Below are 57,671 nucleotides of genomic sequence, written 5' to 3'. Positions count from 1 at the left end.
CAATAAAAAAGCCCGGCGCCGCATATTGCGGCGCCAAGCTTGGCTTGTTTGTATGATAATGTGCTGGGGGCCTGTTGCAGCTATAGCCTCTTCAAAAATGAAACCGTGACAAAGCTGTCACGGTTTCATTTCAAGGAGTACATTTTGTGCAACCTCTTTGCTGATTGTAAACCGATATCGATTTCTCACATGAAAACCACAGGAGAGCTGTTTAGCCATTCATGAAACGAAGACTTCGGAATCCTCAATAGGTTTCCAATTCTAATCACTGGAAATGCCTTGCTATGCACAAGGTTATATGCTGCATTTCGGCCGAGCCGAAGGATTGTCATAATATCCTCAACGGTATAAGTTTCGGGAAGCGGTTCCATTACTTCTACAGACTCCTGCGAATTGCTTTCCGAAACATTATCGGAAAGCCTTGACGGTGGAACGACTTTCTCCAGAGCTCCTTTTTTCGGAGCCTGCATGGCGGAGTCTGATGAGGTATCAGAGGGAGCACCTTTAATTTCTTGTTGTGCTTCTAACTGCTCTGGACCGATTTCGGCCATTTGTCTTGCTTCATATTCCTCCTCCGGAATGGCATGGTACCCGGTTTCATCTAAAACCCATACGACTGCTGCTCGACGATGGCGCTTTTTCTCGGTGACGGTGCTATCTGCATTTTTACATGTGTTTTCTCGCATCGTACAGTCCTCCTCATGAAAGCCTTTCTTTTAGAAATTCTAAAAAAAGTCGCTCAAGTTCCTTATCGTTGGACAGCTCTTTGAGATAGGGGGCGAATTTCTTGCGATCAAAGCTGATTTTTTTTGGCGGTGCCATTGCGCGTTTTTCCGCTGCCGCCCGGCTTTCCCGCCAGGCGGCGAAAATCTGCTGCTTCTCGGCACAGGGCGGCGGGCATTTGCTGATGATGTGTTTGACGGCTGACTTGTTCAAAGCGTACCCATCTATGTTGCACATCTCTGTAAATGCCTCCTGCGTACCGCTGTCATAGTCGGCAATCAGCTCAGCGCAGGCCAGATTCAATTGCTTCGGTGTGTTTTCGAGAATCTCCGCCAGCGCGGGAATCAACTGCGTCAGCTTGACAGCCTTGCGGATTTCGTATTCGGTGACGCCGAAAAATTCTGCGACAACTTCACGGGCGAGGAACCTCTGGCGAGAATCACCAGAAGTTGATAGGTCACTTCGGAACCCCTGTTTTCGCTCAATGTCCAGTAACGCCTTATATGCCTTGCCACGCTCAATGATTGTCAGTTTTGGCCGGCGAAGCAGATTGGTGGCAATGGCGATAGAGGTCGCGCGGGCGTCGTCGGCCTCGATGATCTCTGCCGGCATTGCCGGCCATCCGTTTAAGCGGCCTGCCCTTGTGCGGTTTTCTCCAGCGATGATTTCATAGCGGTCACTCCCGGAGATTGGCCGCACGATAATGCGCTCAAACAGTCCTTCCTCGGCAAGCTGTGCGGCGAAGGCTTTCAAGCGCGCAGGTGGGTAGGGCTTAAAACCAATGTCGGCCGTGAAAAAGGATACCAGCTTGTCCATTGGAAGATCTCGGATGACCGGCTGCTTTGCTGATGCGCTGGGTTGAAAGATTTTCTCGTATGCGTCATTGCCAATTTCAAGTTCTGATGCCTGCTGCGTTGCGCTCATGCGGCGCTTGAGCATATCGGATACATTGGTTTTAGCCAAGCCGCCGCACCTCCTCCGCCAAACTGCGATAGGACGCGGCTGCCGGATTTTTCGGCTCATAGGAGAGAATGCTTTGACCTGCAGCCGGACACTCCGCCACTTTGATGGAATACTCAATAGGCCGTTCAAAGACATGGCAGTTGTCGCCGTAGACCTCGCCGACGCTGGATCGGACACTGTGGCAGAGCTGAGGACGTGATTGATACATGGTCAGCAAAATTCCCGCGATTTCAAGTCGGGGATTGAATTTGCTTTTCACAGAGCGTACCATGTCCAGTACATCAGGAATTCCCTCGCTGGCGAGGAAGTGTGATTGCACGGGAATTATACAGTAGTCAGAGGCGGCCAGTGCATTGACCGTCAGCAGTTCATATTTCAGGCCGCAGTCGATAATGATGAAGTCGTAGCTGTCGCGCAGCAGGGCGGTGATGCTGTCTGTCATCTTTTCGCAGGTGCGATCAGCATCACCAACTGAATTGTATTGGGAAAGCTGCATGACCTGCAGGCGCGCGGCGGCGTCGGCAAGGCGGCGGTTTGCCGCAATCAGGTCAACGCCGATGCCGGTATGGAGAATCGAACGGGGGATATGCAATTCCAGATCCTCTGGGGCATCTACGACTGCCAGCAAAAGCTTCGAGAGTGTCTGCTTCTGCTCGGTAGGGGTATAGCCCAGGGCCGCGGTTAAATTTCCTTGAGGATCATTGTCAATCAACAGAACGCGTTGGCCTTCATCGGCCAATGCAGCGCCGAGATTTAAGGTGGTGGTGGTCTTGCCCACACCGCCTTTAGAGTTCGTTATTGATAATATTTTTCCCATATGATATACTTCTTTCTATTTCCTATGAAATTTCGAGTTAGGGATTTCGGCAATTCATTGCGGTTAGGCAGGATCACCATTTGCAGTTTGTTTGCAGTCAAATCAAGAATTGGCAAAACTTAAGGGATTTTGGCATACCTTGTCCTACGTTGATGCAAACGCCTTTTTGGAACGGGTTGGTTTGCATTTAACGTTGGAAACCCTTGATATGACTGCGATAAATGAAAAATGACCTCCGGGTTAGAAGCGCTCACTAAGGAAGCTCATAACCCGGAGGTCGCAGGTTCAAGTCCTGTCTCCGCAACCATAAAAGTCCTGAAATCGCAAGATTTCAGGACTTTTTCTTTGCTTTTCGGCTCAAAAGATACTTTTGTAACCTCCGGGTTCCCTGGGGACCTGACAAAGCCTTGACCCATACGGGAATCGTGACAGAAAGCACCGGATGGACAATTTAGCATGTCCGGCCAGTGCTTTGGCATTTTTTCATCACTTATGGAATGATGGGTCAAATTTTCCTGTCCACTTTTGGGAATCAGGGAGTTATTTTACAAACAACGTCCACCCTTCTTGTTTACAGGAGGATGCAAGCATATCTGTTACATGTTCAATTGCGCCATTTGGGGTAAGCTTCAAAATTAGGACCGGATACGTATCATCAATCAGAATATTTGGGGTCGTTTTTTTGTTTTATTTCAGCGATGGAGAACTCGCAAAAAGAAGCAGCGGCTTTAAAACTTTTTTGTTTTTCCCCAGCCATCCGAACGGGAAATATCCTCAATCAGCACAACCGAAGGAGCAGTTTGAGGGATGTCTTTCGTCATGCAATGTTGGTAAAACCACTTCTGGCAGGAGCCTCCTTCTGGCGGACAAATAGAATCTGTAGAACAACTGCAGAGGCCGTAGTATCCAGCTTGTTTCGGCCTGTCGACCAGTCCCAAAACTCTCCGCAGATCGGCCAGAATTCTTTCTTGGACGGAAATAAAAATTCAGAGGCTTCTGGAGTTTTCTTGTTCCGCCCTAAATTCCACATGGTTATTCTCCAATCTCCGTAATGTCAACTACCCATTTTCCCAAGGAAAAGGAGAACCCGCAACACCAGGAATCAAACCACCAGCAATGCCGCCGCCCCCCTTAGGGGCGGCTGTCTTTTTGGAACCCGGCATCTTTTCTGCGGGATTGGGATGTGCTATAGTATCCTTTGGCCGGCGCACCGGCCGGAGGAGTGTGAAGAGATGATTTTGATTGTCTGCGTGGACGATAACAACGGCATGCTGTTCCACGGCCGGCGGCAGAGCCGGGACCGCTTGCTGGCGGAGCGGATTCTCCGGCACTGCGCCGGAAGACGGCTTTGGATGAACGCGTATTCCCGCAGCCAGTTCCCGCTTAAAGCGGAGATTTCGGTCCATGAGGCCTGTTTGTCCCTTGCAGAGAAAGGGGAGTTCTGCTTTGTGGAGAATCAGGATGTTCGGCCCGCTGCGGACCGGGTGGAGCAGGTGATCCTCTACCGGTGGAACCGGGTCTATCCCGCGGATGTATATTTCAGCCTTTCCCTGGACGGCTGGAGCCTTTCCCACAGGGAGGAATTTAAAGGCTCTTCCCACCAGCATATCACAGAGGAGGTATACGTGCGATGAAGAAAAGCATGCTGACCCTTTTCCTGGCGCTGCTTGTGCTGACCGGCTGCGCCGCCGGGCCCCGAGAGCCGTCGTTTTCCCTGAAGGACATCCCGGAGTTCTCCGGCGAGCCCTATGTGATCCTCAACGACAATGAGCCGGACTTTACGGAGGAGGAGATCACCTCCGACTCCTTTGAAACCTACAGCGATCTGGACGCGCTGGGCCGGTGCGGCGCGGCGTTTGCCTGTGTCGGGACGGACCTGATGCCCACAGAGGAGCGGGGCAGCATCGGCTCCGTGAAGCCCAGCGGCTGGCAGACGGTGAAGTACGACTGCGTGGACGGAAAGTACCTCTATAACCGCTGCCACCTGATCGGCTATCAGCTGTCAGGGGAAAATGCCAATGAGCAAAACCTCATCACCGGCACCCGCTATATGAATGTGGACGGGATGCTGCCCTTTGAAAACCTGGTGGCCGACTACGTAAAGGAGACGGAGCACCACGTCCTCTACCGGGTCACCCCGGTTTTTGAGGGGGAGGACCTGGTGGCCGAAGGCGTTCAGATGGAGGGCTGGTCTGTGGAGGACTCTGGCGATGGGGTCTGCTTCAACGTCTATGTCTACAACTGCCAGCCGGGGGTGCGCATTGACTATGCCACCGGAGAAAGCTGCCTGGAAGATCAGGCGGGGGCGGATGCAGCCGGCGCCTCCTACATTCTGAACACCAGTTCCCACAAGTTCCACAACCCCGGCTGCTCCGGAGTGTCTTCCATGAGCGAGAGCAACAAGCAGGCTTACACAGGAAGCCGGGAAGACCTCATTGCCCAGGGGTACACGCCCTGCGGCCAGTGCAATCCATAAGAAAGAGGAAAGGGACGGCTCAGCCGTCCCTTTTTTGAGGAGTCTGCGGGCCGTCGGAATGTGCCTGCCGGTCAAAGTGGTGAAGCCAGTCGGCCTTCCAAAAGTAGATGGCAAGGACGATGCAGCTGAGGCTCCAGGTGAGGGGATACCCCAAAAAAATGCAGCGGATGTCGTTGAAGAAGCGGAGGATCAAAGTGACGTAGCTCACCCGGATCACGCACCAGCACACCACCATCACGCCCATGGGGACCACCGCCAGCCCCGCGCCCCGCAGGGTGCCGGAGATGCTGTGGGTAAAGGCCAGCAGGAAGTAGAAAGGCGCCATGGTCCTGGCCTGGGCCACGCCAACGGCCACCACCGCAGAGTCAGAGTTGAACAGGGCGATGAGATAGGGGGATAAAAAGTAAATGAGCATGCCGATCAGCTCTGAGAGGAGCATGCTGGCCGCCATGCCGAACCGGGCCCCCCGCCTGGCCCGGTCGTACTGGCGGGCGCCTAAGTTCTGGCTGATGAAGGTGGTCATGGCCAGGGCAAAGGTGGTGACCGGAAGGAAGGCAAAGCCCTCGATCTTCATGTAGGACCCGCAGCCGGCCATGGCGTCCTCGCCAAAGGAGTTGATGTTAGACTGCATCACCGTGTTGGCCAGGGCGATGATGGAGCTTTGCAGCCCGGAGGGCAGCCCCATCTGCAAAATCTCCCGCAGCATGGGCCGGTTCAAATGGATGTTCCGCGGGATGAGCCGGTGTGCCCCCTCCACCCGCATCAGGTGCCGCAGCCCCAAAAAGGCGCTGAACCCCTGGGCGATCACGGTGGCAGCCCCTGCCCCGGCCACGCCCCAGTTAAGGCCTGCCACAAACAAAATATCCAAAATGGCGTTGAGCACTGCTGCGGTGATCAGGTAGTAGAGGGGGTGGCGGCTGTCCCCCATGGCCTGGAGGATGCCGTTGACCGTATTGTACAGGGCCATGAACAGCACGCCGGAGAAGTAGATGCGAAAATACAGGATGGAGTCGGGCAGCACATTTTCCGGCGTGCCCATCAGCCGTAAAATAGACGGGGTGAGCCCGACGCCGCAGACGGTCAGCGCAATGCCTGAGATCAGCGCAAAGGCCACGGTGGTGTGGACGGCCGTGCTGACCTGCCCCTCGGCCCCGGCGCCGTAATAGCGGGCAATGACCACGCCCGCGCCGATGAAGATGCCGGAGATCAGGCCCACCAACAGTAAAATCAGGTGGGACGAGGAGCTGACCGCCGCCAGCGCGGCCTTGCCAGTGAAATTGCCCACCACCAAAGAGTCCACCACATTGTAGAGCTGCTGAAAGAGGTTGCCCAACAGGATGGGAAGCGCAAAGGAGAGCACCCGCTTCCAAATGGGGCCCTCCGTCATCAGCACGGCGCCGTGCCCGGCCATCTCATCGCTCCCTTCCCTGCTGTCCGTTTGGCGCGGACGGTTTGCTTTCTTTGAATAGTCTACTACCGGTTTGAGGAGAATGCAAGGAGTGCGCGCCTCTGCTGCGGATGAGAGCGCAGGTAAAGCGCAAGCGCGGCATTGCCCAAACTGCGGGATTTTGCACCGAAAAGAATGAGCAATAGGCTGGCAGCCACAGCCTGCCTGTATAACGATATGAGGGGGCCGGGGCCGCAGTTGTGAAATGGAATAAAATTGTGGAGTGTATTTTGCCGGAATGGCAATTGCAAAGGGGGAGGAAACAAGTTATGATGGAATTAGAAAAATTTTCCCTGGACGCAGGGACTTGTTGAGGTTCCCATGAAACAAACCAAACCCAGGCCGCCCTTTCCGGAGCGGCTGACCGCGCTGTATCTGGGTCTGATGGCTCTGGTGTACCCGCTGTGGGTCACCGGGGACTACCAGACCATCTCCGCGCAGAAATTCCGGTGCTTCCTGATCCTGACCGGCGGATATGTCCTGGCCATGGCGGTGCTGGGGTTGGAGATGCTCGTTTTGGGCCAGGCGCGCTGCCCCGGTCCGCGCCAGGTGTGGAACGGGGCAGCGCTGCCCCAGAAGCTGATTGTGCTCTTCTGGCTGCTGAGCGCGGCCTCCACCCTGTTCTCCCCCTGGCGGAGCGAGGCGGTGTGGGGCATGACGCGAAACGAGGGCCTGGTCACCCTCTCCCTCTACTGTGCCTCCTTTTTGCTGGTGTCCGTGTTCGGACGGGCGCGGATGTGGATGCTCTATCTCCTGGGCGCGTCCATGAGCGCCCTCGCCATAGTCGGATTGATCCAGCTCACCGGGGCCAATCCCTTTGGACTCTACCCCGGCGGCTACAGCTACTTTGACGCCGGGAGTGCCTATTCCGGCCAGTACCTGACCACCATTGGAAACGTGGACCTGCTGGCGGCGCTGCTCTGTGTGGTGATTCCGGCCTTTGCTTTGGCGCTCCTCCGGTGCCATGAGAGGGAGAGGTTCCTTTTGACGGTCCCGCTTGCGCTGTGCGCCGCGCTTGCGGTGGGGATGCGGGTGGCCGCCGGATATGTGGCGCTGCTGGGGACTGCGCTGATCCTGCCGCCGGTGCTGTGCCGGAAAAAGCGGGGATGGTTGGCCCTGCTCTCCTGTGCCCTTTTGTGCGCGGGCCTGGCGGCCGCGTACTTCGCGGGGGACGCGCTGGGGGCAACGGCGGGGGAGCTTTCGGCCCTGCTCCACGGCCGCGTGGAGGACAGCTTTGGCTCCGGCCGGGTCTATATCTGGAAAGAGGTCCTGTCCATTGTACCGGAGCGCCTGTGGTTCGGCGGCGGGCCGGACACCCTTTCTATACGTGTGGCGGGATACTTTGAACGCTATGACCCGGCTCTGGGCCTGGTGTTGCGCTCGCTGATCGACGTGGCCCACAATGAGTATCTGAACCTTCTGGCCAATCAGGGGCTGCTGGCTCTGGCGGCTTATCTGGGGGCCTTGGCCGCCTCGGCGCTGCGGTGGGCCCGCCGGGCCGCGTCCGACGCAGCCGCAGCCGTCCTGGGCGGCGGAATCCTGTGTTACTGCATCCAGGCGTTTTTCGGAATCAGCAGCTGTATCACCGCACCGGCCCTGTGGCTGATGTGGGGGCTTTTGGAACAAAGACTGGAGGAGTTGAAATGAAAGAACGCAGGCAGTTGATCTGTCTCAATCTGGCGCTGATCCTGCTGTGGTCGCTGCTGCCAATGCCCGTGTTTGCGGCGGAGGGCGGCGCGTCGGAGGAGCCCGTCTTCCAACAGGCCTTTGATGCCGCCGGCGAGACGCTGCGCGTGGGCGGCAGGACCGTGGGCTACGGGGAGAAGGCGGAGGGCCCCGGCTGGAGCTACAACGGCGTCACCACGCTCACCTTGAAAAGCGGCTATACCGGGGAGGCCGTTTCCACCACGCTGACCGCCCTTACCATCCAGGTGGAGGGGAGCGTGTCCGCGGCAGGGGTCTCCAGCACTGGCAGGGTGGACTTCAACCTCACCGACCCCGCCTGCAGAGTGAGCATCACTGGAGCGGAGGGGCAGAGCGCCGTCACGGCCAACATGCTGGTATTTGGCAGCGAGCCCAAGGGGGCCCTGCGCATCCAAAGCGGCGGAGCGGGCGTCCCGGCCCTGAGCTGCGCCACCCTCATGCTGCCCACGGCCAGGGGGTATGATGAGCAGAGCACAAACGTGATCCTGCGATCCGGGACATCGGAGGAGACGGCCCGGCCGGTGACGGAGTACGACGGCCAGGAGTACGTCTACTGGGAGCTGACGGAGTGCGAGGTGCTGTTCCTCTCCGATGGAACGGTGGCGGAGCGGCAGAACCTGCCCCTGGGCCGGGAGGCGGACGTCCGGATGGCCGGCGCGCCGGAGAAAAGCGGCGGCATTTTCCTGGGCTGGAGCAATGGGGGGAAAGTCTATCAGCCGGGGCAGGCCGCTTCCATCAGGCTCTCCCGCACCAAAGAGGTATTTGAGGCGGTCTGGGCGGAGCGGCCTGAGACCGGCGTGGTCTACCACGGCAACGGGGGCACGGTCGCGGCCGCAGGCAGCGGCAAGGTGGCCGTCACCACCGTGTCCGCCGCGCCCGGGACTGCTGTGGACCTGACAAGCCAGGGCTTTTCCACCGGGTATTATAGCTTTGAGGGCTGGAGCCTCACGCCGGGCGGGGAGCCTCTTAAGTCCTTCACCGTGCCCGAGGGCAGCGCGGCGGACCTATACGCCGTGTGGAAGAGCAGCAATACCATCCCCGGCACCAGCGCCGGGAAGAGGGTCTCTCTTGTCCCCGGCGTGGTCAGCCTGGGAGATGAGGCCGTCGACGCTTCCCTCTCCCCCTATCAGGAGAGCTCCGGGACGGGCTGGTCTGGCAAGGCCGCCGATTTGACGCTGACGGCGGAGTACTCCGGCGCGCCCATTGAGACAGCCTTCGACCTGAATCTGCACATCAGCGGACAGGTTCGGGTCAACGCCGCCTCCGGCGCGGCCATACGGGCGGGCGGCACGCTGTATCTGGATTTTGCGCCCGGCGCTTCCCTGCGCGTCACCGGCTCCGCCGGCGCGCCGGCCATCGACGCGGGAAATCTGTGGGTCGGCATGCCTGGCGCGCTGTACGCCGTGGGCGGCAGCGGTGCATCGGCGTTGGAGGCGGCAGGGACAATGAGCCTCTCCAACCCCGGCGCGGACAAGAGCGGGTATCAAAACCGCCTCTACAGCGGCGGTGAGGCAGTTGCGTCCTATGAGGGGCAGCAGGAGATAGAGATTCGCCGCCCGGCGGCGGAGTTTACGTTCCACTTCCAGGACGGCGCAACGGCGGATGGGATACTGGAGACGGAGTACGACGGCAGCGCACTGTTCAACGCGCCGGAGCCGGTATGGGAGGGCCATGCCTTCCTGGGCTGGAGCACGGATGCCGGCGGCCTCAGCGAGGCCTATTACACAAAGGGCGGCGCGGCGCCTGATTTTTCGGGCGGCAGGGATTTGTACGCCATTTGGGGCGACGACTTCGGCGGCAGGTTTGTGATCCTGGACGGCCGGGGCAGAAGCGTCACCGCCGATGGCCGGGGCGCGTGCACCGTGGCTCTTGCGGACGACGGCGCGGCGCTGCTTCCGGAGACAGCGGACTGGACGGGTCAGGCGGAGTACGCCCTTCCCGCCTCCGGTGTGGTGACGGACCTCCTATGGGGCGGCCAGCGCCATGTCCTCGTGCCCGGCCAGCGGCTCTATGCCGTGTGGGGCACTGAACCGTATTACACGTTCCTTGGAAACGGCGGCATAACCTCCTCGGGCGGCGCCGTGGCCAAGGCCGCCACTCCAGACAAGATGGAGGGTGTTGTTTTTGCGAGGGAAGGCCAGACCTTAGGCTGGTGGACGGAGTTTCCCGACGGCACCGGCCGGGCCTACGCCCCCGGCTCTGAGTATGATAAAACCCTGAAGACCTACTATGCCCATTGGGTGGACAGCCGGGCCGTCTGCTGGGGGGGCGGCGGCACGCTGAGCGGCGGCGCCGTTGCCAGGGAGACGGACTCCCTTCCCGCCGATGCAAATGGCTTCACCCGCCCGGGGCATCAGTTCCTGGGATGGGCGCTCCAACGCGGCGGCAGCGCCGCCACCCAGGCGGAGTTCGACGCGGCCCTCTCCGCGGGGGGGCCCGTGTACCTGTATGCGCTGTGGAGCGCCGTAACGGTGCGGCTCCACAACGCCACCAACTGCTCCGAGCTCAAGCCCAATGCCGACGGCACCTACACCCTGCCCTACGGGCGCTCCCGCTCCTTCTATACCGACGCTTTTGACGGCTGGAACACAAAGCCGGACGGCTCAGGCACATGGTACCCCTATGGCACGGTCATCGACCCGGCTCAGGAGAGCGCTGCGGAGTTTTACGCATTTTTCGTGGATTCCACCCAGCCCTCCGTCTGGATGACCGCGGGCCGGGGCGGCTTTGACGGCAAGACCTTCCAAACGGTGTCCGAGACTCTGCCCGCCGGCTTTACCCTCCCCGCCCAGGTGGGAGAGCGGCAGATTCTGGCCTGGTGGTTCGGAAGCTTTTACACCGACGGCGGAGCTTATCCCAGGGGCGCTGTTGCGCCGGGGGACATGGTGGAGAACTGGACGCTGCGCACGTGCTTCCGGGCGGTGGACGATGGGGAAAACACCGACGAGCACGCCAGGACGGTGCAGGACCTCAACGGCGGCGTCACCGCCGATGGCTTCCGGCTGATGGTGTCCTATGCCTCCCTTGGCGATCTGCGCCTTGCGGGCAGCGATATGGTCTTCCGGGAGGGATATACCCTCAGGGAGTGGAACACCAGCGCCGATGGCACCGGCCAGTCCTACCTTCCCGGCGCGCGGATCTACAACCACGCGGGCCTTTCCAAGGCGCCCCGGCAGGTATTCGCCATTTGGGAGCCCACCTCCGCGCCTTTTGCCACCGTCACCACTGTGGCGGAGGGGCAACGGGTGCAGACCCCGGTGGCCCTGGGCGCGAGGATAACGCTGCCCACCCCGGAGCGAAACGATGGCTTGGGCTTTGTGGGGTGGAACACGGAAGCCGCCGGCACGGGGCAAACCCTGGACGGAACCATTACGGTGAATGGGGCCGTCACCCTGTATGCCCAGTGGGCAGACCCGGCGCTCACGGTAACGGTGCCGGAGATGATGCGCCTGGAGGGGGCGGCGGTCTACCTGGCCCTCTATGATGGGGACGGCGCCATGCTTACCCTCCAAAAAGCAGTGGGCGGAAAGGCGGAGCTGTATGCCCTCCCCGAGGGGGCGGCCCGGTGGAAGCTCTTCTGCCTCAATGAGGACGGAAGGCCGCTGACCAAGCCCATGGAGGAACTTCTCCCATAAAGCGTTAAGAAAAGTGACGGATAAAAAAGGCCGGGGAAAGCATGCTTTCCCCGGCCTTTTACGGCAAACCGGTTTATGCGGACAGGTCCACCCCGGCGGCGATGCGCCGGCAGTTTTCCGGATCAAAGACGTCGCTGAGGCCGGCCTCTTTCAGCGCGTCGGTGAAATACCACTCGGAGCAGTCCATGGCCTCCACCGTAAGGTAGGCGTTCAGCGCCTCGTCCGGGTCACTCAGAAGCATGGTGTAAAGCTCCAGGGCGGAAATGGCGGATACGGCGTAGCTGATGTAGTAGAAGGGATAGAGGAAGTTGTGCTCCAGGTACATCCATCCACCCGGCGCGCTGGCGTAGCCATAGGACTCGCAGACCTGGGCATAGAGCGCACTGACCCGCTCCGGGCTCAGCTCCTCCTCCGCGTAGACGCGCTGTAAAAACTCGTCGAACAGGGCGCCGTCCACCACGCTGTAAAAGAGGTTTAAAAGCACTTCACGGCGGATGGCCTCGCCCTCCACGCCGCCGAAGAGCTCCTCATACCGGGGCAGAAGCATCGCCTCCATCCCCTGGGATTGGAGCTCGCCCAGGTCGTTGTCATCCATGCCGAACAGCAGGTCGCAGCCTGTCAGGTAGTAGTTGGTGAAGTGACCGAACTCGTGGATGAACTGGGTGTAGTCGTAGTAGGTGCCCGAGGGGGCGTTGAACAAAAAGGGCTCATCATAGGAAAAGAGATAGGTGGTATAGCCGGTGTCGGCCTTGGTCGCGCTGGGGGCAATGTCATAGAGGCCGTTGGAGCGCAGAAAAGACAGGGATTCGCACAGCTCCCCGGAAAGGCCGCTGAGGCAGCGCTCCATGCCTTCCAGGATGGCCTCGGGGCTGCAGTCAATGCGGTCGGTGGAGAAGAGGGACTCCGTCTGCTCATAGATCTCCTGGGCATGGCTGTCGGCGGCCGGAGCAAAGTACTCCTGGGCGGAGCGCCAGAGGACCTGGCTGTCCTCTGGCGTGTAGTTGCGTATGTAAAGGGACGCATAGGCGTAGTCTGCATAGGAGTCGCAGCCCGCCTGGGCGGCAATTTCCCGGCGCAGCTCCACCAGCTCCAGGAAGACCTCAGCCACTGCCTCCTCGTCCACGTTCTCCTCCGCCATCAGCGAGCGGTAGCGCTGGCACAGCGCGTCCTCCCGGGCATAGAGGGCTTCTTCCGCGCTCTGGGCGTCATAGGAGATGAACCACTGAATCTGCTGGGCGTCATAGTGCTCCTTCAAGAGCTTTCCGTGGCCGGTCACCGACAGGGCGTGCATGGCGTCCCAGTATCCCTCGTTCAGCTCCCGGTACAGCTGAGAGGTGTAAAGGCTCTCCTCCGCCGCCTGCTCGTCGGTTGGGTCTGAGGCGCACTGGAGGTCGATGAGCTCCCGCATGGTGGCCACGGTGTAGAGGTAGTCCACAAGTGCAGTGTCGTCACGGTTGAAGTCCTCCTGGCTTCCCCCCTCCTTGGCATAGGTTTGGATTTTTGAGAGGAGGGCCTCCCCCTTCTCGGCGCTGCAGCGGCGGTAGGCCATGTCGGCGTAGGCGGTGGGGCCGGAGGAGGAGAAAACGGGTTCGGAGCCGCCGGCGGAAGAACTGGATCCGCCTGCCGCAGAGGGAGTCAAGAGCAGGGAGCAGCCGCTCAGCAGGGCAAGGCACAGCGCCGCAGCCGTCAGGCGGAGAAAGAATGATTTCATACCCGCTCCTCCTGTTCTGCCGTTTTTTTGCGCATAAGGGCAATCTCTTCGGCGTAGCCGGGCAGCTCGTTGGGCGTCTCCAGGCAGAAGGGCAGCCCCCGCAGCAGGGGGTGGGAGGCGACGCGCACCAGGGCCTCCGTGCCGATGGAGCCCTCGCCGATCCTGGCATGGCGGTCCTTGCGGCTGCCGGGCGGGTTTTTGCTGTCGTTGAGGTGGATGGCCCGCAGGTAGCGGAGGCCGATCACCTGATCGAACTGGCGCAGCACGTCGTCCAGGCTGTGGATGATGTCGTAGCCGCCGTCGCTGACGTGGCAGGTGTCCAGACATACGCCCATCTTGTCCTTCAGTTCCACCCGGTCAAGGATGGCACGCAGCTCCTCAAACCGGCCGCCCACCTCGCTCCCCTTTCCCGCCATGGTCTCCAGCAGTACAGTGGTGGACTGCTCCGGCTTTAAGACGGCGTTGAGCCCGTCGGCGATCTGCTCAACGCCCACGTCGATGCCCTGGCCCACGTGACTGCCGGGGTGGAAGTTGTAGAGCTGGCCCGGCAGAAGCTCCATCCGGGACAGGTCGTCGGCGATGGTCTCGGCGGCAAAGGCGCGTTTTTCCGGGTCGTTGGAGCAGAGGTTCAACGTATAGGGGGCATGGGCCACAATGGGGGCGAACCGGTTGGATCGCAGCAGCTCCATCAGTGCCGCGGCATCGGCGGCGTCCATGGCCTTAGCCCGGCTGCCCCGGGGATTGCGGGAGAAGTACTGAAAGGTGTCAGCCTGAAGCTTTAGGGCCTGACGGCCCATAGCGGCAAAGCCCTTGGTGGAAGAGAGGTGACAGCCGATGTGCAGCATAAAAAAACTCCTTTCTGAACGGGCGCAAAAAAGCAGCCGGCGCATAACGCCGGCTGCTTTTTCTTGCTTACAGCTCCCGCAGGGCGTCGATGAGCGCGGTTTTCTCCTCGGTCTTGGCGTCCTTGGTCTTGACGATCCGTGCGGGGCATCCGGCCACCACCGCGTGGTCCGGCACGTCTTCAATGACCACGGCACCTGCGGCCACCACGGCCCCGCGGCCCACATGCACACCCTCGATGACCACGGCGTTGGCCCCGATGAGCACGTCGTCCTCCACGATGACGGGAGTGGCGCTGGCGGGTTCCACCACGCCGGCCAGCACGGTGCCCGCGCCGATGTGGCAGCGCTTACCCACCGTGGCCCGGCCGCCCAATACGGCGCCCATGTCGATCATGGTGCCCGCGCCGATGACCGCGCCGATGTTGATGATGGCTCCCATCATGATGACCGCATTCTCCCCGATCTCCACCTTCTCACGGATCACGGCGCCGGGCTCAATGCGGGCCTTGATGCCCTTCAGATCCAGAAGGGGCACGCCGGAGTTGCAGCGGTCGTTTTCCACCACGCAGTCGGCGATCCGGTCAGCGTTGGCCTCCAGGATGGGGCCAAGCTCCTTCCAGTCGCCGAAGACGATCCTGCTGGTCACGTCCCCGGCGCCGCCGGTGAAGACCGTGGCACTGCCGTAGTCCACGGGGCTCTTTTCGTTCACATAGACCTTGACGGGGGTCTTTTTTTCCGAGGTGCGGATATACTCAATAATCTCCTGTGCGTTCATAACTGGCCTGCTCCTTTACCGGAAGATTCAAAAAAGTTGTACTTATCATACCACGGCAAATGGGGAAAGAAAAGGGGCAGGGGAAAACAAAGTTCACAGGGATAGACAATTTTCCTTTCCAAATATGAAAGAAAACGGCGAAATTCTCCGCCGCCGGAGAGAAAAAGTTGACGCGGCTGGCTGCTCGTGCTATGATTCAGGTCAATTCTTCAGTATAAAGAGGTGGCATCCATGTCCCTTGCCGACGACCGCCGGGCGCTGCACCGCATCCCGGAGCTGGACTGTGACCTGCCGGAGACCATGGCCTATCTGGAAAAGGCACTTTCCGGCCTCCGGTGCGCCCTCTCCTCCCCCTGTAAAAGCGCCCTTTGCGCCTATTTTGACTTTGGAGCGCCCCGCGCAATTGCCTTCCGCTCCGACGCCGACGCCCTGCCCATCACCGAGCGCAGCGGTGTCCCCTTTGCCTCCGTCCATCCCGGGAGGATGCATGCCTGCGGCCACGACGGCCACATGGCAATCCTGCTGGAGCTTGGCAGGCGGCTCAACGGATGGAGGAAGCTGGAGCGAAATGTGCTGCTGGTGTTCCAGCCGGCGGAGGAGACCACCGGCGGCGCCAGGAAGATCTGCGAGAGCGGAATCTTTGAGCGCTGCGGTGTGGAGGCGGTCTTTGGGCTGCACCTCTGGCCCGGCCTTCCGGCCGGGACGGTGGCCAGCCGCCGCCTGGAGATGATGAGCCGCTCCTGCGAGTTGACGGCGGAATTTACGGGCCGCTCCGCCCACATCGCCAGGGCGGAGGAGGGGATTGACGCCTTGGACGCGGCCGTCCTCTTCTACCGCCGGGTGCGGGAGCTGGTGGACTCCCTGCCGCCCCAGGTCTACCGGCTGTGCCGGTTCGGCCGTATGGAGAGCGGGACGGTCCGAAACGCGCTCAGCGGCCACGCGCGGCTGGAGGGCAGCCTGCGGGCCTTTCAGGACGAGGTGTTTTTTGACCTCCTCGAGGGCATCCGCGCCATCGGGCGGGATGTCCAGGCGGAGACGGGCTGCGGCGTGGCCGTCACCAACTCCGACGGCTACCCGGCCGTCATCAATCCGCCGGAGCTCTATGACTATATCCGCGTAGACTGCGGAATCGAGTTTGAGGAGCTCCCCCGGCCGGTCATGATCACCGAGGACTTTTCCTGGTATCAAAAGCACCTGCCGGGACTGTTCTTTTTTCTGGGCACCGGCCCTTCGCCGGCCCTTCATGCAGACGACTTCAACTTTGATGAGGCGGTTTTGAGCCGGGGCGCCGACCTCTTTGAATCCATCGCCCGGAGATATGGAGGAAGATCGGTATGCTGGAACGAATGAATCAACGGCTGCTGACGCTGGAGCCCAGCGGCATCCGCCGCTTCACGACCCTGGCCAAAAGCGTTCCCGGCTGTGCCCTACTGACCATCGGCGAGCCGGACTTCAACACCCCGGAGCCCATCAAGGAGGCCTGCAAGCGGGGGCTGGATGAAAACCACACCCACTATCCTCCCAATGTGGGCAGCCTTTCGCTGCGCACCCAGATCGCGGAGTTTGAACAAAAGCACAGCGGCCTCGGCTACGGCCCGGAGGAAGTGATCCTCACCATCGGCGCCACGGAGGCCATTTACACCGCCATGACCGGCGTGCTCAACATCGGGGATGAGGTGGTCATCCCCACCCCTGCCTTTTCCCTCTATGAATCCATTGCGGTGCTGGCCGGAGCCAGGCCGGTGCTGCTGGACACCAGCGAGGACCGGTTCCAGATCACGGAGGAGAAGCTCCGTTCCGTGCTGACGGAGCGGACAAAGCTGCTGGTGCTCAACTCCCCCAACAACCCAACCGGCTGCGTTTACAGCGCGGAGACGCTCCAGGTGGTCCGCCGGGCTGCCATGGAGGGGAACTTCTTTGTGCTTTCGGACGATGTGTACACCGGGCTTTCCTATGGGCCCTGCCCCCGCCTTGCCGCCTGCCGGGAACTGAAGGACCGCCTGCTGGTGGTGCAGAGCTTTTCCAAGCCCTATTCCATGACCGGCTGGCGGGTGGGCTATCTGATGGGCGATGCTCCGGTGATGGAGAAGCTGAGGCTGCTCCATGCCGCCGACGTGGTCAGCGTCACGGCCTTCATCCAGGACGGCTGTGCCGCCGCGCTGCGCTGCGACGTGTCGGACATGGTGGAGACCTACCGGGCCCGCCGGGACTATATGTACCATCGGCTGCGGGGCATGGGATTGGACGTGGTGGAGCCCATGGGCGCGTTCTACATGTTCCCCAGTGTGAAAAAGTTCGGCCTTGACACTGAGGAGTTCTGCCAGCGGATGGTCCGGGAGGGGAAGGTGGCCGGCGTGCCGGGCACCTGCTTCGGCGCGGAGGGCTTTGTCCGCTTTTCTTTCTGCTATTCCATGGAGGAGATCGCCCTGGGGATGGACCGGCTGGAGGAGTTCATCGGGACATTGGCGTAAAACTATAATAATGTGACAGCACATTTGCAAAAATAAGCGAAAAATACGTGAACTATGCACATTCTTCCACTCTTGCAATTTTGCCGCGGATACGGTATTATGTCACTCATAATAGATAGAGATAGAGGCGCGTTGCGCGATGAGTAACCCGGCTGCCAAGGCAGTGCAGGCCGTTGGCCGGGGGAAAGGCGCGGGACGCCGAAGGCAGTACCCGGGTGCAGCGGGGCTGTACTGGCCCGGTAAACGAACAGCAGCCGGGCTGTCGCATGATGCGGAGAGCTATCTTTACAAGTGTTTGTATCGGGGCAGCGGCGCTTGTCGCGGCGGCCCGGCTATACGAGTTCATGTAAAGAACAACCTTTTCGCAAAGGTTGTTCTTTATTTTTGCGAATGAACAGATGTCAGTTTATGAATTTAGAAACGGGAGGGCATTGACATGTCAAACGAAATTTTCAGAGGGATTGCAACCGCGCTCATCACCCCGTTTAACGACAAAGGTGTGGATTATGAGAGCTATGGCCGGCTCATCGACTGGCAGATCGAAAGCGGGATTGACGCGCTGGTCTCCTGCGGCACCAGCGGCGAGAGCCCCACGCTGTCGGTGGAGGAGCACAAGGAGATCATCCGCTTTGCGGTGGAGCGTGTGGCAGGCCGGGTGCCCCTTGTGGCGGGCACAGGCAGCAACTGCACGGAGAGCGCCATTGAGCTGACGGAGTTCGCCTCCGAGGTGGGCGCCGATGGCGCCCTTGTGGTGACCCCTTACTATAATAAGGCCACCCAGGCCGGCTTGGTGGCTCATTTCACCGCCATTGCGGACAAGAGCAAAATCCCTCTGATCCTCTACAATGTACCCTCCCGCACCGGCTGCGGAATCCAGCCCCAGACCTATGTGAAACTGGCCGAGCACGAGCGCATCCAGGCCATCAAGGAGGCCAATGGTGACATCTCCAGGATCGTGGAGACCGCCGCCCTGGTCCAGGGCAAGCTGGACCTCTATTCCGGCAACGACGACCAGATCGTGCCCATTTTGTCCGTGGGCGGCATCGGCTGCATCAGCGTGCTGTCCAATGTGCTGCCCCGGGAGACCACGGAGATCTGCAAGCGCTTTTTTGCCGGCGACGTGGCCGGGGCCGCCGCGCTGCAGCTGCGGTACCTGGAGCTGATCCACGCGCTGTTCTGCGAGGTGAACCCCATCCCCGTCAAGGCCGCCCTGGCCGCGATGGGCATGTGCGGCGGGAAGCTCCGCCTGCCCATGACGCCCATGGAGGAGCCCAACCGCCAGCGCCTGCTGAAGGCCATGAGAGAGCAGGGGCTGCGGGTATGAGGGTCATTGTGAACGGTGCCTGTGGGCACATGGGCCGGGAGATCGTCCGGCTGGTAAAGGAGGGCTACCAGGGCGGCGAACTTGCCGCCGCGGTGGACGCCTATGGAAAAGAGAACGGTGTGCTCACCGACCTGCACGGTGCGCCCGAGGCGGATGTGGTCATTGACTTTTCCCATCACACCGCCGTGGGCCCGCTGCTGGCCTACGCCTGCGGCAAGGGCCTTGCGGTGGTCATCGCCACCACCGGCCACACGGAGGAGGAGAGAGAGCTCATCTTTGCTGCGGCGAACAAAATCCCTGTGTTTTTCAGCGCCAACATGTCGGTGGGCGTGGCACTGCTTTGCTCCCTGGCCCGGCAGGCTGCCGCGGTACTGAAGGGCGCGGACATTGAAATTGTGGAAATCCATCACAACCGCAAGGCGGACGCCCCCAGCGGCACGGCGTTGATGCTGGCCGATGCCGTCCGCCAGGCGCGGCCGGAGCTGAAGAACCACTGCGGCCGGAGCGGCCAGTGCAAACGGGAAAGCGATGAAATCGGCATCAGCGCCATCCGGATGGGCGGTGTTGTGGGCACCCACGAGGTGATGATTACCACCGAGACCCAGACGATCACGCTCAAGCATGAGGCTTACAGCCGCGCGCTGTTCGCAGAAGGGGCGCTCACCGCCGCCCGGTTCCTCCTGGGCAAGCCCGCGGGACTTTACGACATGCAGTCCATGATCGGCGAATCAGGAGGGACGGAATGAAGACAGTCAAGTTCGGCGGAAGCTCCCTGGCCACCGCCGCCCAGTTTGAAAAGGTGGGGGCCATCCTCCGCCAGGACCCGGAGCGATGCTATGTGGTGGCCTCCGCGCCTGGCAAGCGCTTTTCCGGCGACATCAAGGTCACGGACCTATTGTACTGCTGCTATGACCTGGCCCTGCAAGGCCAGGACTTTACCGGCCCCTTCACGGAGATCCGGGCCCGGTTTGACGAGATCATCACCCGGCTCCGCCTGGACTTCTCCCTGGAGCAGGACCTTAATGAGATCGAGGCCCGGCTGCGTGAGCATCCCCAGCGGGACTTTGCGGCCAGCCGGGGCGAGTACTTAAATTCCAAGGTGATGGCCGCCTATCTGGACGTGCCCTTCCTGGACGCGGCGGAGTGCGTGTTTTTTACAGCCGAAGGCGCCTTTGACGCGGAGCGGACCAACAGCGTGCTGGGCGCAAAGCTGAAGGAACTGCCCAGGGCCGTGGTTCCCGGCTTTTACGGTGCCCTGCCCGACGGCTCCATCCGCACCTTTTCCCGGGGCGGGTCGGACATCACCGGCGCCATTGTGGCCCGGGCCTCCCAGTCCGACGTCTATGAGAACTGGACGGACGTGTCCGGCATGCTGGTCACCGACCCCCGGATCGTCCCCGACCCCAGGCCCATCGGCGTCATCACCTACACGGAGCTGCGGGAGCTGGCCTATATGGGCGCCAGCGTCCTCCATGAGGACGCCATCTTCCCGGTGAAGACGGCTGGCATCCCCATCAACATCCGCAACACCAACCGGCCCCAGGACCCGGGTACGCTGATCGTGCCCCAGGCCCAGGAGCAGCCCGAGGGCAGCATCACGGGCGTGGCGGGCCGCAAGGGCTTTACGGTGCTGACCATTGAAAAGGACCAGATGAACTCCGAGGTGGGCTTTGGCCGCAAGGTGCTCAGCGCCCTGGAGGAGTGCGGCGTGAACTTTGAGCACATGCCCAGCGGGATTGACACGCTGTCCGTGGTCATGGCCTCCGCGGAGTTTGAGCCCCACCGCCAGGAGATCGTTCAGAAGATCTGCTCCACTGTCAACCCTGACGCCGTCTCCGTGGAGGACGCCATGGCCATGATCGCCGTGGTGGGCCGGGGCATGGTGCGCCGGAAGGGCCTGGCCGCCCGGCTGTTCACCGCCATTGCCGAGGCGGACGTGAACCTCCGGATGATCGACCAGGGCTCCAGCGAGCTGAATATCATCATCGGCGTGGATGAGGCCGACTTTGAAAAAGCCATCTCCGCCGTCTACCGGGCCTTCTGCGCGTGATTTCATCCAATTCCCCCTCCCGCCGAAAGGCGGGAGGGGTTCTTTCTTGACAGGGCCGGCCCCATGGATTAAGATACCCTCAACCGGCCCTGCCGGAATCAAGGGGAGGGACTCAATGAACATTTTGGTTTTTTCCGACTCCCACGGTAATGTGGACAACATGGTCCGTCTCACCCGTTCCCTCCGGCCCGACGCGGTCTTTCACTTAGGAGACCTGCTGCGGGATGCAAGGGCCCTGGGCCGGGAGTGCCCCCAGGTCCCCATGGCCGCGGTTCCGGGCAACTGCGACGGCTGGACGGAAGAGCCGGACATCAAAAATCTGATGGTGGACGGCTGCCGGGTGCTGCTGTCCCACGGCCACCGCTGGCAGGTGAAGATGGGGTACGGCGCCGCCATCGGCGCCGCCCGGCGCGCCGGAGCCAATGTGCTGCTCTTCGGCCACACCCACCAATCCTGCTGTTTTCAGCAGGACGGGCTTTGGATTATGAACCCGGGCGCCGTGGGCGCGCGGGGGACATGCGGGTGGCTGAGCATCAGCGGCGGGAAGATATCCTGCCGCATCATTGAGGAATGACCCATATATTGCAAGATCAGAAAAAACAGGAGGACCCGAATGAAGGTATTGATCATTGGCGGCGTGGCGGGCGGAGCCAGCGCTGCGGCGCGGCTGCGGCGGCTGGACGAACAGGCGGAGATCGTGGTGCTGGAGCGCTCCGGCTACGTGTCTTACGCCAACTGCGGCCTGCCTTATTATGTGGGCGGCGTGATCACGGATAAAGAGGCCCTGACCCTCCAGACGCCGGAGAGCTTTCGCCGCCGTTTCCGCATCGACGTGCGGGTGGGGCATGAGGCCACGGCAATTCATCCGGAACGAAAGAGCGTGACGGTGCGGAGCATAGCCGACGGCACGGAATATGAGGAGACCTACGACAAGCTGATCCTCTCCCCCGGGGCCAGGGCCGTGCGGCCGGACCTGCCGGGTATTGACGATGGGCGGATCATGACGCTTCGGACCGTGGAGGACACCTTCCGCATCCGGGAGTATGTGGAGCGCTGCCGGCCCCGTCATGCCACTGTGGTGGGCGGCGGGTTTATCGGCCTGGAGATGGCGGAGAACCTGATGGAGGCCGGCGTCCCCACCACGCTGCTCCAGCGCAGCGCCCAGGTGCTGCCGCCCCTGGACTACGACATGGCCTGCCAGGTCCACTCCTACCTCCGGACCAGGGGGCTGGATCTGCGGCTCAATACCCCCATCGCCGGGTATGAGGACGCCGGAGACTGTCTGAGGGTGGTGCTGAAGGAGAAGCCGCCCCTCAAGACGGACTTGGTGCTCCTGGCCATCGGCGTGGAGCCGGACACCAAACTGGCCCGGGACGCCGGGCTGGAGCTGGGGCGCAAGGGCTCCATCGTGGTGAACGAGTATATGGAGACCTCCCTGCCGGACATCTACGCTGTGGGCGATGCGGTGCAGGTGCGCCACCTGGTAAGCGGCCGCCCGGCCCTCATCTCCCTGGCCGGCCCAGCCAATAAGCAGGGCCGCATCGCGGCGGACCGGATCTGCGGGCGGGAGGGGCGCTACCGGGGCTCCCAGGGCTCTTCGGTCATCAAGCTCTTTGGCATGACCGCAGCCTCCACGGGACTCAATGAAAAGAGCGCCCAGGCCGCCGGCATCCCCTATGAAAAGGTGGTCAACTTTTCCACAGACCACGCCGGCTACTACCCCGGCGCAGCCAACCTGACGCTGAAGACCCTTTTTGACCCGGAGAGCGGCCGGATTTTAGGCGCCCAGATCGTGGGTTTCGGCGGAGTGGACAAGCGCATCGATGTGCTGGCCGCCGCCGTCCGGGAGGGCCTCAACGCCGCGGATCTGAGCGAGTTGGAGCTGGCCTATGCACCGCCCTACTCCTCTGCCCGGGATCCGGTGAACGTGGCCGGCTTCACCATCGAAAACCTGCGCTCAGGCCTGGTGCGCCAGTTTCACTGGGACCAGGTGGACACCCTGTGCCGGGATGGCGGCGCCACGCTGATAGATGTGCGTACGCCTGGGGAGTTCCGCTCAGGCCACATTCCCGGCGCCGTCAATATCCCCCTGGATGACCTGCGGGAACGGCTGGGGGAACTGGACCGCGACAAGAAGATTTATGTCAACTGCCACAGCGGGCTGCGCAGCTATCTTGCCTGCCGTATCCTCACCGGCAGCGGATTTGCATGCGCACACCTCTCCGGAGGTTACCGATTCTACTCCTATGTGATGTCGGATCGCCGGTGTGACGAGGGGGCGGCCCACCCCTGCGGGATTCCGCTGAAGTAGCGCGCCGGCAAACGCATGCCGAAGGGGTGGTAAGCCGGTGAAAAAAGGCTGTGGTACAATGCATTCAGAATCCAGAAGGAGGGGCAGTATGTCTGACATAGAAGAGATTTTGGCCGCGCTGACGCCCAAGTGGTTCGACCGGGCCACCGTGTACACCGGCTCCGAGGGGGAGTTCCGCTACCGCTTCCGCCGGGAAAAGGAGACTGTGTCCGCCGCCGTCTACACCCGTCTGTGCTATGAAAAGGCTGAGGACGTGGAGGAGCGGGAGTTCCCCCGGGACGAACAGGGCGTGGAATCGCTGCGCCAGTGGGTGGCGGAACGGTATCAGTCGTTTTTGTCTTCCAACAAGGGATAAACGGATGGCGCCGGCACACAATAAATTCGTCATCCTGCATAATATGATTAAAAAAAAGAGGACAGTCTGGATAAAAGACTGTCCTCTTTTTTGTGCCCTTTTCAAAAATGAGGGCAAATTGCACAAACAAACGTGATTAAAATGATAAAAAACAGAAAAAATGCTTATAACAATAAAAATAAACTATAGTTAGTATTGACATTAACTATATGAAATGATAAATTAACCTCAAACGCGGCAGCATGAACAACCGCAGCCGAAATTTGGAGGGAAACGAATGAAAACGATTGATCTGAGAAGCGACACCGTCACGCTTCCCACCCGGGAGATGCTGGAGTACATGATCAGCGTGCCTCTGGGCGACGATGGACGGGCAAAGGGCAGCAAGGGCGAGGACCCCACCGCCGCGGAGGCCGAGGCCTATGTGGCCAAGGTCTTTGGCAAGGAGGACGCACTGTACGTGCCCTCCGGCAGCATGGGCAACATGGTCTGCGTCGCCACCCACTGCAAGCGCGGCGAGAAGGCGGTCACCGCCGTCAACATGCACATGTACAAGGCGGAAAAGGGCATCTTCAGCCCGGACCTGTGCGGCATCGTGCCGGTCTGTCTGCCCCACACCAAGGGCGTCTACGACCTTAAGGAGCTGGAAAAGACTCTCAAGGGCGGCGACATCAAGCTGGTCTGCCTGGAAAACACCTACAACTTTGAAGGCGGCTGCGTGATCTCCCGGGAAGACATAGAGAAAATCCTGAAGCTGTGCAAACAGTACGGTGCGGCCACTCACATGGACGGCGCCCGGGTGTTCAACGCCGCCAGCGCCTTAGGCATCAGCGTGGCGGAGCTGACGGAGGGCGTGGACAGTGTCCAGTTCTGCGTGTCCAAGGGCCTCTCCGCTCCCATCGGCTCGTTCCTTGTGGGCAGCAGGGAGTTCATCGAGAAAGCCAGAGCCACCCGCAAGCTGATGGGCGGCCAGCTGCGCCAGGTGGGACTGCTGGCCGGAGCCGGTATGTACGCGGTGCAGCACCTTTCAGAGCGTGTGGCCCACGACAACGCCCGGGCGCGGAAGCTGGCCGAGGGCATCCAGGACGCCAAGGACATCTCCATTGATCTCTCCACAGTCCAGACCAACATCGTCAAGGTGGACCTTCACGGCGCGCTCAAGGGAAAGGATTGGCTCCGGGCCCTGGAAGAGGAGGCCCATGTGCGGGCCCACTACATCACCGACGACTCCATCCGTCTGGTAACCTACCGCGGCATCAGCGATGAGGACATTGACGAGGCCATTGTCCGCATCCGGAATTTCTGCGCGGCCCATTGACCTGAGCGAACAGGCTGCAACCAACGCATCAAACGCATCGACTGAATTCACCCGTATCTGAGAAAACCGGGAGGTCCCGGAAAAATATGAGAAAAAGAAAGTGTGGGTAATGTCATGAAAAGATTGTTTGCTCTGTTGCTGACCCTCGCAATGTGCGCTTCCCTGCTGGCCGCCTGCGGCAATGGCGGCAGCTCCTCCGGCGGTTCCTCCGCCTCCGGCAGCGGCGACGCGTCCTCCACCGGCGGCGACGCGTATCCCGAAGGCACCATCACCATCACCGTGGCCTACAGCGCCGGCGGCTCCAGCGATAAGCTGGCCAGAATGGTGCAGCCCTATCTCCAGGATGAGTTGGGCGTCAACGTGGTGGTGGAAAACCAGGGCGGCGCCAGCGGCCAGATCGCCGCGGAGTCCTTCCTGAGAAAAGACCCCGACGGCTACAACCTGTTGGCGGTCAACGCCCCTGGCATTTTCTACACCGTGGCCCTTCAGGATACCACCTATGACTACGGCGACCTGGTGCCCGTGTGGGTGGAGTCCTACGATCCCATCGTCATGCTGGCCCTCAACGCCAGTGAGTTCAACACGCTTGGCGACTTCATCGAGGGCGCCAAGGACAACCCCGGCAAGTATTCCGTGGGCTATGCGGCCGGCGGCGGCCAGCAGGCGACCGCCTTGTGGCTGAAAGACAACCTGGATTTGGACATCAAACTGGTCTCCTATGACGGCGGCTCCGACGCCTCCGCGGCGCTTCTGGGCGGGCATGTGGACGTGATCTTCGGCGACGCCTACGCCCGTGTGGACCTGGTCACCGAGGCCAAGGCCCTGGGCATCGGCACCGCAGAGGCCAACACCGCTTGGCCCGACGCTGTCTCCTTCAATGAGCAGCTGAAGGCTTACAGCGTGGAAATGCCCTCCGACGAGTTCCAGGCCAGAATGGGCTGCTACTGGGTTTCCAAGGACTTTGTGGACCAGTACCCCGACCGTTATCAGAAGCTGATCAGCGCCTTTGAGAAGGCCTGCGCCAACGAGGAGTATATCCAGACTCTGAAGGACGCCAATGTTTATGATTCCGCCGTGCTGGCTTCCGGCGCCACCTACTCCCAGCAGATGGAGCAGATGGCCGACGAGGTGGAGACCGTGGTCGCGCCTCTGTTTGCTGAGAGCTAATTTAAGAAAGGACTGCCCATGTTTAGAATCAAGACAAAAACCGGTCAGGTGGAGATATCCAAGGAAATCGTTGTGGTGCTGCTGATGGATCTCTTCGCCGCCGCCTATGCAATCGCGGCCCGGGGGCTGTCCTCCGCGTCGCTGATGTTCCCCGGCTTTTTGCTGGCGGGCATCCTGATATTCAGCATTCTGTGCATCAAGCAGTCCATCCACTTCCGCCGGGAATCCCCGGCGGAGGCGGATGGAGAGGAAATCGGATTCGGCGTCACCGGAAAGTTAGTGGCTTTTGTGCTGCTGGTGCTGGCCACGCTGCTGTGCTTCAACTTCTTGGGCGCGGTGCTTTCCGTTTTCCTGTTCCTGCTGGTTTCCATGATCATTCTGGGAGTCAAAAACAAACTGGCATTGATTCTTGTGCCGGTGGTTATGGTCACCTTTGTGTATTTGGTGTTTAAAGTGTGGCTGGCGGTTCCCCTGCCCGCTGGTCTGCTGACGTTTCTGAAGTAAGGAGAGACGCAAATGGCAGAAATCGCAACATATGTGGGAAACGCGCTGGGTGAGCTTGCCAGCGGCAGCACCTGGATGTGGATCATCATCGGCACCTTCATGGGCATCATCGTGGGCGCCATCCCCGGGTTCACCTCCAGCATGGCCACCGGTATCCTGCTCCCTGTCACCTTTGCCCTGACCCCGGTGAACGCGCTGGTATTTTTGATTTCCGTGTACATCGCCACCATCTATGGCGGCAGCATCACAGCCATCCTGCTCAATACCCCGGGGGCGCCGGAATCCTCCGCCTCCACCTTTGACGGCTATCAGATGACGCTGAAGGGACAGGGCTGCGAGGCGTTGGGCGTGGCCTTCTGTTCATCGGCCTGCGGCGGGCTCATCAGCTATGTCTTTATGATCTTCGCCATGGTGCCCATCGCCCGCATGGCGGTGAAGATCGGGCCCACGGAGATGTTCCTCATCGCGCTGATGGGCGTGAGCATCCTGGCGGTGCTCTCCTCCAGCGCCAACGTGCCCAAGACGCTGCTCTCCGGCTTTGTGGGCCTTTTGATCGGCACCATGGGCATGACGCCCACCGGCGAATGGCGGGCCACCTTTGGCTCCATATACCTGGCCGAGGGCGTTCAGGTGGTGCCGGCCATCATCGGTTTTTTTGCCATGTCTGAGGTATTCAGCATGGTGGGCAAGGAGTTTATCGTCAACAAGGACGCTCAGACCAAGACCAGTGTCCGAAAGATATTAAAGGGCATGCACTGGGCCCTGCGTTATCCCAAGACCATCATCACCTGCGGTGTGACAGGTATGATCATCGGCGCCATCCCCGCCGCCGGCGGCACCGTGGCCGCCTTCACCGCCTACGGCATGACCAAGAAGTCCTCCAAGTGCGGCCCCCGGTTCGGAACCGGCTGCCCCGAGGGCGTGGTGGCCCCGGAGGCCGCCAACAACGCCTGCACCGGCGGCGCGCTGATGACCACCCTGGCTCTGGGCGTCCCGGGCAGCTCCACCTGCGCCATTTTGCTGGGGGCTCTCAGCATCCAGGGCCTGACGCCGGGTCCCACCCTGGTGCGGGATCAGATGCCCATGGTGTACGTGCTGATTCTGGCGGCCATCCTGTCCCAGGTGGTGATGCTGGTCATGGCCATCGGCGCGGGCTTTGGCCTCACCAACCTGCTGGATATCCCCACCAAGATTTTAGCCCCCTGCATCATGGTGTTTTGCATTGCCGGCTCCTTTGCCTGCCGCAACGCCATGTTTGATGTGTTTTTGATGTTTGCCTTCGGCCTGGTGGGCTACTTGATGAAGCAGTTTGACTTCTCGCTGCCAGGCATTGTATTGGGCATCGTCCTCGGCGGCATAGCGGACAACCAGCTGATCCGGGCCAACCAGCTCTTCGGCTCGGAAACCATCAAGGCCATCTTCACCCGCCCGGTCTCCCTGGTGCTGGTGATCGTCATTGTGTTCAGCGTGGTGTGGCCTTATGTACAGCCGCTGCTGAAGAAGAAAAAGAATGTTTAAATTGATATAAAGGAGAAACAAAATGGAACTGTGGAAAGAAGACCCTTCCTACTACGGCGGGGACGTACTGCATCAGGCCAAGAAGGAGAAAATCCAGAAGGCCATGGAGGAGAACGGGCTGGACGCCATCTTGCTGCTGAAGGCGGAGACCGTCCGCTATGCCACGGACTTCTATGTCAAGGGGTACCGCCCCTTCTATGAGCCGGAGTACCTGGCCGTGATCCCCAAGGGCCGGGACACCGTGGTGGGCCACACCTCCGGCAGCGACAACTACCGCATTCAGATCCGCTCCGACATCAAGGACCACCGCAAGCTGCCCGGCTTCTCCAAGTGGGGCGAAGAGGTCATCAAGATCTTCCGGGACTACGGCATTACCTCCGGCCGCGTGGGCGTGGAGCTGCTGCCCTTTGAGATGTACCTGCAGCTGAAGGCGGAGTTCCCCGCCATGGAGTTTGTGGACATCAGCAAGATGTGGGTGGATCTGACGGTGGTCAAGCACCCCGAGGAGATCAAGCACCTGCGCCGCGCCGTTGAGATCGCTGTGGTGGGCTGCAACGCCGCACTGGAGTTCTGCAAGCCCGGCAAGACCGAGTACGAGGTGGCCGCCTATGCCGAGTACAAGATGCGTGAGTTAGGCAGCGAGATGACGCCCTTTGTCACCAACATCGCCTCCGGCGTCAACTCCGCCATCTTTGAGCGCATTTCCACGGAGCGGGTTATCCAGGAAAACGAGATGGTCATCATCGACCTGGGCTCCGTGTACCGGGGCTATACCGGCGACGTGGGCCGCTCCATGTGCACCGGCAAGCCCACCGATCTCCAGAAGCAGATGTACAAGGTCAACTACCTGGCCCTCCAGGAGGCGCTGAACACCGTCAAGCCCGGCAACACCTGCGGCGATGTGGACGCAGCAGCCCGCCGGGTCATCCGGGAGATGGGCTTTGAGAAGTATGAGCACAAGTTCGCCACCGGCCACCAGCTGGGCTACGGCCTCCACGGCTCCCCCTCTATCAACAAGGGCGTGGATTACGTGCTGCGTCCGGGCATGGTCATGGCCGTGGAGCCCCGGGTCACCATGTTCGACCGTCCGGAGGTGGGCGGCACCCATATGGAGCAGAACATCCTGGTCACCGAGGACGGCTACGAGCTGCTGAGCAAGGACCTGCCCTTTGACGCGGACCTGATGGCAGACTAATACTCCCTCTCTATACAGCAAAAAAGGCAGAAGCAATGGTTTCTGCCTTTTTTTGCTGGCCTTTTGGAAAGGATATGGGGCTTTCCGGCTTGCATATTTTTTCCAAAGGGATTATGATAGACTATATTGAAAAGGTAGAATGGAAGATATGCACACGACAACCCAGAGTATAAACGAACAGCCAAAGACCGCCCCTGCCATGGGAACGGAGAACTATGTGGGCAGGGGGATGAGGAGCAAGGGCGTGGATATTAAGCAGATTATCTACTTTGTGGAGATCGCCGACCGGGAGGGGTATTCGGCGGCGGCAAAATCCCTCAATGTTTCTCAGCCCACGCTGAGCGTGGCCATTCAGAAGCTGGAGAAAGAGTTTGGGCTGAACCTCTTTTATTACAACGCCAAAAAGATGAACCTCACCAGTGAGGGCAAGCTGTTTTACAGCTATGCCCGGGATTTCCTTGCGGCTTACAACCGTATGGTGGAGGGGTCCTGGAGCATCAGCCGGGAGATCATCGGCAATGTGTCCATTGTGGCCGCGCCTGTGCTGAGCAAGGTGTACTTGGGGGAACTGCTGTCCATCTATCATGAGAAATACCCCGGCGTCACCATCCACGTGGAGAGCAAGTGCGGCACCAGCGGGCTGGAGCTGCTGGAGTCCCAGGACGCGGACTTTGCCATGAAGATGATGCCCATCGACGAGAGCAAGTACGACATCATCCCCATGGTCAACCAGAATCTGAAGTTAGGGGTCCACAAGAGCCACCGCCTGGCGTCCCGCAGGTCTGTCTCCTTCCAGGAGCTGAGCAATGAGACCTTCCTCACGGTCAGCGACGATTACTCCCTGTACCGCCAGTTTATGAAAAACTGCGAAAATGCAGGCTTTACCCCGAATGTCGCCCTGTCCTCCACGGACTGCGACTTCCTGGCCTCCCTGGTGAGCCGCAACTGGGGTGTGTTCCTCATGGGCCAGCCCATCTGGGACTCTGTGGACAATAAGAACATCCGCCTCCTTGACGTGACGGACGCGGACGTCACCTGGGACTTGGGGCTGGTCAGCAAGAAGGGCCGTGTGATGAGCAATGCCAGCGTGGCCTTCGCGGAGCTGGCAAGGGAGTACTTTTCAGAAAAGATTGCAGACGGGAAACCGCTGCCCAAATAGAAAAGGGAGGAGCCGGAAGGCCCCTCTCTTATTCATAGGCGGAGCTTATGTAGCAGTAGGAGAAGTCGTCCTGTAGCGGGAATTCCTCCTCCATGCCGTTCGCTTTGAGCTTTTGCCGGGCGACGGCCTTTTTCTCATTGCTGTCCTGCAAGTCCATGGTGCGCAAAAGCCCCTCCACGCTCAGCGGGAATTTGCTGTAGGGGATGGAGACCGCCAGTTCGCTGTCGCTCCATTTGCAGTACAGCCGGGTTCCGCCGCACAGCGTGGAGAGATTGATGCTGTTGGACATATAGGGATAGGCGGTGGACTCGGAGCAGATCGCCTGAAGGCCGGACATCTTGAAGTTGGTCTGGATGCCGTAGTAATAGGTATAGCCCTGAATCAAACGCATGGCGTAATAGGGGCTGGTGATGAGGAGGACCAGGTGGGGCGCCTCCTCAGAGTCAGCGTACTGGGAGAGGGGCTTGACCATGACTCCGTATGCCTTGTGGTCACAGAGGGTCTGGCGGTCCCGGGTGTACTTTGCGGTGCCCAAATCATGGTACAGGCGGAAGGCGAGCCCCCTGCGTCCGCTGCGGTGGGATTCGTCCGGAAGCTCCAGCCCCAGGGCACGGGCCGCGGCAGCGCACCGGTGGCTGGAGGCATCCGCCTTTACGGCATGGCCCAATGTGGCGGATTTGACCATCATGCAGTAGTTGATGGGCTTTGTCAGCTCTATGGCCTGCGCGTCCTCAAATTCCTGCTTGGTGAACAGGAAGCGGACGCCGACCGCCTGGCGGGGCCAGTCAATGGCGCAGCTCAGCCGGTCCGCAAGCTCTTTGACAGTAAACTCTTTCATGCACGTTCTCCTTTATAGACGCTTGTAAAGTTGGTTGCCGATCAGCTGGATCAGCTGAACCAGGATGCACAATATGACGACGCCGGTGTAGAGCACCATGTCGTCAAAGCGGTGGTATCCGTAGTTCATGGCAATGGAGCCCAGGCCGCCGGCACCGATGGCGCCGGCGATGGTGGTGGCGGACAGGTAGGTGACCGTGGCCAGGGTGGTGCCGGAAACGATGGATGGGACGGCCTCTTTCAGCATCACCCGGAAGATGATCTGAAGGTTGGAGGCGCCGAAGGACCGGGCGGCCTCAATGAGCTGGGGGTCCACCTCCACCATGGCGTTTTCAAAGATCCGGGCCATGAAGGGCGTGGCCGCCACGGTCAGGGGGAATACGGCGCCCCGGATGCCCATGGTGGTGCCCATGACGGCCCGGGTCACCGGCAGCAGGGCCACGATGAGGATCATAATGGGAAAAGAGCGGATGAAGTTCACAAGGAAGTTCAGCACGGAGTAGACGGCCCTGTTGGGCTTGAGCCCGCCGGGCCGGGTGGTGGCCAGCACCACGCTGATGAGAAAGCCGAACAAAATGGCCAGCACCATGGTGGCGGCCAACATGGCCAATGTGTCGTAGATGGCCGGTTCAATGAGTCCGAAAAAGTATTTCTTGAATCTTGCGATCAGTTCTGCGTCCATTGGGTCTCCTACTCCTTTCCAGTCTGCCCGCCGGGCTCCGTCACCCATGCGATCTGCCGGAGCTTCAGCCAGTCCCGGACCTGGGGAAGGAGCCCATTGGGCACCTCGATGATCAGGTAGGTGACCGCGCCGTGGCGGTACTGCTCCCTGTCCGCCTTCAGGACGCTGAAGTCCTGGCCCAGCTCCCGGGCCATCCGGGAGAGGATGGGCTGGGCCGCCTGCTGACGGGTGGGCAGCAGGCGCAGCACTGTCCCGCCGCCGGTGGGTTCAACGGCCTCCTGGCTGCCCATCAGGCGGCGCAGGGCCTCCGGAGGCGTGGAGAAGAGGGAGGTGATATCCCCTTGGGCCACCAGGCGGCCCCGCTCCAAAAGATAAACCTGCTCACAGGAGGACTTCAGGATGGACAGCTGATGGGTGACGACGATCATGGTGATCCCTAACTGCTGGTTGATGTCCGAAAGGAGGTCCATAATGGTTTCCGCAATGTTGGGGTCCAGGGCGGAGGTGGCCTCGTCGCAGAGTAGGAATTTGGGATTCATCGTCAGCGCCCGGGCAATGGCCACCCGCTGCTTCTGGCCGCCGGAGAGCTCTGTGGGCAGGGCGTCCCGCTTATCGGCGATGTGGACCAGCTCCAAAAGCTCCGTGACCCGCTTGTCGATCTCACTTTTGCTGTATTTCCAGCACCGCATGGGCAGTGCCACGTTGTCGTAGACGCTCAGCCGCTTGAGCAGGGAAAACTGCTGAAAGATCATGCCGATGTCCCGGCGGAACCGGCGGGCCTCCAGCCCGGATAGGGTGGACACCTCCACGCCGTCCACCTTCAGGCTGCCGCTTTCATAGCCGGTGAGGCCGTTGATGCAGCGAAGCAGCGTGGACTTCCCGGAGCCGCTCTGGCCGATAAGGCCGTAGACCTTTCCGCTCTCCATGGTCATATGGATGTCCTCCAGGGCGGAAAAGTCGTCAAAATGCTTGCAAAGACCGCGTATTTCTATCAAGGGCTCTCCTCCTCCCACAATGGCAAGGGGCGGCGCTCCGGCCGCCCCTTCCAGATGGATGTATCAATACAGCACCAGGGTTCCTTTGTATAACTCGTCGAACCGGGTGCGGAACTCGTCGGAGTGCAGCGCCTCGTCCAATGCCTTCACCCACTCGCTGTCCGCGTCCTCGGCGCGCACGGTCAGGCCGATGGGATAGCCCTGCTTGGCTGTGTTTTCCGCCAAAAACACATTGGGGTCCAGGTTGGTGTCCAGAATGTACTGGGCGGGGCAGACCACGGCATCGCAGTCTTCGATGCTGCGGGCGGTGTAGGAAATTTCAGTCTCCACGAACTTGATGTTTTTGGGGTTGCTGACCACGTCCAGGGTGGTGTAGAAGCTCTCGGTCTTCTCCCCTAACTCAATGAGCTCCAGATCCTGGAGAAACAGCAGCGTGTTCTCCATGTTGGTGGAGTCGTTGGGAATGGCAATGGAAGCACCGTCGGGCAGCTCGTCCAAAGAGGTGTACTTGGCGGAGTAGAGGGCGGTGCGGCCATAGTACAAAGAGCTCACCGGAGTGAGGTCTGTGTTGTTGTTCAGGTTGTACTGCTCCAGCCAGGGGGCGTGGTTGTAGATGAACCCGTCGATGTCACCGCCGCTGCAGGCGTCGGCCGGGCCGGAGTTGGAGTCAAAGAGGACTACCTCCACGTTGTATCCCTGGTCGGCCACCAGCTCAGCCAGGACCTCAATCATGTCCGCATAGGTGCCGCCGCTGCCCAGCTGGATGGTCTGAGGCTGGGAGGAGGCGCTGCCGCCGGCGGAGGAAGCGCTCCCGGAGGAGGCGGAGCCACCGCCGTTTCCGCAGGCGCTCAGGGAAAGTACCACAATACAAGCCAGGGCAAGAGAAAGCATTTTTTTCATGAAACGAATCTCCTTAAAAATAAACAAAGTATCGTTGCAACGGGTAAAATAATACAAAAATCGAGAAAAAAAGTCAATAATTTGACGATTGTATTTTGCACTGAATGAACTGGTAAAATTGAAAAAAACAATCATATAAAAAGTGATGGAATCCCCTTTCCGCCTCTGCGGCAGGGACATCTTAACGAAAAAATAACAGCCGGAGGGCCGTTGTTTTTTGTTTCCCTATAGACAATCGGGCCGATAAACGATAAAATAGGATGCAAGAAGCTCATCCGCCATACGGCGGTGAGAATCAAATCTGAAAAAGAGGGACAAAACAATGAAAAAGATCTTATCTCTGGCATTGGCGCTGGTACTGGCCCTTGCGCTGGCGGTACCTTCCTTTGCTGCGGAGACCACTGCCCAGAAGGACATCCAGGTGGTTCTCAACGGCGAGTCGGTCGCCTTCCCCGACGCAAAGCCTGAGTTGACCTCCGGCCGCACCATGGTGCCCTATCGCGCTCTGATGGAGACCCTGGGCGGTAAGGTGGAGTATGTCACCGGCGGCACCATCACCTGCAAGCTGGGCGACACCACGCTGAGCTTTGAGGCCGGCGGCAAGGTGGTCACCAAGACCGGCGCCGACGGCAAGTCCGAGAGCATCCAGATGGATGTCCCCTGCTACATTAAGGCCGGCCGCACCTATGTGCCTGTCCGCTTCTTTGCCCAGGCCCTGGGCTATGACGTGTTCTGGGACAGCGACGACCGCGCTGCGGTCCTGGTGGACAAGGATGCGCTGATCGAGGAAATCGACAAAAGCTTCACCGTGCTCAACGAAGCCCTGGCCAAGCTGGCAAGCGATCCCAACAAGAACTACAAGACCACTGCCACCGCCAACATCGCCATGACCTCCAAGGACGAGACCGGCGCGGAGGTCAAGTTCGACATGAAGATGGATATGACCATGATCCAGGATCAGCAGAGCCTGGAGATGGACGCTAAGATCGATATGTCTTCCCTGCTGAAGGAGATGGATCTGGATGCCGCGGTGAAGAGCGGCGCCATGACCGCTGAGGAAGCCGAGGCCATGCGCCAGATGCTCAGCAACATCACCATGAAGATGATCTATGATTACAAAAACGACGTCATCTACATGAACATGCCCCTGCTGGATGCCATGGCCACTGAGGAGACCACGGTGAACGGCGAGACCTGGTACAAGATGACCCTGGGCCTTGGCGATCTTTCCGGGATGAAGGATTCCAGCACCGTGGGCCAGACTATCTATATGATGGAAAAGATGGCGGCCAGCCTGGACGCCAATGCACCCGCGCAGCTTTATGATGCCGTGAAGGCCGATGCCCTTGCCGCCAGTGCGTTCCTGGGCGACAGCGCCTACACCAAGGTGGGCTCCTCCTATCAGTGGAGCTTTGACAAGTCCAAGCTGGACAGCGAGACCGCGGCATTGTTTGACGACCTGTCCATGACCATCAAGGCCAACAGCGACGGCTCCATGAAGATGACCTTCAAGATGGGTATGACCCAGGAGGGCAGCAGCGTCAGCGTGTCCGGTGACGGCACCATGACCAAGGACTCCGCCACCATCACCATGAACATGGATATGGGTGAGATGGGTACCGCCAAGATCACCATGGACATGAAGATGGCGGTCACCACGGAAAAGCCCGCCGCCGTTCCCCCCGCCGCCGCTCAGATCGTCGACCTGGGCAGCCTGGATGCGATGATGAACTCCCTGGCCGGCGCCACCGGCGCCGCTGCGTAAATCAGCCAAGAAAAAAAGACAGCCGCATAAGCGGCTGTCTTTTTTTCTTTGAATCGCTCAGAGGGCGGTCAGCACCACCCAGAAAGGAATGGTGACGACGGAAAGGAGGGTGGAGAGCATCACTGCCCGGGAGGCAAGGTCGGCATCTCCGTGGTACTTGCGGGTCAGTATGGCGCAGATGGTGGCGGAGGGCATCGCGGTCATCAGCAGGATGGCCCGCACGGCAAAGGTCCGCACGCCCAAAAGCCCATAGACCAGCAGGAAGAGGAGCCCAGGCACGCCGATGAGCTTCAGCGCAACGATTTCATAGAGGCGGCGCTCTCCAAACAGGGACTTGAGGTCGCACTTGCCCAACTGGGCGCCGATGAGGAACATCACCAGGGGCACGGTGCCTCCGGCGGCGGTGGAGAGCAGCTTGTTCACCAGCTCCGGCAGCTGTATGCCGCTGAGCAAAATCGCCACGCCGCCCACCGCGCAGAGGAAGCAGGGGTTCAGAAGGCCACGCAGGTTCATGCGCCGCGCCTGACCGCACCCAACCTGGACAATCATCATGCCAAAGGAGAAGATGCACAGGTCGTTGATCACCTCCCCGCAGGCGGCGAACAACAGCGCGTCGGTGCCCAGGAGCATTTGCAGCAATGGGATGCCGATGAAGCCGGTGTTGGAAAAGGTCATGAGGAACAGCGTGATGTAACCGGGGTTGGGCCCTGTCCTGCGCAGCTTCATGTAGAGGAAGCCGGCCGCAATACCCAGCGCGATGCCGGCCGCCATGGTGCCCAGCGCCGTGCCGGCGTCTATCAGCAGCTGGGGGGTCAGGGTGTTGTGGATCAGGGCATTGAGAATGGTGGCCGGAGAGAGGTAGTTGACCACGATGGCGGACAGGCCGTCCATCTGCTCTCCGCTGATCCAGTTTTTCCTTGCGAAGAGGAAACCTGGGATGGTCAACAGCAGAAACAGCACGACCGAAGAGACGGCGGTGGCCAGGACTTCCTGATTCATATAGGGTGCTCCTTTGAGATTTGGTTGGGATCAGGCAAACAGCTCCCGGACGGAAGCCTTGGCCTCCTCCGTCAGCGGCGCGAAGGGGCTGCGGCAGGCGCCGCAGTCGATGCCGCGCACCGTCCAGCCGTATTTCACCGCGCTGAAGATTCCGGCCTTCACCATGACCTCCACCCGGTGGTTGATGAGGTTCTGCTGGGCAAATGCCTCGGCCATGCGCCCGGCATTGTAGAGGTCCCGCACCTTTAAAAAGGTGGGGGCAAACAGGTTCACTGTGGTGCCGATGGTGCAACTGGCGCCCATGGAGAGCGCGCCTAAGAACATCTCGTCAAAGCCGTTGATGAGTACCTTGTCGGGATAGGCCACGGACATCCGCTCCAGGCTGTAAAGGTTCTGGGAGGTGTGCTTGATGCCGATGATCCGCGGGTCGCTGAGCAGCTCCGCCGCATTGTCCTTGCTGAACTCCACGCCGGTGAACTGGGGGATGTTGTAAAGGATGGCCTCCAGCCCGGGGACGGCATCCAGCACCGCTTTGTAGTAGCCGGTGATCTCCGCCATGGAGAACTTATAATAGTAGGGCGGGATCATGGACACCGCCGCGGCGCCGGCGCTTTTGGCATGACGGGCCAGGTCGATGACATCGGCGGTGCGGATGGTGCCCACATGGGCCACCACCGGCACCCGGCCGGAGACCTGGCGCAGCGTGCACTCCAGAATCTTTTTCCGCTCCTCCAGCGTCAGCAGCAGCCCCTCTCCGGAGGAGCCGCAGCAGTAGAAGCCCTCCACGCCGTCGGCGATCTGAGCCTCCACGATCTGGGCAAGGGCCTCATAGTTGACGCTCTCGTCAGCGTGCATGGGCACGGTGAGGGCGGAAAAAATCTTCTGCAGTTCGGGATGGGCGGAATTTACCATGCTGTCCAGCCTCCGTCGATGATCAGGTTGGAGCCGGTCATAAAGGAGGACGCCTTGGAGGCCAGGAAGATGATGGCGCCGTTGTACTCATCCTCCTGGGACATGCGGCCCATGGGCATTCTGGCGCAGAAGTTGCCCTGGAAGGTGGCGTCCTGGGTGTCCCTCCACACGCCGGCAGGCGTCAGGGTGTTCACCCGGATATCCTGCTTGCCCCAATAGGTGGCCAGGTAGCGGGTCAGGTTATAAATGCCGGACTTGGCGGCGGAGTAGGCCACAGGCTTGATGAAGGGCACGCTGGTCTGCTCCTTTTTATAGGCATAGATGTCCTGGATGGGGGAAACCATGCCGTAGATGGAGCCGATGTTGATGATGGAGCCGCCCTTGTTGGCCTTCACCATCCGGGCGCCCACCGCCTGGCAGGCCAGGAAGGTGCCGACCAGGTTCACATCCACCACCTCGCGGAACACCTCCTCGGGGAAGTTCTCAAAGGGGCCGGAAACCTCCGGGGGCGCGGAGGGCTGGGTGTCGATGCCGGCGTTGTTCACCAGCACGTCGGGGGCGCCGCCCCAGGCCTGTTCCATCTCGTCCAGGGCCTTGTTGAGGCTCTCCTTGCTGGTGATGTCCACGGTGTAAAACTTCAGGCGGTCGGAGGTGTACTGCTCCTTGGTGTAAATCTTTTCGATCTTCTCCTGGGGGACGTGGCGGCCCCACACGGCCACCCGTGCACCCCGCTCCCAGAGGGCCTTGCTGAACTGCGCGCCCAACTGGCCCATGCCGCCGGTGACGATGCAGATCTTGTTTTCTACGCTGAACAGAGGATCGTTGCTTGTAATCATAGGAATGCTCCTTCCAATTATTAGAATTTCAAATTGTGCCGCGAAGACGGCGCCCATGCCAAAGTCTCCGGTCCGCACGCGGCAGCCCAGGTCCAACAGACATCATACAAAAAACAATAATACATTTTATAAAAAAGTCAAGCTTTTCTTTCAAGTTGGTGAAAAACGCGGAAAAAGAAGCTGTAAAAATAGCAAAAATTTTCTTCCAAATATTTAACAAAAAACAAACGGGCTTTTTAGTTAAAACGGAGGAATTGTGAAAACACGGCGGTTTCTGACCAAAATAGATTGACATTGGGGGCAAAGTCATCTAACATAAACTGCGCGACATCGTACAATATGATGATTGTGAAAAGAAGCTGTAAAGGGTGGATGGTCTCATCTGACCCTGCAATTCTTGCTGCGGATGTGGAATTTGGGACATCCGGCGGCGGTTTCTGATCGGCTGCTCATTTGAGCTGTTGATAAATACATCTGAAAAAATGGAGGATTTACCATGAAGAAGTTTTTGTCTTTGGCCATGGCTCTTGTGCTGGCCCTCTCTCTGGTGGCCTGCGGCAACAGCGGCGGCGGCTCTGCTTCCGGCAGCGCGTCCGGCAGCGGCAGTGCCAGCGGTTCCGGTTCCGGCGAGGCCGGCGGCGTGACCTTTGACCACGACATCACCATGATCGTTCCCTGGTCTGCCGGCGGCGGCACCGACACCGTTGCAAGAAAGCTGGTTGAGAACGCCGAGAAGTATCTGGGCGTAAAGATCAATGTGGAGAACGTCACCGGCGGCAGCGGCGCTGTGGGCCTGGCCCAGTTGCTCTCCGCGGAGCCCGACGGCTACACCCTGGCTTTGCTGCCTGTTGAGCTGTCCTTCCTGAAGGAGCAGGGCGTCTACACCTTTGACTTCAGCGACTTCACCCAGATCTGCAACATCAACTCCGACCCCGCCGCCCTGGCTGTCTCCGCCAGCTCCGACTTCCAGTCCGTGGCTGACGTGGTGGAATATGCCAAGGCCAACCCCGGCGCCCTGAAGATCGGCCACTCCGGCACCGGCTTCCTGTGGCACCTGGCCGGCGGCCTGTTTGCCGACGCTGCCGGCATCGAGGTCACCTATGTCCCCTATGACGGCTCTTCCACCGGCAACGCGGCCCTGATGGGCGGCGACATTGACGCCGTCACCTTCTCCGGCGCCGAGGAGACCGCGCTGGAGGCCTCCGGCGACATCCGCGTCCTGGCCACCTTCTCCGACGAGCCCATGACCATCTTCAGCACCGATGTCCCCACCATGAAGGACGAGGGTTATGATATCACCCTGTCCACCTTCCGCGGCATCGGCGGACCGGCCGGCATGGATCCCGAAGTGGTTGCCGCTCTGGACGAGGCCTTCGGCAAGATGAGCGAGGAGCCCAGCTTCATCGAGGCCATGGACAACATGGGCCTGGGCATCAAGTACCTGCCCACCGAGGAGTACAAGCAGCTGTGCGACGAGACCGCCGCCAGCATGAAGTCCGTCTGCGAACTGCTGGGCCTGTCTCAGTAATCGCGAAAACCTGAAGAAAAGCTCCTGCTTTTTGCCGCCCCGGACTGACCAGGGCGGCGGGAGCAGGAGCTCCTTCTGATTATACAGCTGAAAGGAAAAAAGGCCATGGAATCAACAAAAAAGAGGAACTGGATTGATATTGTCGTATCACTGGCCGTCTATGCTGTGACCATCTTTGTGTTTGTCTACAGCGCCTCTTTCAAGGCAACCGCCGACAATTCCCTGAACCCGGACGTATGGCCCCGCATCATCTGCGTGCTGATGAGCGTGGCAGCCACTGTGCAACTGGCCAATGCCCTGCGGGGCAAGCTCACCACCAGTGTGACGGTAGCCAACAAGAAGGAAGTGATCATCGCCATCGGGCTGATCATCCTTTATGCCGTTTTGCTCAAGCCGGTGGGTTACATCCTGTGCTCCCTGATCCTGATGGTTTGCCTGCTGAAGCTGTTCCGGGTCAAAAAAGTGTGGGTCTATCTTGTTCTGCCCCTTGCGACGACACTTGCCTCTTACTATCTCTTCCACATGCTGCTGCTGGTCCCCCTGCCCAAGGGCCTGCTGGCGTTCCTGGGTTAAAAGGAGGGTATCATGAGTTTATTGATTGACGGTTTCGTGCGGATGATCGAAAACGGCGGCTGGCTCTACCTGATGATCGGTGTGATCGCCGGCGTGGTCATCGGCTCCCTGCCCGGCCTGACGGGCACCATGGGCATGACGCTTCTCTTGCCCTTCACCTATTCCCTGCCCTCCGACGTGGGCCTTTCCCTGCTGATCGGTATCTTTGCCGGCGCCATCTACGGCGGCTCCATCTCCGCCATTTTGCTGCGCACCCCCGGCACCCCTGCCGCCGGCGCCACGCTGATCGACGGCTATCCCATGGCAAAACGGGGCGAGGCCGGCAGGGCGCTGGCCACTTCCACCATCGCCTCGGCAATGGGCGGCCTGATCGGCGCCCTGGTGCTGACTTTCCTGGCTCCTACCATTGCAAAAATCGCGCTGAAGTTCGGCGCGCCTGAATACATTTGGCTGGCTGTGTACGGCCTGACCATGATCAGCTTTGTCTCCGGGAAGTCCTTGATTAAGGGCTACATCGCCGGCCTGGTGGGCCTGCTGATGGCCACCATCGGCATTGACCCCATCAGCGGCAGCATCCGTTTCACCTTTGGTTCCATGAACCTGCTGAGCGGCGTGTCGCTGCAGGCGGTGCTCATCGGCCTCTTTGCCATGGCCCAGGCGCTCAACAGCGTGGAAGAGTATGACCAGCCCCAGGCCAAGCAGCTGAAGATCGAGCACATCGGCATCTCGGCCAAGGACTTCCTCCGGATTCTGCCCCACGTGGTGAAGTCCGCCTTCATCGGCACCTTTGTGGGCGCCGTGCCCGGCACGGGCACGGATATCGCCGCTTTCTTGTCCTATGGCGAGGCCAAGCGCTCCAGCAAGCATCCGGAGGAGTTCGGCAAGGGCGCCATCGAGGGCATTGCCGCTCCGGAGTCCGGCAACAATGCCTGCGTCAACGGCGCCCTGATCCCCATGTTCACCCTGGGCATCCCCGGCGAGGCCGGTACGGCGGTGCTGCTGGGCGGACTGATGGTGCTGGGCCTGACCCCGGGACCGCTGCTGTTCCGGGATCATCCGGAGACCATCTATTCCGTGTTCGCCGCCACTATCACCTCCAATCTGTTCATCGTGATTTTCGGCCTGCTGTGCGCCCGGCTCTTCGCCAAGGTGCTGTCCCTGCCGAAGAACATGATCACCGTGGTGATCTTTGTTTTGGCGCTGACCGGCTCCTTTGCCATGCGCAACAATGTATTTGATGTGATTACCACCGTGGTGGCCGGCATCGCGGGCTACTTTATGACCAAGGCGGACTACCCGGTTGCCCCGGTGCTTTTGGGTATCATCTTGGGGCCCACCGTGGAACAGAACCTGTCCCGGGCACTGCTGATCTCGGGCGGCAGCTATACCATCCTGTTTACCCGGCCCATCTCCATCCTCTTCATTGTCATCATCGCCGCCACACTGTTCTCCAATCTGCGCAAGCAGAGCAAGAACAAAAAGAGCAAGAGCGATCTGGTGGCAGAGGAAGTGGCCGCGGAAGTGGCCAGTATCGAGGCCCAGGAAGAGCAGAAATAAGCAAGCATTGCACAAAAAGGAGAGGCGTATTTGCGCCTCTCCTTTTTCTGTTAAGCGGCTGTTAAGGTTTTTTGAAGGTCAAAAACAATCTTTACAAAAAATGAATGGGTATTTTGTTGAAAACATAAATTCTGTGTTGGAAAAGCATATTTTACCTGGCAAAACATTGACAAGTTATATAAATTCGGATACATTGACAATATGATTTCATGACGTCGTACAATCAGATGTTATGGGAAATAGTGAGATTTTATGGAGATGGAAGGGACCTACATGAACAAGTTTGTAGCAAAGTACGGGCAGATACTGCTGCCGCTGATCACGCCGTATGACGCCAACGAGGACGTGGATTACGGCAAGTACGCTGAGCTGATCGAGTACCTGATCGAGAAGGACCTGTGCGATTCGCTGATCGTGACGGGCACCACGGGCGAGGCCAGCCTCCTGACCTTTGACGAGCGCGTGAAGCTGATGGAAACAGCGGTGAAGGCCGCCGCCGGCCGCAAGCCGGTCATCGCCGGCACGGGCTGCGCCTCCACCAAGGAGACGGTAGCGCTGACCAACAAGGCGGTGGAGCTTGGCATTGAGACCTGCCTGGTGGTGTGCCCGTTCTACAACAAGCCCACCCAGGAGGGGCTCTATAACCACTTCAAGACCCTGGCCGAGAGCACCAAGGCCAACATCATGCTCTACAACATCCCCATCTTTGTGGGCGTGAACCTGGAGGCGGAGACGGTGCGGCGCCTGGCGTCCATCCCCAACATCATCGGCATCAAGGACGAGGCGGGGATCAACCCCACCCAGGTGACGGACTTCTTCCTGGCCACGGCGGACGTGGATCCCGACTTCGCCATCTACAACGGCGACGACGTGATGCTGCTGCCCACCATCGTGCAGGGCGCCATGGGCCTGGTGTCCGGCGGAGCCCACATCTTCGGCCATGAGATCCGCGCGATCTTCAAGGCCTTTGCGGAGGGGGACAACGAGAAGGCCAAGGAGCTGTTCGTGCCCATCTACCGCTTCTGCAAGTCCACCGGCCAGAACGGCCGCATCCTGCCCAACTCCATCCTGCGCCCGGCCATTGAGGCCGTGACCGGCATCAAGCTTGGGCCGGCACGCAGCCCCCTGGCTCCCGCCACCGAGGAGGAGATGAAGGTCACCCTCGGCATCCTCAAGGAGATCGGCAAGCTCAACTGAGCTGTTGATAAATGACAAAAGAAATCAAATAGGAGGAAAACCATGAAAAAGTTTCTGTCTTTGGCAATGGCACTTGTAATGGCACTTTCCCTGGCGGCCTGCGGCAGCAGCGGCTCCGGCAGCGCGTCCGGCAGCGGCAGTGCGTCCGGCAGTGCCTCCGGCTCTTCTGCGCCCTCCGGCGAGAAGATCACCATCCGTCTCGCGGACGTTCAGGCGGAGAACGACGTGGAGACCCAGTTCGAGTATAAGTTTGCCGAGCTGGTTTCCGAAAAGAGCAACGGCCGCATCGAGGTCCAGGTCTATCCTGCCGGCCAGATGGGCGAGATGGCCGATATCCTCAGCTCCGTGCAGATGGGCTCCATCGAGATGTGCCGCACCAACCCCTCCTGGCTGGCCGATGCCGGCGCCGAGTCCATGAACCTGCTGTCCCTGCCTTTCGTGTTCAAGGATTTGGAGAGCGCCAACAAGGTGCTGGAGAGTGAAGTGGGCGACACCATGCTCCAGGAGATCGTGGACAAGGGCCTGGGCGTCTACGGCCTGGGCTATCTGGAGCCCTCCGGCAGATATTTCTTCTTCAAGAACAAGGAAGTCTCCAGCCTGGACGACATCAAGGGATTGAAGATCCGCGTCCCGACCAACTCCCTGGCCACCTCCATGGTGGAGAGCCTGGGCGCTTCCGCCACCCCCATTGCCTACAATGAGCTCTACAGCTCCCTGCAGACCGGCATTGTGGACGGCGCCGACAACCCCCTGAAGGGCATTTTGAACATGAGCTTCTATGAGGTCAGCTCCTATGTCCTGGATATGGCGCACCAGTACGAGGCCAGCATTATGCTGGTGGGCGAATCCTTCTGGAATAAGCTGAGCGCGGAGGACCAGGCCATTTTGCAGGAGGCCATGGACGAGGGCGCAGCTTACTACAAAGAGATCGCTGAGGCTGAGCTGGACGGCTACCGCACCGCTCTGGAGGGCAAGGGCCTGACCTTCGTCACCCCCGACAATCCCCAGGAGTGGATGGATGCCGTGCAGCCCATGTACGCCCAGTTCTCCGTTGGATATGAAGATCTGCTGCAGCAGATTCAGGACATGCAGTAACTGATCCTGACGGATTGCGTGTGATGCGGGGCCGTCGGTAAAACGCACCGGCGGCCCTGCTTCCAATTTAGGAGCGGTGGACCGCGCCTGCCTTGGTACGGTTCAGAGAGGAATCTGATATATGGAACATGAATTGGGAAAATCAAAGGTGGAGCGGGTCATCGACCTCCTCTACAGCTTGATCCAGTGGATCTGCGTGATCTGCCTGGCCGGTCAGGTGGTGGTGATCACCTGGGCGGTCTTTGGGCGGTTCGTGCTCAACAACACGCCCTCCTGGGCGGAGGAAGTCTCCAAAATCCTCATGGTGTGGATGTCGCTGATGGCGGCCGCCCTGGCGGTCAAAGATGACACCCACGTGCGTATGACCATTTTTGACAAACTGTTCGGCCCATTGGGGCTGAAAATCCGCAACACGATCTTTGCGCTTTTGAATATCTTTTTCTGCGGCGTACTCTTCTGGAAGGGCCTGGACCTGATCGAACAGACGTCCCGCACGAAGTTGCCCGGCAGCGGCCTGCCCTCCTCCGTGCTGTACGGCTCGGTCTGTATCGGGGGCCTTGCCATGACCATCATGCTTTTGTACCAATTGGGGAGGACGCTATGTCAACGGAAGTAATTGCTACGATCATTCTCCTGGGAAGCTTTTTCCTGCTGATCTTCCTGGGCAACCATATTTTGTTTTCCATCGGCGCGTCCACCCTGCTGACGGTGCTGTACTTAGGCATTCCCCTGCAAACCGTGGCCCAGCAGACGGTAAAGGGACTCAACTCTTTCTCGCTGATGGCGGTCCCCTTCTTCATCCTGGCCGGCGAAATCATGGGCGCCGGCGGCATCACCCGGCGGCTGGTGAAGCTGGCGGATGCCCTGGTGGGCTGGATGCGCTGCGGCCTGGGCATGGTCAACATTGTGGCCAGCACCTTTTTCGGCGGCATCTCCGGCTCCCCCACTGCGGACGTATCCTCCATCGGCGCCATGCTGATCCCGGTGATGGAGGACAACGGTTATGACACCGAGTTCTCCGCGGCCGTCACCATGGCCAGCTCCGTCCAGGGCCTGCTGATCCCGCCCAGCCACAATATGGTCATCTTTGCCATGGCGGCCGGCGGCGTCAGCGTGGGCCAGCTCTTTATGGGCGGATTGATCCCGGGATTGTTCCTGGGCCTGGCGCTGATGATCTACTGCTATATCGTGGCCCGGAAGAAGAACTATCCCGTGGGCGACAAATTCTCTCTGAAACGGACGCTGCGGGCCACTTGGGAGGGCATCTGGGGCCTTGGCACTGTTCTGATTGTGGTGCTGGGCGTGGTCACCGGCGTGTTCACCGCCACCGAGTCCGCGGCCATTGCCTGCATCTATGCGCTGATCGTCACCTTCGCGGTGTACCGGGAGATTCCCCTGAAGGAGATCCTCAACATCATGCGCAACAGCCTCAAGACCCTGGCCATGGTCATGGCGCTGATCGGCATCTCCTCTGCTTTCGGGTGGGTGGTCTCCTACCTTCAGATCCCCACCAAGCTGACCAATCTGCTGCTGGGTATCTCCTCCAACAAGATTGTCCTGCTGCTGATCATCAACCTGCTGCTTTTGATTATGGGCACCATGATGGATATGATCTGCTCCATCCTGATCATCACCCCCATCATTCTGCCTGTGGTCACCGCCATCGGAATGAGCCCCATCCAGCTGGGCGTCATCATGATTTTGAACCTTGGCATCGGCCTCATCACCCCGCCGGTGGGCGTGCTGCTTTTTGTGTGCAGCGCCATTGCAAAGCGGTCCATAGAACAGCTGACAAAGGCCATGCTGCCATTTTACGCTGTCATGATCGCAGTGCTGCTGGCCATTACCTTCATCCCGCAAATTTCCACAACGCTGCCCAATCTGATCTACGGCCTGGGCTAAATTGAACCGCAAAATCGCCCAAGTACAGTACTTGGGCGATTTCCAATGGGAGGAATGCATATGAACATCAATCGAGCCGCCAGGCCTCTGGACCGCACCGTCCGCTGCGGCGTGGCGGTGGTGGGTGGGGGCATCGCCGGCGTGATGGCGGCGGCCGCCGCGGCGAAATGCGGAGCCCGGACGCTGTTGGCGGAGTCCTCCACCTTCTTAGGAGGCGTGGTGACCATGGGCCCCCTGGAGGCGCTGATGACCCCGGAGGATTCGAACGGAACCGTGATTGCCGGCATGGCCAAGGAGTTTTTGGACTTCCTCCGCACCCTGGACAGCGGCGCCCGGGCGGTGGAGGACACCACCGGCTACTGCGCCTCCATCGTGCCCTATGACGCGGAAACCATGAAGTTTGCACTGCTGAAATTCCTGCAGCATTATGATGTCACCGTATTGACCGAAGCCACGCTGGAGGAGGTGGAGCGCTCCGGCGCATCCATTTCCGCGCTGCGCCTGCGGACTAAGACCGGGGCTGTCCGGGTGGAGTGCGGCGCTGTGGTGGACGCCACCGGCGGCGGCTACGCCTCCTACCTGGCGGGCAACGACGTGGCGGTGGGGAATGAATCCGGCCGCAGCCAGCCGGTAACGGTGCTCTGCCGCATCGCAGGCGTGGACATTGATCTGCTGAAGGAGTATGTGGCCGCTCACAGCGAGGAGTTCAAGACCTTTCAGAAGGAGCTGAACCTTCAGGCGGAGCACCTCCACCTGTGGGGCTTTACGGGGGCGCTGAAGGCGGGCCATGATTCCGGCGCGCTGAACCTTAAGCGCCATGAAATCCACATGATGCAGACTACCCGCCCCGGCGAGGTCATAGCCAATTACTCCCGCATCAACGCGGATCCCCTGGACCCCTTTGCCCTCTCGGATGCCCAGTGCCAGGGCATGGAGCAGGTGCGGGAGCTCCACGGCTGGTTCCGCCGCACCATCCCCGCCTTTGCGGATTCCTACATCGTCCAGACCGGCTATGTGGGCGTGCGGGAGAGCGGCCGGGTTGTGGGCAGGTATACCCTAACCCGGGACGATATCGTGGCCGCCCGCAGCGGTCCCACGGATGTGGCCATGGGAGCCTTCCCCATCGACATCCACCAGAGCGGCGACGGCATGAAGTTTGAGCGCATCGTGTCCGGCTACCACATCCCTCAGGAGTGCCTGATGGCCCGGTCGGCAGAGAATCTGTTCCTGGCCGGCCGCTGCATCAGCGCCACCTTTGAAGCCAACGCCTCCTGCCGCATCTCCATGACGTGCATGTCCACGGGACACGCCGCCGGGGTGATGGCGGCGGCGTACGCCGCCGGGACGTTTACCACGGCGGCCGTGCGTGGTATACTGAAGGAGCAAGGAGCAATTTTATAACTCCTGTGGAAAGGAGAACCATAATATGAAAGCAGCTGTAGTCACAAAAATCGGAACGCTGGAGGTCCTTGATGTCCCCATGCCGGAGCTGGGCCCCTATGACGCGCTGTGCGCCCTGTGCTACGGCGCAACCTGCGCCGGGACGGACATCCACCTGATGGATGGAAAGCACCCCTTCCCCGTCTCCTTCCCCACCGTGCTGGGCCACGAGAGCGTGGGCCGGGTGGTGGAGGTGGGAGCCAAGGTGAAAAACCTCCACGTGGGTGATTTGGTGAGCCGTGTGGGCTATCCGGGAGCAGCGGGCCTGGGCTCCAACTGGGGCGGATTCGCCGAATATGGCGTGGCCCGGGACCACTGGCAGATGAAAAAGGACGGTGTGGACTTGTCCCTCTGGAACCGCAGCCGGGTGAACCAGATCATCCATCCCTCCATTGACGAGAAGACTGCGCCCATGATCATCACCTGGCGGGAGACCCTCTCCTATATCAGGCGGCTTGGCGTGGGCAGCGGAAGCCGGGTGCTGCTGGTCGGCTCCGGCGGCAACGCGCTGTCCTTTGCCGCCCACGCGTGCAACTTAGGCGCGGAGCTGGTGGTGGTTGGGAGCCTCTCCAAGGAGAAGGCATTCCGCACTCTGCCGCTGCGTGCGTACTTCAATTATAAAGATGAGGCCCTGCCGGAGGCGCTTCAGGCCGAATTCAGCGGCGGTTTTGACGTGCTCATCGACGGCGTGGGCGGCTCCGACGTGGTAAACCGGGTGCTGGGCGTGCTGCGCCGGGACGCGGTTGTGGGCGTCTACGGGTGGAACAACCGGGCGGCCTACGGGCTCAATCCCTTCCTGGCGGCACACAGCTTCCGGGTCTATGCAGACGGCTACGATGAGGAGGAGACCAACGCGGAGGTGCAGGCCATGATCCTCCGTGGCCAGCTGGATGCCTCGCTCTGGTACGACATGGACCACCCGGTTCCCCTAAAGGAGTTGGGCCGGGCCTACGACAGCCTCCGCCGCCACGAGGCCTTCAAGTACCTGATCGCCCTGTAAAGATCAAAAAAGGAACGCTTCCCAAATAGGGAAGCGTTCCTTTTTCAGCCGTTCCAAAGGACGATGCGGCCCGCTTTACGGCTTTGGTTCAAGTCGATGAGCCGCTGGTTGGAGCTGCCGCGAAACCGCAGGGAGATGTCGTGAAGCGCCGCCACATACCGTCCGTCCACCAGCACATCCAAAAGGCCCAGCATCTCCTCCGTCACCTCGCAGTGGGGATAGCTGTCCGGTGAGAGCAGCTCCTCATAGGTGAAGCCGGAAAAGCTCCAGATGGTCTTGCGCCGCAGCGTCCGGCGCACCCGGTGCAAAAACGGAACCAGGGCCCGCTGGTTTTCCGGCTCAAAGGGCTCTCCGCCCAAGAGCGTCAGTCCGCTGATGTAGTCCGGCGCCAGAAGGCTCAGCAGCTCCTCCTCGGTCTTTGCGGTGAAGGGCCGCCCGTAGTCAAAGGCCCAGGTCTGGGGCTGGAAGCACTGCTCACAGTGGTTGGTGCAGCCGGAGACGAACAGGCTCACCCGGACGCCCTCGCCGTTGGCAATGTCGCAGTTTTTGATCTCTCCGTAGTACATATGGACTCCTTGATGATTCGGTTTGGTTTTGGCCGCAGTGTTTGGGCTGGCGCGCTGCGCAGTATCGCGATTGAGGACATTGTACCATAGCGCGATACAAAAGAAAAGGCCCGGCCGGAAGTCCCGGCCGGGCCAAGCATGCGGTTCAGATGGCCTCGCGGATGAGCCGGCCCATCTCCCGGCAGCCCACGGCGGTGCAGCCCTCGCTCATGATGTCGCCGCAGCGGTAGCCCGCGTCCAAAACACGGCTCACCGCGTCCTCCACGGCCCTGGCCTCCTCCATTAGGTCAAAGGAGTCCCGCAGGAGCTCCGCCGCCGCCAGGATGGTGCCGATGGGGTCGGCGGTATCGGTGCCGGCGATGTCCGGCGCGGAGCCGTGGATGGGTTCGTAGAGGCCCAGGGTGCCGCCTCCAAGGGAGGCGGAGGGGATCATGCCGATGGAGCCGGTGATGATGCTGGCCTCGTCGGAGAGGATGTCGCCGAAGAGGTTCTCCGTAACGATCACGTCGAACTGAGAGGGGTCCCGGACGATCTGCATGGCGCAGTTGTCCACATACATGTGGCTGAGTTCCACGTCCGGGTAGCCCTGGGCCACCTCTGCGACCACACGGCGCCACAGCCGGGAGGTGGCCAGCACGTTGGCCTTGTCCACAGAGGTGACCTTTTTGCGCCGCTTTTCCGCCAGGCGGAAGGCCACGTGGGCAATGCGGCGGATCTCCTCCTCGCTGTAGGCCATGATGTCGGTGGCCTTTTCCTGGCCGTCCGCCTGCTCGGAGCGGTGCTCGCCGAAGTAGACGCCGCCGATCAGCTCCCGGACCATCAAAAAGTCGATGCCTTTGTCCGCGATCTCCGGCCTCAGGGGGCAGGCGCGGCGAAGCTGGGGGAAGAGCCGGGCCGGGCGGATGTTGGCATAGAGGCCCAATGCGCCCCGCAGGCCCAGAAGGCCCCGCTCAGGGCGGATCTCCTTGGGGACGGCGTCCCACTTGGGGCCGCCCACCGCGCCTAAGAGCACGGCATCGGAGGCAAGGCAGGCGTCCACGGTGGCCTGGGGCAGGGGGACGCCGCACTCGTCGATGGCGCACCCGCCCATGAGCACGTCGCTGTAGCGGAAGGTGTGGCCGAACTTAGCGGCCACTGCGTCCAGGACGGCGACTGCCTCGTTTACGATCTCCGGGCCGATGCCGTCGCCCCGGATGACAGCAATTTTCTTTTCCATGGCGTCACCTCTTGATGGAGGCCATCAGGCCGCCCTTATCGATCATGTCCCGGATGAACGGCGGGAAAGGCTCCGCCTGATAGGTTTCGCCCCGGGTCAGGTTGGTGATGACGCCCGAATCAAAGTCCACGCTGACCTCATCGCCGTCCCGGATGCCGTCGCTGGCGGCCTCGCACTCCAGGATGGCAAGGCCGATGTTGATGGCGTTGCGGTAAAAGATGCGGGCAAAGGTCTTTGCGATGACGCAGCTGACTCCGGCTGCCCGGATGGCGATGGGCGCGTGCTCCCGGGAGGAGCCGCAGCCGAAGTTAAAGCCGCCCACCATGATGTCGCCGGGCTGGACCCGCCCCACAAAGGAGGCGTCGATGTCCTCCATGCAGTGGGAGGCCAGCTCCCTGGGGTCCTGGGTGGCCAGGTACCGGGCGGGGATGATGACGTCGGTGTCTATGTTGTCGCCGTATTTGAATACTGTACCGTGTGCTCTCATGCGTCCATGACCTCCTTGGGATGGGTGATTGTTCCGGTGACGGCGGATGCCGCCGCCACGGCGGGAGAGGCCAGATAGACCTCACTGTCCACGTGGCCCATGCGGCCCACGAAATTGCGGTTGGTGGTGGAGACACAGCGCTCCCCTGCGGCGAGGCAGCCCATGTGGCCGCCCAGGCAGGGGCCGCAGGTGGGCGTGGAGACCGCGCAGCCCGCCTCCAGGAAGGTGTCCATCCAGCCCTGGCGGATGCACTCCTGATAGACCCGCTGGGTGGCGGGGATGACGATGGCCCGGACGCCCTTGGCGATGTGCCGGCCCTTGAGCACCGCGGCGGCAGCCGCCATGTCGGCGCTCTGGCCATTGGTGCACGAGCCGATCACCACCTGGTCGATGGCGATGTGTCCGCTCTCAGCAGCACTGTGGGCGTTTTCCGGCAGGTGGGGATAGGCCACGGTGCAGTCGATCTCACTGAGATTCAGCTCCACCGTGCGGACGTATTCGGCGTCTGCGTCGGCCTCAAAGGCTTCCCAGGGCCGGTTCACCCTGCCCTCCACATAGGCGCGGGTCACGTCATCCACGGCAAAAATGCCGTTTTTGGCGCCGGCCTCAATGGCCATGTTGGCCATGGTCAGGCGGTCGTAGATGGTCAGGCTCTTCAACCCCGGGCCGGAGAACTCCAGGGACTGGTACAGCGCGCCGTCCACGCCGATCCGGCCGATGAGGTGTAAAATGGCATCCTTGCCGGAGACATAGGGCCGGAAGGAACCTGTGACGTGGACATGGATGGCGGCCGGGACCTTGAACCAGGTCTGGCCCGTGGCCATGGCTGCGCCCATATCGGTGGAGCCCACTCCGGTAGAGAAGGCGCCCAGGGCGCCGTAGGTGCAGGTGTGGGAGTCGGCGCCGATGACGGCCTCGCCGGGGGCCACCAGGCCCCGCTCCGGCAGCAGGGCGTGCTCCACGCCCATGGCGCCCACGTCGTAGTAGTTGTCCAGGTCAAAGCGCTTGGCAAAGGCACGGCACTGCTTGCACTGGGTGGCGGCCTTGATGTCCTTGTTGGGGGTAAAGTGGTCCATGACCATGGCGATGCGGCTCTTGTCAAAGACCTGGTCGAACCCGGCGGCCTCAAATTCATTGATGGCCACGGGAGAGGTGATGTCGTTGCCCAGGACCAGGTCCAACTTTGCCATGATGAGCTGGCCCGGGCGCACCTCGCTGAGGCCGGCGTGTTTGGCCAGGATTTTCTGCGTCATTGTCATGCCCATGTTACTGTACCCCCATAATCTTATTGATGCCGTTGATGTAGGCCCGGATGGAGGACTCGATGATGTCTGTGGAGAGGCCCCGGCCGGTGACGGTCTTGTCGCCGTAGGCAAGCTTCACCGTGGCCTCACCGATGGCGTCCTCGCCGTCGGTAACGGCGCTGAGGCTGAAGCTGCTGAGCGCCACGTCCATGCCCACAATGTGGTTGATGGCCTTGAAGGAGGCGTCCAGCGGTCCGGTGCCGATGGCCACTTCCTCGATGGTCTCGTCGTCCTTTTTCACCTTGATGCAGGCGGTGTTGGGCACATCGAGGCCCGTGTTAACCACGTGGCTGACAAAGTCGTAGGTCACGTTGTCCACCCGGCGCTGATTCAGCACCAGAGCCTCCAGATCGGAGCTGGTGATGGTTTTCTTCTTGTCCGCCAGGGCCTTGAAGCGGACGAAGATCTCGTCCAGCCGCTCGTCGCTGACCTCGTAGCCCATGGACTCCAGCTTCTCCCGCAGGGCGTGCTTGCCGGAGTGCTTGCCCAGGACCATGGTGTTCTGAGGAATGCCCACGTCGGTGGACTTCATGATCTCGTAGGTCTGGGCGTTGGCCAGCACGCCGTGCTGGTGGATGCCGGACTCGTGGGCAAAGGCGTTGGCACCCACGATGGATTTGCTGGGGGCCACGCTGACGCCGGTGATGTTGCTCAAGAGCTTGCTGGAGCGGTAGATCTGACGGGTGTTGACGCCGGTGTCGGCCTGGTAAAAATCCTGGCGGGTCTTCAGCGCCATGACAATCTCCTCCAGGCTGGCGTTGCCCGCCCGTTCGCCGATGCCGTTGACGGTGCATTCCACCTGGGTGGCGCCGGCCTGGACGCAGGCCAGGGTGTTGGCCACAGCCATGCCCAGGTCATCGTGGCAGTGGACGGAGATGTCCACCTGGTCCACGCCCTCCACGTGCTTTTTTAGATACGAGATGAGCTCCCCCATCTCCTGGGGCGTGGAGTAGCCCACGGTGTCGGGCACATTGATGACAGTTGCCCCGGCGGCAATGGCCGTGGAGTAGGCCTTGGCCAAAAATGCGGGGTCGGAACGGGAGGCGTCCTCGGCGGAGAATTCGATGTCGTCGCAGTAAGACTTGGCGTAGGCCACGTTCTCGGCAATGCTGGCAAGCACCTGCTCGCGGGTCATGCGCAGCTTGTATTCCATGTGGATGTCACTGGTGGCCAGGAACACGTGGATGCGCGGGTACTTCGCGCCCTTCACGGCTTCCCAGGCGGCGTCAATATCGCCCTTTGTGCAGCGGGCGAGACTGGCGACCTTGCAATTGGTGACGACTTCCGCAATGGTCTGTACGCTCTTGAAGTCCATGGGAGAGGCGATGGCAAAGCCGGCCTCTATGATGTCCACGCCCAGGGCGTCTAACTGCCGGGCCATTTCGATCTTTTCCGACAGGTTCATGCTGCAACCGGGAGACTGCTCCCCATCCCGCAGCGTCGTGTCAAATACCTTGATTTTGTTCATGAGAACTGATCCTCCTTACATTTCCGCCAGTGGCTGAACTGAAAACCGTCAACGAACAACGACAAATAAAAAAGGCCATCGTCTCTTTTTGAAAGAGACGAAAGCCCAAACACTTCCGCGGTACCACTCTTGTTGGTATATTGCTATACCCGCTTTCAGCATCAGTCCAATATGGACGAATCCTGCCTCTTTGGTAACGGTGAGGAAACCCGTTCGCGCCTAAGCCCACAGGGCCTCAGCTTGAATACTCGAGGGCCAGTGACGTCTCCCAGCTCCGTACCGCCTCTCACCAACCGGCGGCTCTCTGAAACATCGCGGAGGGACTTTCTCCCTGTCATCGTATCTGCTCGTTGTGTTGTTGTCTGCAAGAATACAGGAAATTTTTCCGGTTGTCAAGTCTAATTTTTGGCGAAATTGGGCTTGCATCTCCCGGATCATCCGTGTATACTGCAAGGCGTGCCGCGACCTGTAATTTTTTGAAAAAGTCCGGAAATGACGCGGATTTCTGAAAAAAGAAGAGAATGTGAGCCGGGTTTGTCCCTGAATTCACGTTTTAACCGAGAGCGCGGAGGCCCGGGCGCCCGGCCCGCTTTTCAAGGAAGGTTAGGCGGGCTTGTGGCTTTTTGCAAAGCCGCCCCGGCCGGTGCGCATCAAATTTGTTTGGATTGACAAAGGAGAGATACCATGGATATGAGGCAGACGGCGCAGACCCTGCGCCACCTTGTCATCTTTCGGAACCTTCGGGGAGAGCCGCTGATGGAGGCCCTGGCCGCCCTCTTGGAAGCGGACCGGGAAAGCGCGGCCGCGCGGATGTGCGACCTGGCGGCGGAGCTCTATCCCCGGGGTACGGATCTGCACCAGGCGGTGGAGACGCTGATGCTGCGGGACGACAACTTCTATGTCCGCGCGGCGGCCTCCCAACGGACGGTGGGGTCCCAGGCAGAACGGTGGCTGGAGCGGGAACTGGCTCTTTTGGAGGAGGCGGTCTTATCCAGCGAGGCCTTTTGCGCCCGGTTTGACCTGAAGGAACATGCGGAGGAACTGCCTGCCTGGAGCGCCGAGGGAGAGCGGTTCACCCGGGTGTACCGCCGGATGCTGGAGCGCTCGCCTCAGTCCGGATTCGGCATCTTTGCCCAGTACCATGTGTTTTCCGTCTCCCCCCAGGGCCTCCTGGTGCCGGTGGAGCACCCTGATCCCCAGCAGCTTTCAGAGCTCTATGGATATGAGGCGGAGCGGGAGAAGCTCATCAAAAATACCCAGGCCCTGCTCCAGGGCCTGCCGGCCAACAACGTGCTGCTCTACGGCGACGCAGGCACCGGGAAGTCCAGCACGGTGAAGGCCCTGGCCAACGCCTATCAGGACCAGGGGTTGCGGCTGATCCAGGTGGAAAAGAGCCGCCTGCGCCACATCCCCGCCCTGTTGGACACCCTCAGCGGCCTTCCTTTGAAATTCATCCTGTTCATCGACGACCTGTCCTTTGCCTCTGACGACCGGGACTTTACGGCGCTGAAGACCGTGCTGGAGGGCAGCGTGGCCGCCCGCTCCGGAAACACGGTGGTCTTTGCCACCAGCAACCGCCGCCATCTGGTACAGGAGACCTTCCAGCAGCGCCAGGGCGACGAGATCCACCTCAGCGACACCCTGGAGGAGGTGGCCAGCCTTTCCGCCCGGTTCGGCATTGTCATCACCTTCGGAAAGCCCGGCCGGGACCTCTATCTGAGCGTGGTGGCCCAGTTGGCGGAGCGGGAGGGGCTGGACGCGCCGGAGGAACAGCTCTTCCAGGAGGCGGAGGCCTTTGCGCTCCGCTCCGGCGGACGCTCGCCCCGGGTGGCCCGGCAATATGTTGAATATAAAATTGCCATGTCCGGACCTGGTTCTTGTGTAAATTGACGATTGACGAACAAAAGGGTTTTAGCGTACAATGCAAGTAATTTCAAATATAAAATGCGTTGAGGGGAACAAGTACCCTCCAGACCACATCAGAGAGCTGCCGGATGGTGCGAGGCAGTGGACGTTTGGAGCGGGAAGATCATCCCTGAGCAGTCCGCCGAAGGACAGAACTCCTGCCTGCGTAAGTGGAACCGGGCGCGCCCGTTAAAGCGCCGGACATTGATGGATGTCCATGAGGGGTTCGCCCTTCCGCAGTGCAGCGCGGAAGGCGGGCAATGAGAGTGGTACCGCAGAGACGTTTTTGACGCCTTTGTCTCTTTTCTATGAAAAAGAGACAAAGGCGTCTTTTGCTTTTTACTCGTAAGAGAATTACAACATAGGGGGAGATTACATTGTTATTGACAGGGGCAGAGATCATTGTGGAAGTGCTCATTGAGCAGGGGGTCACAAACCTCTTCGGCTATCCCGGCGGCGCGGCGCTGAACATCTACGATGCGCTGTATCAGCGCCGGGACCGGATCACCCACTATCTCACCGCCCACGAGCAGGGTGCGTCCCATGCCGCCGACGGCTACGCCCGCGCCACCGGAAAGACCGGCGTGTGCCTGGCCACCAGCGGGCCCGGCGCCACCAACCTGGTCACCGGCATTGCCACCGCCTACTTGGACAGCATCCCCATGGTGGCCATCACCGCAAACGTGGGCACGGAGCTCATCGGCAAGGACAGCTTCCAGGAGGTGTTCATCACCGGCATCACCACGCCCATCACCAAGCATAACTACGCCGTGCGGGACATCACCCGCCTGGCCCACACCCTGCGCACCGCCTTCCGCATCGCCTCCAGCGGCCGCAAGGGGCCTGTGCTGGTGGATATCCCTAAGGACATCACCGCCGCGACGTGCGAGTATACCCCGGAGCCGCCGGCAGCGCCGGAGGCACCGATGCAGCCCGACATGCAGCAGCTGCGCCAGGCCGCGGCCCTGCTGGCCAGGAGCCACCGCCCGGTGCTGTGCTTTGGCGGCGGCGTCATCAGCGCCAACGCCTCCCGCGAGCTGGTGGAGTTTGTCCGCAAGGCCCATATCCCCACCTGCCACACCATCATGGGCACCGGTGTCATCGGCTTTGGGGATGAGCTGGACCTGGGGATGATCGGCATGCACGGCAGTATGGTGGCCAACACGGCCATCGACCAGGCGGACCTGCTGCTGGCCGTGGGCACCCGCTTCAGCGACCGGGTGGCGCTGAAGACCGATGCCTTCGCCCCCAAGGCGCAGGTGGTCCACTTTGACATCGACCCCAGCGAGTTTGATAAGAACGTCCCCTCCTCCCTGGCTGTGGCCGGGGACCTGAAGGCGGCGCTGACCGGGCTTTTGCCCCTGGTGGAACCCCGGGACCGCTCTGGCTGGCAGGAGAAGATCGAGCTCTGGCGCGAGCGGGACTACTATCCCACCTCCGAGCCCGGCGTCCTCCACCCCCACACCATCATGGAGATCATCGGCCAGGAGGCCGGCGAGGACGCGGTGGTGGTCACTGATGTGGGCCAGCACCAGATCTGGGCGGCCCAGTACTGCAAGAAGACCAAGCCCCGGGGCTTCATCACCAGCGGAGGCCTTGGCACCATGGGCTTTGGCTACGGCGCGGCCATCGGTGCAAAGGTGGCCCTGGGCGAGAGCGCCAAGGTGATCCACGTCACCGGCGACGGGTCCTTCCACATGAACATGAACGAGGCCTGCACCGCCGTGTCCAACAACCTCCAGGTGATCACCGTGCTGATGGACAACAGGGTCCTGGGCATGGTCCGCCAGTGGCAGACCTCTTTTTACGACAGCCATTACATGTGCACTGAGCCGGAGCGCAAGTCCGACTATGTGAAGATCGCGGAGGGCTTCGGCGCCCGGGGCTTCCGGGCCGGGACGCCGGAGCAGTTCCGGGCGGCTTTGGATGAGGCGCTGCGCTCGGAAGGCCCCAGCTGGATCGTCTGCCCCATCGACCGGGAGGAGCGGGTGCTGCCCATGATCCCCTCCGGCATGACGGTTCAGGATATCATCTTGGAG

At 60.6% G+C, this 57,671-nt stretch carries 49 protein-coding genes, 1 riboswitch and 2 other annotated features (1 of these 52 running past the window's edge); of the genes, 30 read left to right on the top strand and 19 right to left on the bottom strand.

Annotation, left to right across the window (positions count from 1 at the left end; all coding sequences use genetic code 11):
- Positions 1-185 precede the first annotated feature (185 nt).
- From H8790_RS14045 to H8790_RS11530, 3 genes are read right to left on the bottom strand one after another with little or no spacing between them, the layout of a single operon-like run.
- Positions 186-686, bottom strand: a complete 501-nt coding sequence (locus tag H8790_RS14045; protein WP_318646855.1) for a helix-turn-helix domain-containing protein — start codon at positions 684-686, stop codon at positions 186-188.
- 13 nt (positions 687-699) lie between these two features.
- Positions 700-1,686 (bottom strand): ParB/RepB/Spo0J family partition protein, encoded by a 987-nt coding sequence (locus H8790_RS11535; RefSeq protein ID WP_187332663.1) that lies wholly within the window; start codon positions 1,684-1,686, stop codon positions 700-702.
- Complete coding sequence (locus tag H8790_RS11530) at positions 1,679-2,503, bottom strand: ParA family protein (protein WP_187332661.1); 825 nt, start codon at positions 2,501-2,503, stop codon at positions 1,679-1,681. The genes H8790_RS11535 and H8790_RS11530 overlap by 8 nt, the downstream gene beginning before the upstream one ends.
- A gap of 1,232 nt (positions 2,504-3,735) precedes the next feature.
- Between H8790_RS11530 and H8790_RS11525 the strand changes: the two genes are divergently transcribed.
- Complete coding sequence (locus tag H8790_RS11525; protein WP_187332660.1) at positions 3,736-4,137, top strand: ribonuclease Z; 402 nt, start codon at positions 3,736-3,738, stop codon at positions 4,135-4,137.
- A complete protein-coding gene (locus H8790_RS11520) occupies positions 4,134-4,979 on the top strand; it encodes a DNA/RNA non-specific endonuclease (protein ID WP_187332658.1) in 846 nt (281 codons plus the stop codon). Before H8790_RS11525 ends, H8790_RS11520 begins: the two co-directional genes overlap by 4 nt.
- A 19-nt stretch (positions 4,980-4,998) precedes the next feature.
- On the opposite strand, the gene H8790_RS11515 is transcribed toward H8790_RS11520, so the two are convergent.
- Positions 4,999-6,390, bottom strand: a complete 1,392-nt coding sequence (locus tag H8790_RS11515; RefSeq protein ID WP_243208495.1) for an MATE family efflux transporter — start codon at positions 6,388-6,390, stop codon at positions 4,999-5,001.
- Positions 6,391-6,747: 357 nt separating this feature from the next.
- Between H8790_RS11515 and H8790_RS11510 the strand changes: the two genes are divergently transcribed.
- Both H8790_RS11510 and H8790_RS11505 read left to right on the top strand, forming a co-directional pair.
- On the top strand, positions 6,748-8,073 hold the full coding sequence (locus H8790_RS11510) for an O-antigen ligase family protein (protein ID WP_187332656.1): 1,326 nt from the start codon (positions 6,748-6,750) through the stop codon (positions 8,071-8,073).
- The gene (locus H8790_RS11505) at positions 8,070-11,765 is read left to right on the top strand and encodes an InlB B-repeat-containing protein (RefSeq protein ID WP_187332655.1); all 3,696 of its coding nucleotides are present in this window, start codon (positions 8,070-8,072) and stop codon (positions 11,763-11,765) included. Before H8790_RS11510 ends, H8790_RS11505 begins: the two co-directional genes overlap by 4 nt.
- Before the next feature lie 73 nt (positions 11,766-11,838).
- Here the strand turns inward: H8790_RS11505 and H8790_RS11500 are convergent, their stop codons facing one another.
- From H8790_RS11500 to dapD, 3 genes are all read right to left on the bottom strand, one after another.
- Positions 11,839-13,476, bottom strand: a complete 1,638-nt coding sequence (locus H8790_RS11500) for a gluzincin family metallopeptidase (protein WP_187332653.1) — start codon at positions 13,474-13,476, stop codon at positions 11,839-11,841.
- A complete protein-coding gene (locus H8790_RS11495; protein ID WP_187332652.1) occupies positions 13,473-14,321 on the bottom strand; it encodes a deoxyribonuclease IV in 849 nt (282 codons plus the stop codon). The genes H8790_RS11500 and H8790_RS11495 overlap by 4 nt, the downstream gene beginning before the upstream one ends.
- Before the next feature lie 67 nt (positions 14,322-14,388).
- Positions 14,389-15,096, bottom strand: coding sequence for a 2,3,4,5-tetrahydropyridine-2,6-dicarboxylate N-acetyltransferase (gene dapD / locus H8790_RS11490; RefSeq protein ID WP_187332650.1), 708 nt, complete (start codon positions 15,094-15,096; stop codon positions 14,389-14,391).
- Positions 15,097-15,327: 231 nt separating this feature from the next.
- Here dapD and H8790_RS11485 point away from each other — a divergent pair, with 231 nt between their 5' ends.
- From H8790_RS11485 to H8790_RS11420, 14 genes are all read left to right on the top strand, one after another.
- Positions 15,328-16,446 carry an amidohydrolase gene (locus tag H8790_RS11485; protein WP_187332648.1) on the top strand — a complete coding sequence of 373 codons (1,119 nt, stop codon included), beginning with the start codon at positions 15,328-15,330 and terminating at the stop codon, positions 16,444-16,446.
- Positions 16,431-17,567 (top strand): pyridoxal phosphate-dependent aminotransferase, encoded by a 1,137-nt coding sequence (locus tag H8790_RS11480; protein WP_187332647.1) that lies wholly within the window; start codon positions 16,431-16,433, stop codon positions 17,565-17,567. Before H8790_RS11485 ends, H8790_RS11480 begins: the two co-directional genes overlap by 16 nt.
- Before the next feature lie 114 nt (positions 17,568-17,681).
- A riboswitch (Lysine riboswitch) is annotated at positions 17,682-17,857 on the top strand.
- A gap of 146 nt (positions 17,858-18,003) precedes the next feature.
- Positions 18,004-18,891 (top strand): 4-hydroxy-tetrahydrodipicolinate synthase, encoded by an 888-nt coding sequence (dapA, locus tag H8790_RS11475; protein WP_187332645.1) that lies wholly within the window; start codon positions 18,004-18,006, stop codon positions 18,889-18,891.
- Positions 18,888-19,637, top strand: coding sequence for a 4-hydroxy-tetrahydrodipicolinate reductase (dapB, locus tag H8790_RS11470; RefSeq protein WP_187332643.1), 750 nt, complete (start codon positions 18,888-18,890; stop codon positions 19,635-19,637). Before dapA (H8790_RS11475) ends, dapB begins: the two co-directional genes overlap by 4 nt.
- Positions 19,634-20,941, top strand: coding sequence for an aspartate kinase (locus tag H8790_RS11465; RefSeq protein ID WP_187332641.1), 1,308 nt, complete (start codon positions 19,634-19,636; stop codon positions 20,939-20,941). The genes dapB and H8790_RS11465 overlap by 4 nt, the downstream gene beginning before the upstream one ends.
- Before the next feature lie 115 nt (positions 20,942-21,056).
- On the top strand, positions 21,057-21,515 hold the full coding sequence (locus H8790_RS11460; RefSeq protein WP_187332639.1) for a metallophosphoesterase family protein: 459 nt from the start codon (positions 21,057-21,059) through the stop codon (positions 21,513-21,515).
- A gap of 39 nt (positions 21,516-21,554) precedes the next feature.
- Positions 21,555-23,252, top strand: coding sequence for an FAD-dependent oxidoreductase (locus H8790_RS11455; RefSeq protein ID WP_187332638.1), 1,698 nt, complete (start codon positions 21,555-21,557; stop codon positions 23,250-23,252).
- An 88-nt stretch (positions 23,253-23,340) separates the two neighbouring features.
- Positions 23,341-23,607 (top strand): hypothetical protein, encoded by a 267-nt coding sequence (locus H8790_RS11450; protein WP_187332636.1) that lies wholly within the window; start codon positions 23,341-23,343, stop codon positions 23,605-23,607.
- 277 nt (positions 23,608-23,884) lie between these two features.
- Positions 23,885-24,925: a GntG family PLP-dependent aldolase gene (locus tag H8790_RS11445; RefSeq protein ID WP_187332634.1), complete on the top strand. Its 1,041-nt coding sequence runs from the start codon at positions 23,885-23,887 to the stop codon at positions 24,923-24,925.
- A 114-nt stretch (positions 24,926-25,039) separates the two neighbouring features.
- The gene (locus tag H8790_RS11440; protein WP_187332633.1) at positions 25,040-26,092 is read left to right on the top strand and encodes a tripartite tricarboxylate transporter substrate binding protein; all 1,053 of its coding nucleotides are present in this window, start codon (positions 25,040-25,042) and stop codon (positions 26,090-26,092) included.
- An 18-nt stretch (positions 26,093-26,110) separates the two neighbouring features.
- A complete protein-coding gene (locus H8790_RS11435) occupies positions 26,111-26,596 on the top strand; it encodes a tripartite tricarboxylate transporter TctB family protein (protein ID WP_187332631.1) in 486 nt (161 codons plus the stop codon).
- A gap of 12 nt (positions 26,597-26,608) precedes the next feature.
- Positions 26,609-28,114 carry a tripartite tricarboxylate transporter permease gene (locus H8790_RS11430; protein WP_187332629.1) on the top strand — a complete coding sequence of 502 codons (1,506 nt, stop codon included), beginning with the start codon at positions 26,609-26,611 and terminating at the stop codon, positions 28,112-28,114.
- A 22-nt stretch (positions 28,115-28,136) separates the two neighbouring features.
- Entirely contained in the window at positions 28,137-29,309 is a 1,173-nt protein-coding gene (locus tag H8790_RS11425; protein ID WP_187332627.1) for a M24 family metallopeptidase, read from the top strand.
- Positions 29,310-29,457: 148 nt separating this feature from the next.
- On the top strand, positions 29,458-30,468 hold the full coding sequence (locus H8790_RS11420; protein ID WP_187332626.1) for a LysR family transcriptional regulator: 1,011 nt from the start codon (positions 29,458-29,460) through the stop codon (positions 30,466-30,468).
- A gap of 28 nt (positions 30,469-30,496) precedes the next feature.
- Here H8790_RS11420 and H8790_RS11415 read toward each other — a convergent pair whose 3' ends face one another.
- The 4 genes from H8790_RS11415 to H8790_RS11400 all read right to left on the bottom strand — a co-directional run bounded on the left by H8790_RS11415 (position 30,497) and on the right by H8790_RS11400 (position 33,882).
- Positions 30,497-31,306 carry a DUF169 domain-containing protein gene (locus H8790_RS11415; protein WP_187332625.1) on the bottom strand — a complete coding sequence of 270 codons (810 nt, stop codon included), beginning with the start codon at positions 31,304-31,306 and terminating at the stop codon, positions 30,497-30,499.
- 12 nt (positions 31,307-31,318) lie between these two features.
- A complete protein-coding gene (locus tag H8790_RS11410) occupies positions 31,319-31,987 on the bottom strand; it encodes a methionine ABC transporter permease (RefSeq protein WP_187332624.1) in 669 nt (222 codons plus the stop codon).
- Positions 31,988-31,995: 8 nt separating this feature from the next.
- Positions 31,996-32,982: a methionine ABC transporter ATP-binding protein gene (locus H8790_RS11405; protein ID WP_187332622.1), complete on the bottom strand. Its 987-nt coding sequence runs from the start codon at positions 32,980-32,982 to the stop codon at positions 31,996-31,998.
- 63 nt (positions 32,983-33,045) lie between these two features.
- Complete coding sequence (locus H8790_RS11400) at positions 33,046-33,882, bottom strand: MetQ/NlpA family ABC transporter substrate-binding protein (protein WP_187332621.1); 837 nt, start codon at positions 33,880-33,882, stop codon at positions 33,046-33,048.
- 322 nt (positions 33,883-34,204) lie between these two features.
- Here H8790_RS11400 and H8790_RS11395 point away from each other — a divergent pair, with 322 nt between their 5' ends.
- A complete protein-coding gene (locus H8790_RS11395) occupies positions 34,205-35,647 on the top strand; it encodes a stalk domain-containing protein (protein ID WP_187332620.1) in 1,443 nt (480 codons plus the stop codon).
- Positions 35,648-35,704: 57 nt separating this feature from the next.
- Here H8790_RS11395 and H8790_RS11390 read toward each other — a convergent pair whose 3' ends face one another.
- The 3 genes from H8790_RS11390 to H8790_RS11380 are packed head-to-tail and all read right to left on the bottom strand — an operon-like array spanning position 35,705 to position 38,394.
- Positions 35,705-36,646 carry an AEC family transporter gene (locus H8790_RS11390; protein WP_187332618.1) on the bottom strand — a complete coding sequence of 314 codons (942 nt, stop codon included), beginning with the start codon at positions 36,644-36,646 and terminating at the stop codon, positions 35,705-35,707.
- A 30-nt stretch (positions 36,647-36,676) separates the two neighbouring features.
- Positions 36,677-37,558: an N-acetylneuraminate lyase gene (locus H8790_RS11385; protein ID WP_187332616.1), complete on the bottom strand. Its 882-nt coding sequence runs from the start codon at positions 37,556-37,558 to the stop codon at positions 36,677-36,679.
- Positions 37,552-38,394: an SDR family oxidoreductase gene (locus H8790_RS11380; protein WP_187332615.1), complete on the bottom strand. Its 843-nt coding sequence runs from the start codon at positions 38,392-38,394 to the stop codon at positions 37,552-37,554. The genes H8790_RS11385 and H8790_RS11380 overlap by 7 nt, the downstream gene beginning before the upstream one ends.
- Before the next feature lie 496 nt (positions 38,395-38,890).
- On the opposite strand from H8790_RS11380, the gene H8790_RS11375 reads away from it, so the two are divergent.
- The 9 genes from H8790_RS11375 to H8790_RS11335 all read left to right on the top strand — a co-directional run bounded on the left by H8790_RS11375 (position 38,891) and on the right by H8790_RS11335 (position 48,686).
- Entirely contained in the window at positions 38,891-39,922 is a 1,032-nt protein-coding gene (locus H8790_RS11375) for a tripartite tricarboxylate transporter substrate binding protein (protein ID WP_187332614.1), read from the top strand.
- Positions 39,923-40,027: 105 nt separating this feature from the next.
- Positions 40,028-40,495, top strand: coding sequence for a tripartite tricarboxylate transporter TctB family protein (locus tag H8790_RS11370; protein ID WP_187332613.1), 468 nt, complete (start codon positions 40,028-40,030; stop codon positions 40,493-40,495).
- Positions 40,496-40,507: 12 nt separating this feature from the next.
- Positions 40,508-42,052, top strand: a complete 1,545-nt coding sequence (locus H8790_RS11365) for a tripartite tricarboxylate transporter permease (RefSeq protein WP_187332612.1) — start codon at positions 40,508-40,510, stop codon at positions 42,050-42,052.
- Positions 42,053-42,325: 273 nt separating this feature from the next.
- Complete coding sequence (gene dapA / locus H8790_RS11360) at positions 42,326-43,249, top strand: 4-hydroxy-tetrahydrodipicolinate synthase (RefSeq protein ID WP_187332231.1); 924 nt, start codon at positions 42,326-42,328, stop codon at positions 43,247-43,249.
- 42 nt (positions 43,250-43,291) lie between these two features.
- The gene (locus H8790_RS11355; protein ID WP_187332611.1) at positions 43,292-44,344 is read left to right on the top strand and encodes a TRAP transporter substrate-binding protein; all 1,053 of its coding nucleotides are present in this window, start codon (positions 43,292-43,294) and stop codon (positions 44,342-44,344) included.
- A gap of 121 nt (positions 44,345-44,465) precedes the next feature.
- Positions 44,466-44,960, top strand: coding sequence for a TRAP transporter small permease (locus tag H8790_RS11350; RefSeq protein WP_187332610.1), 495 nt, complete (start codon positions 44,466-44,468; stop codon positions 44,958-44,960).
- Positions 44,945-46,246: a TRAP transporter large permease gene (locus H8790_RS11345; protein ID WP_187332609.1), complete on the top strand. Its 1,302-nt coding sequence runs from the start codon at positions 44,945-44,947 to the stop codon at positions 46,244-46,246. Before H8790_RS11350 ends, H8790_RS11345 begins: the two co-directional genes overlap by 16 nt.
- 60 nt (positions 46,247-46,306) lie before the next feature.
- Entirely contained in the window at positions 46,307-47,647 is a 1,341-nt protein-coding gene (locus tag H8790_RS11340) for an FAD-dependent oxidoreductase (RefSeq protein ID WP_187332608.1), read from the top strand.
- 25 nt (positions 47,648-47,672) lie between these two features.
- Positions 47,673-48,686 carry an alcohol dehydrogenase catalytic domain-containing protein gene (locus H8790_RS11335; protein ID WP_187332607.1) on the top strand — a complete coding sequence of 338 codons (1,014 nt, stop codon included), beginning with the start codon at positions 47,673-47,675 and terminating at the stop codon, positions 48,684-48,686.
- A gap of 44 nt (positions 48,687-48,730) precedes the next feature.
- Here the strand turns inward: H8790_RS11335 and nrdG are convergent, their stop codons facing one another.
- From nrdG to H8790_RS11310, 5 genes are all read right to left on the bottom strand, one after another.
- Positions 48,731-49,252 (bottom strand): anaerobic ribonucleoside-triphosphate reductase activating protein, encoded by a 522-nt coding sequence (gene nrdG, locus H8790_RS11330; RefSeq protein ID WP_187332606.1) that lies wholly within the window; start codon positions 49,250-49,252, stop codon positions 48,731-48,733.
- Between the two features lie 145 nt (positions 49,253-49,397).
- A complete protein-coding gene (leuB, locus tag H8790_RS11325) occupies positions 49,398-50,468 on the bottom strand; it encodes a 3-isopropylmalate dehydrogenase (protein WP_187332605.1) in 1,071 nt (356 codons plus the stop codon).
- 4 nt (positions 50,469-50,472) lie between these two features.
- Positions 50,473-50,955, bottom strand: coding sequence for a 3-isopropylmalate dehydratase small subunit (leuD, locus tag H8790_RS11320; protein WP_187332604.1), 483 nt, complete (start codon positions 50,953-50,955; stop codon positions 50,473-50,475).
- Complete coding sequence (gene leuC, locus H8790_RS11315) at positions 50,952-52,220, bottom strand: 3-isopropylmalate dehydratase large subunit (protein ID WP_187332603.1); 1,269 nt, start codon at positions 52,218-52,220, stop codon at positions 50,952-50,954. Before leuC ends, leuD begins: the two co-directional genes overlap by 4 nt.
- A gap of 1 nt (position 52,221) precedes the next feature.
- The gene (locus tag H8790_RS11310) at positions 52,222-53,727 is read right to left on the bottom strand and encodes a 2-isopropylmalate synthase (protein WP_187332602.1); all 1,506 of its coding nucleotides are present in this window, start codon (positions 53,725-53,727) and stop codon (positions 52,222-52,224) included.
- Positions 53,728-53,817: 90 nt separating this feature from the next.
- Positions 53,818-54,074: a binding site (T-box leader), on the bottom strand.
- 337 nt (positions 54,075-54,411) lie between these two features.
- Between H8790_RS11310 and H8790_RS11305 the strand changes: the two genes are divergently transcribed.
- Both H8790_RS11305 and ilvB read left to right on the top strand, forming a co-directional pair.
- Positions 54,412-55,617 carry an ATP-binding protein gene (locus H8790_RS11305; protein WP_187332601.1) on the top strand — a complete coding sequence of 402 codons (1,206 nt, stop codon included), beginning with the start codon at positions 54,412-54,414 and terminating at the stop codon, positions 55,615-55,617.
- Between the two features lie 50 nt (positions 55,618-55,667).
- Positions 55,668-55,938 (top strand) — a binding site (T-box leader).
- A gap of 71 nt (positions 55,939-56,009) precedes the next feature.
- Positions 56,010-57,671, top strand: partial view of a biosynthetic-type acetolactate synthase large subunit gene (ilvB, locus tag H8790_RS11300; RefSeq protein WP_187332600.1) — the 5' portion only. 3 nt of this gene lie beyond the right edge of the window; the window shows 1,662 of its 1,665 coding nt (coding positions 1-1,662); the start codon lies at positions 56,010-56,012; its stop codon lies beyond the right edge, outside the window.

This window comes from Oscillibacter hominis, from assembly GCF_014334055.1.
Classification (GTDB): Bacteria; Bacillota; Clostridia; order Oscillospirales; family Oscillospiraceae; genus Oscillibacter; species Oscillibacter hominis.
This window is presented reverse-complemented; position numbering and strand designations above follow the sequence as displayed.

Bases quoted from the DNA above. Each gene is read 5' to 3' on its own strand.
- H8790_RS11500 (WP_187332653.1), bottom strand. From the start codon at position 13,476: ATGAAATCATTCTTTCTCCGCCTGACGGCTGCGGCGCTGTGCCTTGCC.
- H8790_RS11440 (WP_187332633.1), top strand. From the start codon at position 25,040: ATGAAAAGATTGTTTGCTCTGTTGCTGACCCTCGCAATGTGCGCTTCC.
- leuB (WP_187332605.1), bottom strand. From the start codon at position 50,468: ATGGAAAAGAAAATTGCTGTCATCCGGGGCGACGGCATCGGCCCGGAG.
- H8790_RS11365 (WP_187332612.1), top strand. From the start codon at position 40,508: ATGAGTTTATTGATTGACGGTTTCGTGCGGATGATCGAAAACGGCGGC.
- H8790_RS11420 (WP_187332626.1), top strand. From the start codon at position 29,458: ATGCACACGACAACCCAGAGTATAAACGAACAGCCAAAGACCGCCCCT.
- H8790_RS11430 (WP_187332629.1), top strand. From the start codon at position 26,609: ATGGCAGAAATCGCAACATATGTGGGAAACGCGCTGGGTGAGCTTGCC.
- nrdG (WP_187332606.1), bottom strand. From the start codon at position 49,252: ATGTACTACGGAGAGATCAAAAACTGCGACATTGCCAACGGCGAGGGC.
- H8790_RS11415 (WP_187332625.1), bottom strand. From the start codon at position 31,306: ATGAAAGAGTTTACTGTCAAAGAGCTTGCGGACCGGCTGAGCTGCGCC.
- H8790_RS11460 (WP_187332639.1), top strand. From the start codon at position 21,057: ATGAACATTTTGGTTTTTTCCGACTCCCACGGTAATGTGGACAACATG.
- H8790_RS11345 (WP_187332609.1), top strand. From the start codon at position 44,945: ATGTCAACGGAAGTAATTGCTACGATCATTCTCCTGGGAAGCTTTTTC.
- H8790_RS11390 (WP_187332618.1), bottom strand. From the start codon at position 36,646: ATGAATCAGGAAGTCCTGGCCACCGCCGTCTCTTCGGTCGTGCTGTTT.
- dapA (WP_187332645.1), top strand. From the start codon at position 18,004: ATGTCAAACGAAATTTTCAGAGGGATTGCAACCGCGCTCATCACCCCG.
- H8790_RS11435 (WP_187332631.1), top strand. From the start codon at position 26,111: ATGTTTAGAATCAAGACAAAAACCGGTCAGGTGGAGATATCCAAGGAA.
- H8790_RS11380 (WP_187332615.1), bottom strand. From the start codon at position 38,394: ATGATTACAAGCAACGATCCTCTGTTCAGCGTAGAAAACAAGATCTGC.
- H8790_RS11350 (WP_187332610.1), top strand. From the start codon at position 44,466: ATGGAACATGAATTGGGAAAATCAAAGGTGGAGCGGGTCATCGACCTC.
- leuC (WP_187332603.1), bottom strand. From the start codon at position 52,220: ATGGGCATGACAATGACGCAGAAAATCCTGGCCAAACACGCCGGCCTC.
- H8790_RS11335 (WP_187332607.1), top strand. From the start codon at position 47,673: ATGAAAGCAGCTGTAGTCACAAAAATCGGAACGCTGGAGGTCCTTGAT.
- H8790_RS11340 (WP_187332608.1), top strand. From the start codon at position 46,307: ATGAACATCAATCGAGCCGCCAGGCCTCTGGACCGCACCGTCCGCTGC.
- dapD (WP_187332650.1), bottom strand. From the start codon at position 15,096: ATGAACGCACAGGAGATTATTGAGTATATCCGCACCTCGGAAAAAAAG.
- H8790_RS11525 (WP_187332660.1), top strand. From the start codon at position 3,736: ATGATTTTGATTGTCTGCGTGGACGATAACAACGGCATGCTGTTCCAC.
- H8790_RS11400 (WP_187332621.1), bottom strand. From the start codon at position 33,882: ATGAAAAAAATGCTTTCTCTTGCCCTGGCTTGTATTGTGGTACTTTCC.
- H8790_RS11425 (WP_187332627.1), top strand. From the start codon at position 28,137: ATGGAACTGTGGAAAGAAGACCCTTCCTACTACGGCGGGGACGTACTG.
- H8790_RS11455 (WP_187332638.1), top strand. From the start codon at position 21,555: ATGAAGGTATTGATCATTGGCGGCGTGGCGGGCGGAGCCAGCGCTGCG.
- H8790_RS11480 (WP_187332647.1), top strand. From the start codon at position 16,431: ATGCTGGAACGAATGAATCAACGGCTGCTGACGCTGGAGCCCAGCGGC.
- leuD (WP_187332604.1), bottom strand. From the start codon at position 50,955: ATGAGAGCACACGGTACAGTATTCAAATACGGCGACAACATAGACACC.
- H8790_RS11495 (WP_187332652.1), bottom strand. From the start codon at position 14,321: ATGCTGCACATCGGCTGTCACCTCTCTTCCACCAAGGGCTTTGCCGCT.
- H8790_RS11410 (WP_187332624.1), bottom strand. From the start codon at position 31,987: ATGGACGCAGAACTGATCGCAAGATTCAAGAAATACTTTTTCGGACTC.
- H8790_RS11510 (WP_187332656.1), top strand. From the start codon at position 6,748: ATGAAACAAACCAAACCCAGGCCGCCCTTTCCGGAGCGGCTGACCGCG.
- H8790_RS11485 (WP_187332648.1), top strand. From the start codon at position 15,328: ATGTCCCTTGCCGACGACCGCCGGGCGCTGCACCGCATCCCGGAGCTG.
- H8790_RS11305 (WP_187332601.1), top strand. From the start codon at position 54,412: ATGGATATGAGGCAGACGGCGCAGACCCTGCGCCACCTTGTCATCTTT.
- H8790_RS11450 (WP_187332636.1), top strand. From the start codon at position 23,341: ATGTCTGACATAGAAGAGATTTTGGCCGCGCTGACGCCCAAGTGGTTC.
- H8790_RS14045 (WP_318646855.1), bottom strand. From the start codon at position 686: ATGCGAGAAAACACATGTAAAAATGCAGATAGCACCGTCACCGAGAAA.
- H8790_RS11515 (WP_243208495.1), bottom strand. From the start codon at position 6,390: ATGGCCGGGCACGGCGCCGTGCTGATGACGGAGGGCCCCATTTGGAAG.
- H8790_RS11530 (WP_187332661.1), bottom strand. From the start codon at position 2,503: ATGGGAAAAATATTATCAATAACGAACTCTAAAGGCGGTGTGGGCAAG.
- dapA (WP_187332231.1), top strand. From the start codon at position 42,326: ATGAACAAGTTTGTAGCAAAGTACGGGCAGATACTGCTGCCGCTGATC.
- H8790_RS11375 (WP_187332614.1), top strand. From the start codon at position 38,891: ATGAAGAAGTTTTTGTCTTTGGCCATGGCTCTTGTGCTGGCCCTCTCT.
- H8790_RS11505 (WP_187332655.1), top strand. From the start codon at position 8,070: ATGAAAGAACGCAGGCAGTTGATCTGTCTCAATCTGGCGCTGATCCTG.
- H8790_RS11395 (WP_187332620.1), top strand. From the start codon at position 34,205: ATGAAAAAGATCTTATCTCTGGCATTGGCGCTGGTACTGGCCCTTGCG.
- dapB (WP_187332643.1), top strand. From the start codon at position 18,888: ATGAGGGTCATTGTGAACGGTGCCTGTGGGCACATGGGCCGGGAGATC.
- H8790_RS11370 (WP_187332613.1), top strand. From the start codon at position 40,028: ATGGAATCAACAAAAAAGAGGAACTGGATTGATATTGTCGTATCACTG.
- H8790_RS11465 (WP_187332641.1), top strand. From the start codon at position 19,634: ATGAAGACAGTCAAGTTCGGCGGAAGCTCCCTGGCCACCGCCGCCCAG.
- H8790_RS11355 (WP_187332611.1), top strand. From the start codon at position 43,292: ATGAAAAAGTTTCTGTCTTTGGCAATGGCACTTGTAATGGCACTTTCC.
- H8790_RS11385 (WP_187332616.1), bottom strand. From the start codon at position 37,558: ATGGTAAATTCCGCCCATCCCGAACTGCAGAAGATTTTTTCCGCCCTC.
- H8790_RS11520 (WP_187332658.1), top strand. From the start codon at position 4,134: ATGAAGAAAAGCATGCTGACCCTTTTCCTGGCGCTGCTTGTGCTGACC.
- H8790_RS11445 (WP_187332634.1), top strand. From the start codon at position 23,885: ATGAAAACGATTGATCTGAGAAGCGACACCGTCACGCTTCCCACCCGG.
- H8790_RS11310 (WP_187332602.1), bottom strand. From the start codon at position 53,727: ATGAACAAAATCAAGGTATTTGACACGACGCTGCGGGATGGGGAGCAG.